At 61.3% G+C, this 57,671-nt stretch carries 50 protein-coding genes and 1 pseudogene (2 of these 51 running past the window's edge); 30 read left to right on the top strand and 21 right to left on the bottom strand.

Translation table 11 applies throughout. The features are described 5' to 3' along the window. The 3 genes in view from ACLB1Z_RS17700 to ACLB1Z_RS17690 are tightly spaced (at most 50 nt apart) and all read right to left on the bottom strand, a layout consistent with a single transcriptional unit that may run on beyond the window. Positions 1-166, bottom strand: partial view of a cisplatin damage response ATP-dependent DNA ligase gene (locus ACLB1Z_RS17700; protein WP_409561028.1) — the 5' portion only. The gene continues 1,814 nt to the left of window position 1, outside the view; the window shows 166 of its 1,980 coding nt (coding positions 1-166); its start codon is at positions 164-166; the stop codon falls past the left edge of the window. Positions 167-168: 2 nt separating this feature from the next. Next, positions 169-1,188 (bottom strand): ligase-associated DNA damage response exonuclease, encoded by a 1,020-nt coding sequence (locus tag ACLB1Z_RS17695; protein ID WP_409561027.1) that lies wholly within the window; start codon positions 1,186-1,188, stop codon positions 169-171. A 50-nt stretch (positions 1,189-1,238) separates the two neighbouring features. Continuing rightward, a complete protein-coding gene (locus tag ACLB1Z_RS17690; protein WP_409561026.1) occupies positions 1,239-1,445 on the bottom strand; it encodes a YdcH family protein in 207 nt (68 codons plus the stop codon). A gap of 257 nt (positions 1,446-1,702) precedes the next feature. On the opposite strand from ACLB1Z_RS17690, the gene ACLB1Z_RS17685 reads away from it, so the two are divergent. Beyond that, positions 1,703-1,879, top strand: a complete 177-nt coding sequence (locus tag ACLB1Z_RS17685) for a YdcH family protein (protein WP_013949468.1) — start codon at positions 1,703-1,705, stop codon at positions 1,877-1,879. Positions 1,880-2,063: 184 nt separating this feature from the next. Here ACLB1Z_RS17685 and ACLB1Z_RS17680 read toward each other — a convergent pair whose 3' ends face one another. From ACLB1Z_RS17680 to ACLB1Z_RS17670, 3 genes are all read right to left on the bottom strand, one after another. Next, positions 2,064-3,050, bottom strand: coding sequence for a catalase family peroxidase (locus ACLB1Z_RS17680; RefSeq protein WP_409561025.1), 987 nt, complete (start codon positions 3,048-3,050; stop codon positions 2,064-2,066). 214 nt (positions 3,051-3,264) lie between these two features. After that, positions 3,265-4,524 (bottom strand): zinc metallochaperone GTPase ZigA, encoded by a 1,260-nt coding sequence (zigA, locus tag ACLB1Z_RS17675; protein WP_409561024.1) that lies wholly within the window; start codon positions 4,522-4,524, stop codon positions 3,265-3,267. Positions 4,525-4,705: 181 nt separating this feature from the next. After that, a complete protein-coding gene (locus ACLB1Z_RS17670; protein ID WP_409561023.1) occupies positions 4,706-5,503 on the bottom strand; it encodes a DUF1236 domain-containing protein in 798 nt (265 codons plus the stop codon). A gap of 312 nt (positions 5,504-5,815) precedes the next feature. On the opposite strand from ACLB1Z_RS17670, the gene ACLB1Z_RS17665 reads away from it, so the two are divergent. Then, positions 5,816-6,115, top strand: coding sequence for a hypothetical protein (locus ACLB1Z_RS17665; protein ID WP_050976893.1), 300 nt, complete (start codon positions 5,816-5,818; stop codon positions 6,113-6,115). 97 nt (positions 6,116-6,212) lie between these two features. On the opposite strand, the gene ACLB1Z_RS17660 is transcribed toward ACLB1Z_RS17665, so the two are convergent. Beyond that, entirely contained in the window at positions 6,213-7,427 is a 1,215-nt protein-coding gene (locus tag ACLB1Z_RS17660; RefSeq protein WP_409561022.1) for a polyhydroxyalkanoate depolymerase, read from the bottom strand. A 124-nt stretch (positions 7,428-7,551) separates the two neighbouring features. Here ACLB1Z_RS17660 and ACLB1Z_RS17655 point away from each other — a divergent pair, with 124 nt between their 5' ends. Both ACLB1Z_RS17655 and ACLB1Z_RS17650 read left to right on the top strand, forming a co-directional pair. Further along, on the top strand, positions 7,552-8,208 hold the full coding sequence (locus ACLB1Z_RS17655) for a glutathione S-transferase family protein (RefSeq protein ID WP_409561021.1): 657 nt from the start codon (positions 7,552-7,554) through the stop codon (positions 8,206-8,208). Positions 8,209-8,603: 395 nt separating this feature from the next. Then, positions 8,604-10,577, top strand: a complete 1,974-nt coding sequence (locus ACLB1Z_RS17650) for an acyltransferase family protein (protein WP_409561020.1) — start codon at positions 8,604-8,606, stop codon at positions 10,575-10,577. Between the two features lie 21 nt (positions 10,578-10,598). Here the strand turns inward: ACLB1Z_RS17650 and ACLB1Z_RS17645 are convergent, their stop codons facing one another. After that, the gene (locus tag ACLB1Z_RS17645) at positions 10,599-11,324 is read right to left on the bottom strand and encodes a DUF4396 domain-containing protein (RefSeq protein WP_409561019.1); all 726 of its coding nucleotides are present in this window, start codon (positions 11,322-11,324) and stop codon (positions 10,599-10,601) included. A 70-nt stretch (positions 11,325-11,394) separates the two neighbouring features. After that, the gene (locus tag ACLB1Z_RS17640) at positions 11,395-13,020 is read right to left on the bottom strand and encodes an acyl-CoA synthetase (protein WP_409561018.1); all 1,626 of its coding nucleotides are present in this window, start codon (positions 13,018-13,020) and stop codon (positions 11,395-11,397) included. Positions 13,021-13,278: 258 nt separating this feature from the next. Between ACLB1Z_RS17640 and ACLB1Z_RS17635 the strand changes: the two genes are divergently transcribed. Together ACLB1Z_RS17635 and ACLB1Z_RS17630 are read left to right on the top strand one after the other, a co-directional pair. Then, positions 13,279-13,587 carry a helix-turn-helix domain-containing protein gene (locus tag ACLB1Z_RS17635; protein WP_013949455.1) on the top strand — a complete coding sequence of 103 codons (309 nt, stop codon included), beginning with the start codon at positions 13,279-13,281 and terminating at the stop codon, positions 13,585-13,587. Positions 13,588-13,694: 107 nt separating this feature from the next. Continuing rightward, positions 13,695-15,398 (top strand): SulP family inorganic anion transporter, encoded by a 1,704-nt coding sequence (locus ACLB1Z_RS17630; protein WP_409561017.1) that lies wholly within the window; start codon positions 13,695-13,697, stop codon positions 15,396-15,398. 13 nt (positions 15,399-15,411) lie between these two features. Here ACLB1Z_RS17630 and ACLB1Z_RS17625 read toward each other — a convergent pair whose 3' ends face one another. Then, positions 15,412-16,152 carry a DUF1013 domain-containing protein gene (locus ACLB1Z_RS17625; RefSeq protein WP_409561016.1) on the bottom strand — a complete coding sequence of 247 codons (741 nt, stop codon included), beginning with the start codon at positions 16,150-16,152 and terminating at the stop codon, positions 15,412-15,414. 244 nt (positions 16,153-16,396) lie between these two features. Between ACLB1Z_RS17625 and ACLB1Z_RS17620 the strand changes: the two genes are divergently transcribed. The 9 genes from ACLB1Z_RS17620 (at position 16,397) to mutL (ending at position 28,958) form a co-directional block, all read left to right on the top strand. Next, a complete protein-coding gene (locus ACLB1Z_RS17620) occupies positions 16,397-16,834 on the top strand; it encodes a MaoC family dehydratase (RefSeq protein ID WP_409561015.1) in 438 nt (145 codons plus the stop codon). A 70-nt stretch (positions 16,835-16,904) separates the two neighbouring features. After that, the gene (locus ACLB1Z_RS17615; RefSeq protein ID WP_409561014.1) at positions 16,905-17,831 is read left to right on the top strand and encodes a bifunctional riboflavin kinase/FAD synthetase; all 927 of its coding nucleotides are present in this window, start codon (positions 16,905-16,907) and stop codon (positions 17,829-17,831) included. Between the two features lie 309 nt (positions 17,832-18,140). Beyond that, positions 18,141-21,281, top strand: coding sequence for an isoleucine--tRNA ligase (gene ileS, locus ACLB1Z_RS17610; protein ID WP_409561013.1), 3,141 nt, complete (start codon positions 18,141-18,143; stop codon positions 21,279-21,281). After that, positions 21,278-21,787 (top strand): signal peptidase II, encoded by a 510-nt coding sequence (lspA, locus tag ACLB1Z_RS17605; RefSeq protein WP_409561012.1) that lies wholly within the window; start codon positions 21,278-21,280, stop codon positions 21,785-21,787. Before ileS ends, lspA begins: the two co-directional genes overlap by 4 nt. A 61-nt stretch (positions 21,788-21,848) precedes the next feature. After that, on the top strand, positions 21,849-22,328 hold the full coding sequence (locus ACLB1Z_RS17600) for a hypothetical protein (RefSeq protein WP_409561011.1): 480 nt from the start codon (positions 21,849-21,851) through the stop codon (positions 22,326-22,328). Between the two features lie 301 nt (positions 22,329-22,629). Further along, the gene (locus ACLB1Z_RS17595; RefSeq protein WP_409561010.1) at positions 22,630-23,994 is read left to right on the top strand and encodes a M16 family metallopeptidase; all 1,365 of its coding nucleotides are present in this window, start codon (positions 22,630-22,632) and stop codon (positions 23,992-23,994) included. A gap of 5 nt (positions 23,995-23,999) precedes the next feature. Further along, on the top strand, positions 24,000-25,421 hold the full coding sequence (locus ACLB1Z_RS17590; RefSeq protein WP_409561009.1) for a M16 family metallopeptidase: 1,422 nt from the start codon (positions 24,000-24,002) through the stop codon (positions 25,419-25,421). A 356-nt stretch (positions 25,422-25,777) separates the two neighbouring features. Then, positions 25,778-27,103, top strand: coding sequence for a glucose-6-phosphate isomerase (locus ACLB1Z_RS17585; protein WP_409561008.1), 1,326 nt, complete (start codon positions 25,778-25,780; stop codon positions 27,101-27,103). A 28-nt stretch (positions 27,104-27,131) separates the two neighbouring features. Then, positions 27,132-28,958 (top strand): DNA mismatch repair endonuclease MutL, encoded by a 1,827-nt coding sequence (mutL, locus tag ACLB1Z_RS17580; protein WP_409561007.1) that lies wholly within the window; start codon positions 27,132-27,134, stop codon positions 28,956-28,958. Positions 28,959-29,221: 263 nt separating this feature from the next. Here the strand turns inward: mutL and bfr are convergent, their stop codons facing one another. Together bfr and ACLB1Z_RS17570 are read right to left on the bottom strand one after the other, a co-directional pair. Continuing rightward, complete coding sequence (gene bfr, locus ACLB1Z_RS17575; protein WP_013949443.1) at positions 29,222-29,710, bottom strand: bacterioferritin; 489 nt, start codon at positions 29,708-29,710, stop codon at positions 29,222-29,224. 153 nt (positions 29,711-29,863) lie between these two features. Beyond that, a complete protein-coding gene (locus ACLB1Z_RS17570; RefSeq protein ID WP_409561006.1) occupies positions 29,864-30,136 on the bottom strand; it encodes a hypothetical protein in 273 nt (90 codons plus the stop codon). Positions 30,137-30,517: 381 nt separating this feature from the next. On the opposite strand from ACLB1Z_RS17570, the gene ACLB1Z_RS17565 reads away from it, so the two are divergent. Both ACLB1Z_RS17565 and ACLB1Z_RS17560 read left to right on the top strand, forming a co-directional pair. Beyond that, positions 30,518-31,807: a sugar MFS transporter gene (locus ACLB1Z_RS17565; RefSeq protein ID WP_409561005.1), complete on the top strand. Its 1,290-nt coding sequence runs from the start codon at positions 30,518-30,520 to the stop codon at positions 31,805-31,807. A 72-nt stretch (positions 31,808-31,879) separates the two neighbouring features. Beyond that, entirely contained in the window at positions 31,880-32,440 is a 561-nt protein-coding gene (locus ACLB1Z_RS17560; protein ID WP_409561004.1) for a DUF2239 family protein, read from the top strand. A 4-nt stretch (positions 32,441-32,444) separates the two neighbouring features. On the opposite strand, the gene rsmD is transcribed toward ACLB1Z_RS17560, so the two are convergent. Continuing rightward, positions 32,445-33,011 carry a 16S rRNA (guanine(966)-N(2))-methyltransferase RsmD gene (rsmD, locus tag ACLB1Z_RS17555; protein WP_409561003.1) on the bottom strand — a complete coding sequence of 189 codons (567 nt, stop codon included), beginning with the start codon at positions 33,009-33,011 and terminating at the stop codon, positions 32,445-32,447. After that, complete coding sequence (locus ACLB1Z_RS17550) at positions 33,008-33,805, bottom strand: pseudouridine synthase (protein WP_409561002.1); 798 nt, start codon at positions 33,803-33,805, stop codon at positions 33,008-33,010. The genes rsmD and ACLB1Z_RS17550 overlap by 4 nt, the downstream gene beginning before the upstream one ends. Before the next feature lie 212 nt (positions 33,806-34,017). Between ACLB1Z_RS17550 and ACLB1Z_RS17545 the strand changes: the two genes are divergently transcribed. Next, positions 34,018-34,479: a nucleoside deaminase gene (locus ACLB1Z_RS17545; protein WP_409561001.1), complete on the top strand. Its 462-nt coding sequence runs from the start codon at positions 34,018-34,020 to the stop codon at positions 34,477-34,479. 127 nt (positions 34,480-34,606) lie between these two features. Here the strand turns inward: ACLB1Z_RS17545 and ACLB1Z_RS17540 are convergent, their stop codons facing one another. Both ACLB1Z_RS17540 and purD read right to left on the bottom strand, forming a co-directional pair. Continuing rightward, the gene (locus ACLB1Z_RS17540; protein WP_409561000.1) at positions 34,607-35,590 is read right to left on the bottom strand and encodes a patatin-like phospholipase family protein; all 984 of its coding nucleotides are present in this window, start codon (positions 35,588-35,590) and stop codon (positions 34,607-34,609) included. A 26-nt stretch (positions 35,591-35,616) separates the two neighbouring features. Next, complete coding sequence (gene purD / locus ACLB1Z_RS17535; RefSeq protein WP_409560999.1) at positions 35,617-36,894, bottom strand: phosphoribosylamine--glycine ligase; 1,278 nt, start codon at positions 36,892-36,894, stop codon at positions 35,617-35,619. Here purD and xseA point away from each other — a divergent pair. Further along, positions 36,856-38,466 (top strand): exodeoxyribonuclease VII large subunit, encoded by a 1,611-nt coding sequence (gene xseA, locus ACLB1Z_RS17530; protein ID WP_409560998.1) that lies wholly within the window; start codon positions 36,856-36,858, stop codon positions 38,464-38,466. The two genes, purD and xseA, sit on opposite strands and share 39 nt — an antisense overlap. Positions 38,467-38,557: 91 nt before the next feature. Next, positions 38,558-38,803, top strand: a complete 246-nt coding sequence (locus ACLB1Z_RS17525; protein WP_409560997.1) for a DUF2093 domain-containing protein — start codon at positions 38,558-38,560, stop codon at positions 38,801-38,803. Positions 38,804-38,942: 139 nt separating this feature from the next. On the opposite strand, the gene lpxK is transcribed toward ACLB1Z_RS17525, so the two are convergent. Further along, positions 38,943-39,971, bottom strand: coding sequence for a tetraacyldisaccharide 4'-kinase (gene lpxK, locus ACLB1Z_RS17520; RefSeq protein WP_409560996.1), 1,029 nt, complete (start codon positions 39,969-39,971; stop codon positions 38,943-38,945). Between the two features lie 3 nt (positions 39,972-39,974). Further along, complete coding sequence (locus ACLB1Z_RS17515; protein WP_409560995.1) at positions 39,975-41,978, bottom strand: glycosyltransferase N-terminal domain-containing protein; 2,004 nt, start codon at positions 41,976-41,978, stop codon at positions 39,975-39,977. Positions 41,979-42,339: 361 nt separating this feature from the next. On the opposite strand from ACLB1Z_RS17515, the gene ACLB1Z_RS17510 reads away from it, so the two are divergent. Continuing rightward, positions 42,340-42,951 (top strand): fused DSP-PTPase phosphatase/NAD kinase-like protein, encoded by a 612-nt coding sequence (locus ACLB1Z_RS17510; protein ID WP_409560994.1) that lies wholly within the window; start codon positions 42,340-42,342, stop codon positions 42,949-42,951. A 33-nt stretch (positions 42,952-42,984) separates the two neighbouring features. Here ACLB1Z_RS17510 and ACLB1Z_RS17505 read toward each other — a convergent pair whose 3' ends face one another. From ACLB1Z_RS17505 to ubiA, 3 genes are all read right to left on the bottom strand, one after another. Further along, entirely contained in the window at positions 42,985-44,796 is a 1,812-nt protein-coding gene (locus tag ACLB1Z_RS17505) for an ABC transporter ATP-binding protein (protein ID WP_409560993.1), read from the bottom strand. Then, complete coding sequence (locus ACLB1Z_RS17500; protein WP_013949425.1) at positions 44,793-45,056, bottom strand: DUF4170 domain-containing protein; 264 nt, start codon at positions 45,054-45,056, stop codon at positions 44,793-44,795. Before ACLB1Z_RS17500 ends, ACLB1Z_RS17505 begins: the two co-directional genes overlap by 4 nt. Positions 45,057-45,326: 270 nt before the next feature. After that, positions 45,327-46,289 (bottom strand): 4-hydroxybenzoate octaprenyltransferase, encoded by a 963-nt coding sequence (gene ubiA / locus ACLB1Z_RS17495; protein WP_409563300.1) that lies wholly within the window; start codon positions 46,287-46,289, stop codon positions 45,327-45,329. A gap of 122 nt (positions 46,290-46,411) precedes the next feature. Here ubiA and ACLB1Z_RS17490 point away from each other — a divergent pair, with 122 nt between their 5' ends. The 9 genes and pseudogenes from ACLB1Z_RS17490 to hisS all read left to right on the top strand — a co-directional run. After that, on the top strand, positions 46,412-47,158 hold the full coding sequence (locus tag ACLB1Z_RS17490; RefSeq protein ID WP_409560992.1) for a 16S rRNA (uracil(1498)-N(3))-methyltransferase: 747 nt from the start codon (positions 46,412-46,414) through the stop codon (positions 47,156-47,158). A 100-nt stretch (positions 47,159-47,258) separates the two neighbouring features. After that, positions 47,259-48,641, top strand: a complete 1,383-nt coding sequence (locus ACLB1Z_RS17485) for a glutamate--cysteine ligase (protein ID WP_409560991.1) — start codon at positions 47,259-47,261, stop codon at positions 48,639-48,641. A gap of 662 nt (positions 48,642-49,303) precedes the next feature. Then, positions 49,304-50,650 (top strand): annotated as a pseudogene (locus tag ACLB1Z_RS17480) (FAD-binding oxidoreductase); the annotation flags it as partial. A gap of 139 nt (positions 50,651-50,789) precedes the next feature. Continuing rightward, positions 50,790-52,013: an FAD-binding protein gene (locus ACLB1Z_RS17475; protein WP_409560990.1), complete on the top strand. Its 1,224-nt coding sequence runs from the start codon at positions 50,790-50,792 to the stop codon at positions 52,011-52,013. Positions 52,014-52,039: 26 nt separating this feature from the next. Continuing rightward, a complete protein-coding gene (gene glcF, locus ACLB1Z_RS17470; protein WP_409560989.1) occupies positions 52,040-53,404 on the top strand; it encodes a glycolate oxidase subunit GlcF in 1,365 nt (454 codons plus the stop codon). Then, positions 53,401-54,447: a nicotinate-nucleotide--dimethylbenzimidazole phosphoribosyltransferase gene (gene cobT / locus ACLB1Z_RS17465; protein WP_409560988.1), complete on the top strand. Its 1,047-nt coding sequence runs from the start codon at positions 53,401-53,403 to the stop codon at positions 54,445-54,447. Before glcF ends, cobT begins: the two co-directional genes overlap by 4 nt. Then, positions 54,444-55,211, top strand: a complete 768-nt coding sequence (cobS, locus tag ACLB1Z_RS17460; protein ID WP_409560987.1) for an adenosylcobinamide-GDP ribazoletransferase — start codon at positions 54,444-54,446, stop codon at positions 55,209-55,211. Before cobT ends, cobS begins: the two co-directional genes overlap by 4 nt. Positions 55,212-55,360: 149 nt before the next feature. Then, entirely contained in the window at positions 55,361-56,554 is a 1,194-nt protein-coding gene (locus tag ACLB1Z_RS17455; RefSeq protein ID WP_409560986.1) for a GNAT family N-acetyltransferase, read from the top strand. A gap of 127 nt (positions 56,555-56,681) precedes the next feature. Next, on the top strand, positions 56,682-57,671 hold the 5' portion of the coding sequence (gene hisS, locus ACLB1Z_RS17450; RefSeq protein WP_409560985.1) for a histidine--tRNA ligase. It continues 507 nt past the right edge of the window; only the first 990 of its 1,497 coding nucleotides appear in the window; the start codon lies at positions 56,682-56,684; its stop codon lies off the right edge, out of view.

The raw sequence follows: 57,671 nt of genomic DNA, 5'->3' as shown, positions 1-57,671 counted from the left end.
TGCGCCGCAACGGAATGCGGATCGGCACGCCGTCCGTTAGCGCCGCGAGCGCCCAGCCGCGATCGGGATCGGGCGCGTTGCGAAAATAATGCCCAAGCAGCGCGACCTTGCGATTACGGCTCTGCGTATAGACAAGACTATCGAGCAGGCGGGCGAACGCTTGCATCGCTATTCCGCCTCCTCGCCGTATCCGACGAGCGCCAACGCGCGCGCTTTGCGTCCGATGGAGCCGAGATAATGCACCAGCGCATCTTCGCGGCCGTGCGTCACCCAAACGTCTTCAGCTTCCGTTTCGATGATCGTCTGGATGAGCTCCGGCCAATCGACGTGATCGGACACGACAAGCGGCAGCTCGACACCATGCTGACGACCGCGCCCGCGCACGCGCATCCATCCGCTCGCGAACGCCGTTACGGGATCGCCGAACCGGCGAGACCAGCGATCGCCAAGCGCCGACGGCGGACACATCACGATGCCGCCGTGGATCGCTTTCGCATCTGTCTCCGATACAAGTTGAAGGTCGCCAAGATCGATGCCGAGCTTCTGATATAGCTCCGTCAGCGACGCGACTGCACCGTGCAGATAGATCGGCTTGTCATAGCCCTGATCGCGAACGACGCGGATCATGCGTTGGGTTTTGCCAAGGTTATAGGCGCCGACAAGATGCGTGCGGTCGGGCTCGGCCGCGAGCGATGCCAGCAGCTTCTGCGCTTCGTGCGCGGCCTTCTCATGCCGGAATACGGGTAGCGCGAACGTCGCTTCGGTCACGAACACATCGCAAGGCACGAGTTCGAACGGTGTACACGTAGGATCGCTGGCGCGTTTGTAGTCGCCCGAGATAACCGCGCGTCGTCCGGCCCATTCGATGACGACTTGCGCCGAACCGAGAATGTGGCCCGCTGGTACGAGCCGGACGCGGACGCCGTTGATTGAAATCGTCTCGCCGAGCGCCAACGCCTGGAACGAACCGGCGCATTCCTCGCCGTAGCGCACCTTCATGATGGCGATGGTTTCAGCCGTCGCCAGAACGGCGCGATGCCCGGAGCGGGCGTGGTCGCTATGGCCATGGGTAATGATGGCGCGATCGACCGCCCGACCGGGGTCGATGTAAAAATCGCCGGGTTCGCAATAAATTCCGGATCCGACCGGATAAAGCCAGGTATCGACGGCAGGTGAGGGCGAGGTCATGAACTCATAAACGCGCGGGAGCTGCAAAGCAGCCTAGCGCGAAACGTCGTTCACGCAATAATGTCCGGAAGGAGCTTGTCCTCGATCTGGGTTATTCGATCTTTCAGGACGAGTTTCTTCTTTTTCAGCCGCTTGATAAGAAGTTGGTCAGCCGAAGGGTTACCTTCAAGGGCAGCGATTTCGCTGTCGAGCTCGCGATGCTCGCCGCGCAACGTGACCAACTGTTCCCTGAGCTCGCGTTCGTCGCGCCGCTCCATGCCTATTCCCTGTCGCTACCCGGATCGACTGTCCATCGCTTTTGGGCGATTGCCTCCCATCTGGCAAGCCTTCCAAAGCGCGGACCTGGGCGACCTTTCTAATCGTCTGAATTTATTTTACGAATCACTAATAGCCGCAGCTATGACGGCAACAGTAACAAAAATCAAACATCCAAGCTCAGACCTAAGACGCGTTGGACAACGTGAGAAACGTGTGGCACGATTTCAACGTCGGCAATCTCCACAGGAGGCAACTGATGACGATCACGGCTCATCTCGCGGAACTCGCAGAGAAGCACCGGGCACTCGAACAAAAAATCAATCAGGTAGCAGTCAGCCCAGGTTCGGACGACATCGAAGTCCGCAGGTTGAAGCAAGAAAAGCTGAAACTCAAAGACGAAATCGAGCGGCTGCGTAGAGAGACGCGCCACTAGCTCAGGAACCAAAAATCGAATTCATGGTCTAAGCCCTGCCACCGGCGACAGCCGGGCGGGGCTTTTATATTTTTGGAGTTTTCTACCGTGCGTCGCTGATTCGCGAGACGTTCAAACGGTGGTCATCCCGGCCCAGGGCTTCCGGTAAGAAGGCCGGGATGAAAAGGAATTGCCTTTGGGCCCGTTACGGCGCCGCGCGGCGCGAGAACGAGACCGCGTAAGCTGCCGAACGCATCGGGAAGATCTTATCGTTCTCCGGCCCGTCGATGCCGTCGGTCACGTTGGTCGGATCGAAGATGCCGGCATCGCACGTCTTGTCGTCTTCGAAGCCGGTGATCGAGAGTGTGCCGAGCGTCAGTGTTTTGCGCTTGTCTTCCGGCCACATCGCCGTCGGATCGTCGGTCGGATCGCCGGGCTCACCGAGAATTGCGATCAGCTTGAACTGCGCAGGGCCTTTGGCCAGCCGATCTTTCAACTCCGGACGATAGAAGTCGGGATCTTTCTTTTTCGCTTCCTCATCCGACAGGCCGACGTCGCCCGCGACCGGAACGAGCTTGTACTTGAAGACCTGCTTCTTGCCTTCCGCGTTCGTTGCAGTGAAAGCATGAACGCCCCAGTAATCGACGGTCGCGAAGCTCGCCGGTACCGGTCGTGCGTTGAGCCATGCGACTTGCCCAGTCGAATTCGGGTTCTCCTTGAAGAATTCGCCGATCTTCGCCTTGTCTTTCGTCGCGACCGTTTGCAGCAGCTTCAGGAATTGATCCGGATCGCGCGCAACAAAAACGGGTGCCGAGATCGTCACGAGGTCGGTCGTGGTGTCCTGTCCGAGATCGAAATGGATCGCAAAGCCGCGTGCATTATCTTTCTGAGCGTCGGAAGCATCCGGGCTGCCGCCTGCCATCGAAAAGCGGGCGATGACTCCAACCGGCGTCTTCGAATTGAAGTGCTGAGCTTTCGTCAGCGTGGCAGCGGCAGGGTCTGCCACGAAGTTGCCTTTGACGCAAAAGCCATGCGGATGCGCCGCACGCAGACCTTTGTGAGCGCCGAAGACGGCGTTGAGTGCGTTGACGAGGCTTTCGGCATCGGCTTCTTCCGCGTATGCGCGGGAGATTGGGACAATCGCAAGCGCAGCGACAAGCGTGGCGGCAGCTACACGCCGTTTGAAATTCATGGAAGCTCTCCATTGCAGGTTTGCAGAAAGAGAGCGGAAATCCCGCCGAACGACACCGCTCTCCTAACGCCGTCATTGATAGAGAACAATTATTGCGGGGAAAGCACTGTGTACGCGGCCCTTAGCCACGTAAAGCCCAATCGAACTGATCGAAAATAATGATGTAGGGCCGGACATCGGTTTTGTCCGGCCCAGTGAAACGGCATCGGCTCATTTATGCGGCGTCCCGGCGCCATTCAGGGAACGGATCGGGTAGCGATCGCCACGCCGAGACGTCGAGCGGCTTATTCTCAGCAACGGGGAGCAGGCAGGCATCGAGATCGGCTTTGATACGGTCCTGGTCCATGTCGCGCATGCCGATGAAGACGATCTCTTGGCGGCGGTCGCCCCAGACCTTGTGCCAACCCTTGTCGATCCGCTCGACGAGGCTGGCATCGGCGGGCCAGTTCTTTTTCGGCACCGCCGCCCACCAATAGCCAATTGCTTCATGCCGCACGACGGCGCCCGCTTGGCTGACCTCGCCAACCCATTGCGGCCGCGAAGCCAGCCAAAAGAAACCTTTCGCCCTGACGACACCGGGCCATGCCGTATTGAAGAACGCATGGATTTTTTCCGGCACGAATGGCCGCCGCGCGCGATAGACGAAGCTCGTAACGCCATATTCGTCCGTTTCCGGCGTGTGCTCCTTGAAGCCGTTGAGCTCCTTCAGCCAGGTCGGATGGCGATGAGCATGCTCGAAATCGAAAAGCCCGGTATCGAGAATGTCCCAGGTATCGACGCGCGCATGGCTCGTCTCGATGATGCGTGCATCGGCATTAAGGGAACGGAGGATTGTCCGTGCCGCTGAGATGTCTTCCGGCGTCGCGATATCGACCTTGTTCAGAATGATCACATCGGCGAATTCGATCTGCTCGACGAGAAGCTGCACGAGCGGTCGCTCGTCGTCTTCGCCCGCAACCTCGCCGCGATCTTTCAGAAAGTCGCGAGACGAATAATCTTTCAGCAGATGTGCGGCATCGACCACCGTCACCATCGTGTCGAGGCGCGCGACGTCCGAAAGGCTGCGGCCTTCTTCGTCGCGAAACTCGAATGTCGTCGCGACGGGAAGCGGCTCGGCGATACCGGTCGACTCGATCATCAGGTAATCGAACCGGCGTTCGGCAGCGAGGCGGCGGACCTCCTTCAAGAGATCGTCGCGCAGCGTGCAGCAAATGCAGCCGTTCGACATCTCAACCAATGTCTCGTCGGTTCGCGAGAGATTGCTGCCGCCCATCGCGACGAGATCGGCATCGATGTTGACCTCGCTCATGTCATTGACGATGACCGCGACCTTGAGGCCCAGCCGGTTATTCAAGACGTGATTGAGCAGCGTCGTCTTGCCTGCGCCGAGGAACCCGGAAAGCACCGTCACGGGCAAGCGCCCGTCCTTCGTGACGGCGGTCTTTTTCAAATGCGTGATGATGTCGGAATCCATAGCCAATCTCCCGGGGTTGAGGATCGCACATATAGTCGGATGTTATAACATCCGTCAAGTGACGGGCGATGTCTCTATAGTCCTCGCCATCTCGGCGAATGCCGGCCCCAGTCAAGCGGGAACAGCCCACAAAAAAAGCCGCCGGGAATTCCGGCGGCTTTCAATCCTCTGCGCGTAAAGGCTACGCAACGACGATAATATCAACGACCTCGAGCGTGTCGGGATCAACGATCGCAACGTGCGAGTCGTCGATCATGAAGTACTCGTAGCCGCTATAGTCGGGCGCGATCGTCACGATGGTAGGCGGCAACGGATAGAAATGCACCGACCGCGGCACGACTACGCCGACCCGCACATCAACCCCGATATCGCGGGCGGGCGCCACCCGATGTCCGGAAAATGCCGCGCGCACTTTCGTCTTCTGCTCCGGGCTGATGTTCGTCAGCGAACCTTTTGCCCCTGCCTTGCCTTCCGTGCCCTCGCCGGCGCCCGTCGCGCCCCGATCCGGCCGGGAGTTGTCCCTGGCCTCATTGGAACGTGCACGGTCGTTTCGATCGTTCGTATCAGCACGGTTTTCGCGTTTGCCACTACCATTATTGTCCTCGGCTTGACGATTGTACTGGTGAGCATTCCGCTTGTCGTTGGGGCTATTCTCGCTGCGTGCGCTGTCATTCCTGTCGCCGGAAGACGCAGACCTGTCCGTCGCGTCGCGATGGCTCTCCTGTGCCTCGCTACGGTCGCTTCTCATTTGGCGGTCGCCAAGGCTTTTCGCTTGGCCCGCCTCGCTGCCCTTCATTGCCGGGCCGCGATCTCCCATACCGCGGTCACCTAAACCTCCGCCTTTCAGATCGCCGCCGGAGCGCTCCATCGCGCCGCCGCCCGGACCGTTTCCGCCCCCGGGCTTGCTCATGTTCGGGTCCGCCATCGCAAACGTCGACGTCGCGACGAGTGCGAGGGCAGTGAGTGAAAACTTCAGCATTGAAACACCTCCATACGTTGTCCATTGAAGCGCGACTGCCCCTCGCGTTCTGGTGATCAACGTGTTGAATGGTGTGCCGTTCCAATTCGCCGAAATGGAACGCGTGCTGAGAAGTGCTTTGCGTTCGATCGCATTGACTTGCGGCAAACGGCTCAAAAACCACTGCGCTTATTGCAACGCAATCGCGGCGCCGCAAAAGGATTGAGCGCATTGAATCGCCGTAAAATATCGCGCGAGTTGCCGAACTCTTCTTGTGTCGCAGGGGTTATCATCATACGATTCAACTATTCAAATGAACCCACGGTGATTGCGATGACTGATACCGCAACAGTGGAACGAGAAACGGCCACTGAGACACGCGACCTCACGAAAGCCGAGGTCGATAAATTCCTCTTCGGAAAGCACATTACGGGTTGCCCGGTCTGCGGGCGCTTTCGCTCCAATTGCGACGTCGACATTCACATGCTGACGTGCGAGCGGAAATCGTCATCCAGCAACGCACCCGTCAACGTGCTGATGATCGTCTGCCAGAACTGCGGAGCGATCCAATTTCACGATCGGTCCGTTATCGCTAAATGGCTCGATTGCCAGCATAAAGTCTGGGTGAAATAGAACGGCCCGGCGCTTCCTTCGAGTGTGCTCGCTCGGTCGGAGAGAACTCGGACGCTGCCGGGCGCGACAGCGACGTCCCTTTCGCGTCGCCGCGCCGCTATTCCATCGATAGGATAAAATTCTTCACGACCGGATAAATCTCGCGTTCCCACCGTTTGCCGTTGAACGTGCCGTAGTGGCCGACATTGGCTTGCAGGTGATGGCGCTTCAAATGCGGCCGAAGCGAATGGCAGAGATCGTGCGCGGCTGACGTCTGCCCCAGCGAGCAAATGTCGTCGCGTCCGCCCTCGACCGTCAGCAATGCCGTTCTCAGAATCTTGCCGGGATCGACCTTGCGGCCGTGATAGGTGAAGTCGCCAGTCGCGAGTTGCGCTTGCTGAAAAATCCGGTCGATCGTTTCGATGTAGAATTCTTCCGTTAGATCGAGCACCGCGAAATACTCGTCGTAGAAGGTCTTGATCTTCTGCGCTTCCGCGATTTCGTTGTTAGCCAGATGCTCGTAAAGCTTCTGGTGCTGCGCCCGGTGACGATCGACATTCATGGCGACGAAGCTGAAGAGCTGCACGAATCCCGGATAGACGCGGCGGCCGCGCCCCGGATACCGCGACGGCACCCGCGCCGTGACATTCGACTTGAACCACGACAGCGGCTTGTCGTTCGCGAGCTTGTTGACGGCCGTGGGGCTTTCGCGCACGTCGATCGGACCGGCCATCAGCGTCATAGAACGGGGCGTCGCCGGGTTCTTATCCTCCGACATGACGGCAACGGCGACGAGCGCCTGCACGCACGGCTGGCAGACGGCGAGCAGATGCGAGTCGGGTCCGAGTTCTTCAAGAAAACGAATGACGTAATCGACGTGCTCATCGACGCCGAAACGCCCGGCATCCAGCGGCACGTCGCGGGCGTTCGCCCAGTCGGTGATGTAGACGTCGTGGTCCTGCAGCAGGGTCTCGCACGTCTTGGCAAGGAGCGTCGCGAAGTGTCCCGACAGGGGTGCGATCACGAGCACCTTCGGCTGCGGCGCGTCGATATCCTTCTTGAAGCGCAGGAGATTCCCGAACGGCAGGCTGAACGCCACTTCTTCCGTCACCGGCACGTCGCGGTTGCCGACTCGCACCGTCGAAATCCCGAAGTCGGGTCGCGTATGCGTAAGTTGGAACCGGGAGATCATCTCGAAGCCCGCAGCCAAATGCGACTTCAGGGCGTCGACGGTTGGAAAAAGCTCTTTTTCTATCGCGGCTTTCGAGTTCTTGGCGACTTCGCGGAAAGGAGCGAGCAGGTCGTCTTGAAACTGATAGGCTTGGTAAAGCATTCGCGAGAAAGTCCCCCCGGCAGTAACCGTAAAAAACCATGCGACTGAAAAACGTAGTGCATTCTTCGTTGCACTGCGAGAGGATTGTTTAGGCAGGGTTAGGATGCGACGGAGCTGATCGTCTATGGCGAACGCGACACTGACGATATCGTCGAAGAACTATTCATCTTGGTCGCTGCGCGGCTGGTTGCTGTGCCGGATGGCGGGCCTCGATTTCGACGAGGAGATCGTGACGCATGACGATCAGGAGATTCGCCAGGAGCTTCTGCTGCTCTCACCCTCGGTCCGGGTGCCACGGCTGATCCACGGCGCTGTGACGGTCTGGGACACGCTCGCGATTGCCGAATACATGGCGGAGATCGCGCCCGACGCCGGGCTGCTGCCCGCCGACCAGGCAACGCGCGCGCACTGCCGTTCGATCTCGGGCGAAATGCATTCCGGTTTCTACAACCTGCGCTCGGCTCTGCCGATGAACCTGAAGGCCCGTCACCAGTCCTTCAAGATCTTTTCCGGCGCCCGGCCGGACGTTGAGCGGATCAAGACGATCTGGCTGGAATGTCTCAGCAAATACGGTGGTCCCTATCTCTTCGGCGAGACGCCGACCGTCGCCGACGCGATGTACGCTCCCGTTTGCACCCGCTTCCGCACCTACGCCGTGCCGCTAGAACCGGAACTGTCGGGTTACTGCGAAACCATCTTCCACTGGCCGCTGATGCAGGAATGGACGCAAGGCGCGCTCGTCGAACCCGACGAGATCGTTGAACTCGAAGTTGAGTTTTAACCGCCGCTAGTATGTCGTCTCGGCTTCAGGGCTAAGGTCCTTTTCTCGCTTCGTATTGCGGCCCGATGGCGTTTGATCGGCGTGTCATGCCGGGCGAGCCCTTTCGCGAGCCCCCGGGACCCAGAGAGGGTCCCCATGCCAAATTTTGATGCATTTAAGCGCTTCGGACGACGCCGATGGCGAAAACAGGGCATTAAAGACCGCTCTGTGGCATTTCTGAACGCCCATTGAATGCTGCGACGGAAGACGAGAAATAAATCGTTTGAGAGCCGGTCGACGAATGACGATAGTGCGGCCGCGCCTTGGTCGTGCGCACCGGAATTCGGAAGTCTTCTGAGGGTTCATGAGCGCCATTGCAAAGAAGCCGGCTTGGGCTGTCGCGGGGAACCGCGCGCGTGCTTAGCCATTCAGCCAAGCCGGGCGAAGGCTATCGGCCGGATCTCGATGGACTGAGAGGCATCGCCGTCGCAGCGGTCGTGGCGTATCACCTCGACCTGCCGTTCGTGACCGGCGGCTTCGTCGGCGTTGATATTTTCTTCGTTCTGTCCGGCTTTCTGATTACCCGATTGATTGCCGCCGAACTGACCGCCGGGACATTCAGTATCGCGCGTTTTTACGAGCGCCGCATCCGGCGCATCGTGCCCGCCCTTGTTTTCGTTTGCGCCTGCACGACGGTCGCGGCGATGGCGTTTCTTCTGCCCGACGAGCTGCAGCGTTACGCGTCGAGCCTGATGGCGGCAGCGCTGTCCTACAGTAACGTCTGGTTCTTCCAGCATTCCGGCTACTTCGATCCCGGCAGCGGCACCCAGCCGCTGCTCCATACCTGGAGCCTCGGCATCGAAGAGCAGTTCTACGTCGTCTTTCCGCTCGTGCTGATGGCGGTTTTTCGCTGGTGGCCGCGGGCGCTCGGCGTGACTGTTTGGCTGGCGTTCGCGGCATCGCTTGTCGCCAGCGTTGTCTTCCTGCCCGCGCATCCGATGGCGACGTTCTACCTCTTGCATTCCCGCGCTTGGGAACTCCTCGCTGGCTCCATCGTCGCGCTCGGGCTTTTGCCGCGCCCGACTTCACGCCCTCAAAGCGAAGCGGCGGCAGCGCTCGGCCTGACGGCAATCGCCGTCGCAATTTTTGCCTACACGTCTAAGACGCCGTTCCCCGGCGCCGCAGCCCTTCTGCCATGCGTCGGTACGGCGATGGCAATCTGGGCCGGCGAAGGGAGAAGCGGCGGCCCCGAAAGCGCTTTCGGCACGCGCGTGCTGACATTCCGGCCGCTGATGCTGCTCGGCCTTATCTCGTACAGTCTCTATCTTTGGCACTGGCCACTGATCGTCTTCACCAAGGTCCTGACAGCCGAACGCCTCTCCGGCATCGAGCAATTGGCGCTCGCGACCGTCGCGATCGGCCTTGCCACCGCGACGTGGTATTTTGTCGAGCAGCCGTTCCGCCGCCGCGGCTCTGCGGGCTATTCGCCGAGTGCGATTTTCAAAGGCGGCACGCTGGGCCTTGGCGCGCTGACCGCCTCGGCGGCGATCCTCGTTGGGCTCAACGGCATGCCGCAGCGTTTCCCCGACGCCGTCCTCCAGATCGCCGCTGCGCAAGCCGATGCCAGTCCGCTGCGCGAGAAGTGCCATTTCCACGGCGAGGGCAAACGCTCGTATGACGACACGTGCATCATCGGCGATGACGTCGCGCCAAGCGTCATCGTCTATGGCGACAGCCATGGCGCCGAATTCAGCGCCGCGCTGGGCGAGTTCGCAAAGGCACGTCACGCCAGCGTTCGCCAGATCACGGCCTCGGGCTGCCCGCCCGCTGCCGGTTTCACGTTCCCGGCAGACGATCGCTGCGAGCACTACAACTCCGGCATCATCGATCGGCTGACGGCGATATCGCCGGCGACCGTCGTGCTGGCAACCTATTCGCTCGCCTGGGATCGCGAGTATCCCGATCAGTTCTGGCCGAGCTTCGAGCGCACCATCGCGACGCTGCAAGCTGCCGGGCATCGCGTCGTCGTCCTCGGCCCTGTGCCCGACCTGCCCGAAGCATCCGGCATCCCGGCGGCGGTTGCGCGCTGGACGGCGAAGGGCCGCGACCCGAACGACTTTTCGTTCAAGTATGGCGCCAAGCAGGTCCATGCCGTCGAGGCGCGTCTGAACGCCATCGCGACGGAGCATGGAGCCGTCTTCGTTCCCGTGTCATCGGAGCTGTGCTCGGACAAACGCTGCAAGCCCTACACAGACGGCGCGGTGCTCTACTTCGACAACAACCATCTGTCGATGAGCGGCGCACAATTGATTGCCAGTCGCTTACTCGTGCCGGTGATCTGGCCCGAGCCCGATATTTCGCACCTCGGCACCGGTCCCGTGCCGTACTGACGGCGTCGGTCTGCGTGGGTCTTACATCTTCTCTTTGATGCCCGCGCGGATGAGCCACCAGTTCGCCGGAAAGCTGGTGACGAACCCGGCGACCATCGCGATCTGCATGGCAAACCAGAATACCGGACTGTCCGGCTTCGCCTGTTGGCCGAACGATGCACTGAAATAGCGTTGCGCCAGAAACATCAGTCCATACATCCCGATTTGCCAGCAGATCAGCGACAGCGCATCCGCCTTGAAGGCTTCGCGCAGTCCTTCGAGGGGCGCCAGCTTCCGCATCGGCACGATGGCGAAATATTGGAAGACGATGCCGAGCCCGAAGGCGAGAACGAAATCGAGAATCCAGACGGCATACGTCTTGTCGGCAAAAATCGTTTTCCAGCCGAACAGAATAGCGATGGCCGGAAAGAGGAATGCCAGCGTCTCGGCAATCACGTCGCCGAGCGTGCAGCCCGCGCCGCAATGGAGCGTTCCTTTCGCCACCATGATCGGAAATGGCGTCTCCGGCGTTTGGTGCGTTTCGCCGCGATGCGACGGCTCGGCGTTGCGCCCGTACCTGAAATAAAGGGCCGCAACCAGCACCGTACCGAACAGCGCCGTCACCGGCCACACGACATTCATGATTCCCATATGCTGGGGAAAACGCGCCACATCGACCAGGATCAGCGCCGCACATCCGACGCCCAGATAGAGCGCCGACCACGACAGAATGATCAACCAATCGGGAAACGGTGCAGCGGCGGGCAACAGAACTTTCCTTCGCAACGGATACCTGTGAAAGCATCACGCGCGACGGAAGTTCCGTGCGGATAGACGCTCACGCGTCCTTTGCCATCTCGCGCAATTTGAATTTCTGAATCTTGCCGGTCGAGGTTTTCGGCACTTCGGCGAACACGATGTGGCGCGGAACCTTGTAGCGCGCGAGGCCGGCGCGACACCACTCAATGATCTCGTCGGCGGTCGCCGTCGTTCCCGGCCGCAGCTCGATGAAGGCGCACGGCGTCTCACCCCACTTCTCGTCGGGCTTTGCGACCACGGCGCAGAACGCCACCGCCGGATGCTTGTAAAGCACTTCTTCGACCTCGATCGACGAGATGTTCTCGCCGCCCGAGATGATGATGTCCTTCGAGCGATCTTTCAGCTGAATGTAGCCGTCCGGGTGCATCACGCCGAGATCTCCGGAATGGAACCACCCACCTGCGAACGCTTCATCCGTCGCCTTCTCGTTCTTGAGATAGCCCTTCATCACGATATTGCCGCGGAACATGACTTCGCCCAGCGTTTCGCCGTCGGGCGTTACTTCCTGCATCGTCTCTGGGTCGCGAACGCTTAAACCTTCGAGCGCTACATAGCGCACGCCCTGGCGGATGCGTTTGGCGCTGCGTTCGGCCGGTGGCAGGTCACTCCATGATGCATCCCATTCGTTGATCGTCGCCGGGCCATAGGTCTCCGTCAGCCCGTAGAGATGGGTCAAATGGAAACCGGCGTCCGTCATCGCCGCGATCACCGAAGCAGGCGGCGGGGCGGCCGCGTGATTGAACGCGACGACATGCTCGATCTTCTGCTTTTCGTCGTCCGGTGCGTTGAGCAGCGTCGCCATCACGATCGGCGCGCCGGAAAGATGCGAAACCTTGTGCGCCACGATGTAATCGTACATCGCCTTGGCGCGCACCCAGCGAAGACACACGTGCGTGCCTTGCACCATCGTGATCGTCCACGGGAAGCACCAGCCGTTGCAGTGGAACATCGGCAGTGTCCACAGATACACTGGGAAGCGTGTCATACCGGTCGAGATTGCGTTCGCGTAGCACATCAGCGCCGCGCCGCGATGATGATAGACGACGCCTTTCGGATTGCCCGTCGTGCCGGACGTATAGTTGAGCGAGATCGCTTCCCACTCGTCTTTCGGCCAGCGCCATTTGAAATCCGGATCCCCCCCTTGCAGGAACGCTTCATAGTCGATTGACGAGAGCGCCTCGCCCGTCTGCGGGAATTCGAGATCGTTATAATCGATGATGATCGGCTTCACCTTGGCCATCGCCAAGGCCGGCTTCATGATGTTTGCGAACTCGCGGTCCGTGATGAGAACTTTCGCGCCGCCATGATCGAGCTGGAACGCGAGGATCGCTGGGTCAAGACGCGTGTTGAGTGTCAGCAGAACTGCGCCGAGCATTGGCACCGCGTAGTGCGCTTCGAGCATCGGCGGCGTGTTGGCGAGCATGACCGCGACGGTGTCGCCCGGTCCGATGTACTTCTGCGCCAGCGCACACGCGAGCTTTTTGCAACGGGTGTAGAAGTCCGCGTACGAAATGCGTGTGTTGCCGTGAATGATGGCTGTGTGGTTCGGCGCGGCGATCGCCGACCGCGGCAGGAACGAAAGGGGCGTTAACGGCTGATAGTTTGCCGGATTCTTATCGAGGTGGTGCTCAAAAGGGTTCGACACGATTGCTGCCCTGCTTCTTCCTGCACGCGAACGCTCAGACTTTCAAAGCCGAAAGCTGGTCCGAGCATAGAACGACGCTAGCGAATGCGCCTTGAGCCGACAATGCCGGATTTCAGCTTGATCCACCAATGCGAGCAGCCGCGAGGGACGAGGGCAATCGTGCCATTGATCTAGATCATGTTTCAAATATTCATCTTGATGTTTAAAGCATCAATACTTAGGCATAAAGCGTTAAAATCGGCACAGGGGGGTTTGCGCTTGATCACGGCCTCGCAGATGCGTGCAGGTCGCGCTCTTCTCGGCATCGACCAGCAGACGCTTGCCGACCGGGCTGGCGTCTCGCTGCCGACGATTCAGCGCATGGAAGCGAGCAGCGGCAATGTTCGCGGCGTCGTCGATACGTTGACGAAAGTCGTAGCAGCGTTCGAAGCCGCAGGCGTCGAACTCATCGGTGAGAATATGCCAAGCACCGGACAGGGCCGGGGCGTTCGTCTGAGGGAGCGGCAGCCCGTGAAGGCCGCGCCCCCGGCACCGGGCCATGGCCGAGGCAAAAAGGGCAGCGTCTGAGTGCACCGGCACTTCTGAACGCCCGCAGATCTGAGTTTGCGCGACGACGACCGCCGACGGTGCAGCCGACGATCTCGCCGCTCCTTGTCAAAATGGGAGACGGAGACATGGACACTTCGGTAACCGGTAGCTCCGCACGCGGACGACCGAGCTGGGCTGACCTGTTCACGCCCAAGCTCGTGACGGTCTTGCGTGAGGGATACCGCTGGAATGACCTGCGCGCCGATACCGTCGCGGGTCTGACCGTCGCCATCGTGGCTCTGCCTTTGTCGATGGCCATTGCCATAGGTTCCGGGCTCTCGCCCGAAAAAGGTTTGTTCACGGCCGTCGTCGGCGGCTTTCTGATTTCGGCGCTCGGCGGCAGCCGCTACCAGATCGGCGGCCCGGCCGGTGCCTTCATCGTGTTGATCGCGACCATCGTGGAACAGCGCGGCTATGACGGCCTGGTCTTGGCGACCGCGATGGCGGGCCTGATCATGATGGCGGCCGGCTTTCTGCGCCTCGGCACCTACATCAAGTATATCCCGTTTCCGGTGACGGTCGGTTTTACGGCGGGCATCGCCGTCATCATCTTCGCCAGTCAGATCAAGGATCTCCTGGGCCTCAATCTCGCCCACGAGCCTGCCGCGCTATTGCCCAAGCTCGCCGCGCTCGGTTCCCATATCGGAACGCTCAATCCGGCGACCCTTGCAATCTCTATATTGTCGATTGCGTTGATCGTCGGCTTGCGCCGATGGAGGCCGACCTGGCCGGGAATGCTGATCGCCGTGGGCGTGACCTCTGTCCTCGCCTGGGTGTTGGGTCTCGACATCGCGACCATCGGCTCGCGGTTTGGCGAAGTGCCGCGCACGTTGCCCGCGCCGCATTTGCCGGCGTTCGATATTGCCAAATTGCAGGCTGCACTACCCGACGCCATTTCAATTGCACTTCTCGGCGCCATCGAAAGTTTGCTTTCCGCTGTCGTCGCCGACGGTATGACCGGCCGCCGTCACCGCTCGAATTGCGAACTCGTCGCGCAGGGCGCGGCCAACATTGCGGCCGTCACGTTCGGCGGCATGTGCGTGACGGGAACGATCGCGCGCACCGCCACGAACGTCCGCGCCGGAGCGCACGGCCCCGTTTCGGGCATGCTGCACGCGGTCTTCGTCCTGCTGTTCATGCTCGTGGCCGCGCCGCTCGCGGCCTATATTCCGCTTGCGAGCCTTGGCGGCGTTCTCGCGATCGTTTCCTGGAACATGGCGGAAAAGGCGGAGTTTGCGGCGCTGTTACGCTCCTCGTGGGGCGACGCCGCCGTTCTGCTCGCAACCTTTCTGCTGACGATTTTGGTCGATCTGACGACGGCCATTGCGGTCGGCGTGACGCTCGGCGCCTTCCTCTTTCTTCATCGCATGGCGGAAGCCGTCGAGATCGAAACCGGCGCGCCTCTCATCAGGGACGATGTCGCCGATGTCTCCGATACCGAGCAGCCCGTGGATCTCGGCAACGACGTGATGGTCTACCGCATTTCCGGCGCGTTCTTCTTCGGAGCGACCGCGGCCGTCGGCACGGTGCTGGACCGCGTTGGCGCCAGCCCGAAACTTTTCGTTTTGGATTTCGCGGACGTGCCGCTCGTGGACAGCACGGCGGCGCGCACGCTGGAGGGCTTTGCGCACAAGCTTACGCGCTCTGGGACGAAGCTTTATTTCACGTCAGCCAACCGGAACGTGCGTCGCACGCTCCTGGCTGCCGGACTTCGCACGCCGCTCGTGCATTATGCGGCGCAGATCGAGGATGCGGTCGCTTCGTACCGGAGCGGAAAGACGATCAAGTAACGGCGAACAGCCGTTACTCGTCTTCGGACTCGTCCTTGGGTGCAGACGACATTTCCTTGAGCTTGGCGAAAACGCGAGCCTGCTCTTGCTCGGGCGTCTCTTCAGATTCTTCAGCAGCCTTCGGCGCCAGAATTTCGGCTCGAGCCGTCGTCTCGGCGGCGGGCAGCAGCGTCCCGGCGCGTTCCAACTCTTCGCCGCCAGTTTCCTTGCGATCTCGCTCCGTGCGGCGTGCAGCCTTCTTCACCTCGGCATCGAGATCGATCTGCGAGCAAAGGCCGAGCGTCACCGGATCCTGCGGCGTCAGCTGTGCCGAGTTCCAGTGCGTGCGGTCACGGATTTGCGCAATCGTCGGCTTCGTCGTCCCGACAAGGCGCATGATCTGGCTGTCTTTCAATTCCGGATGGTTACGCAGCAGCCAGAGCACCGCGTTCGGCCGGTCATGACGGCGCGAAACCGGCGTGTAGCGCGGTCCCTTGCGCGTTTGCGGCATCGGCGGCAGCTCGACCTTGCTGACGGCAAGCTGGAGCTTATGAGCAAGGTTCTTTTCGCCCCGCGCGATTTCTTCGCGCGTCAGCTGCCCCGTCGTCACGGGGTCCATGCCTTTGATCCCCTGCGCCACTTCGCCATCGGCGATACCCTTAACCTCAAGCGGATGCAGGCCGCAGAATTCGGCAATCTGATCGAAGGAGAGCGCCGTGTTCTCCACCAGCCAAACGGCGGTGGCTTTCGGCATTAGGGGGCGGCGGTCGCTCATGATGTCCTCGTTCGGTCCTTCGCAACGGGTCGCGAAGGGCGGCTAAAACGGTAAATTAAAGGGGAATGGTCCTTTATAACGCCTCCAACCGCCTCGATGCAAGGCTCATTGCCTTAATCAAATGCAACAAGGCCGCAGCCATAACTGGTCCAGTATGGTTGCAGCCAGCGTTTGTAGCGGGTTAGTGTTCGAGAAAAATGGCTTGGTCCAATGATCTGGCTCAATAACATGCAGGGACGTCTGAATGCTCGCAACAGCCGGCCGAACCAAATATTTCGAAGACTTAGAGGTCGGTCAGGAAGCCTCGATGTCGCGAATAGTCAGCGAGGCGGATATCGTTGCCTACGCGGCGCTGTCTGGTGACTACAACCCGGTCCACCTCGACTCTGAATACGCCGCCAAGACGATCTTTAAGGAACGGATTGCGCACGGCATTCTGTCGGCGGGCTACATCTCGGCCATTTTCGGCATGAAGCTGCCCGGTCCCGGCGCCATTTACATTTCCCAGACGCTGAATTTCCGCGGCCCCGTCAAGATTGACGACCGCGTCGAAACCCTGGTCCGGCTCGTCGAACTCATTCCCGATAAAAAGCGCGCGCGCTTCGAGTGCTTGTGCTCCGTCGCAGGTAAGCCGGTGCTGACCGGCGAAGCAGTTCTGATGGTTCCTGGCCGGCCGAGGTAAAGGCAGTCTAGCCCGCGATCGTTTTCCCTTAATAGGTATGCCACCGGGAACTCCGACGAGGCTGCGCCGAATGCACGTCATCCATGGATACAAGCACGTTCCGCCGGAATATCGCGGTTCGGCCGTCGCCATCGGCAATTTCGACGGCGTCCATCGCGGCCATCGGGCGCTGATCTCGGAAGCGAAATCGCGCGCTACCGAAAAGAATGTCCGCGCATCTGTGCTCACGTTCGAGCCTTATCCGCGCGAGTTTTTTCAGCCGAACGAGGCCCACTTCCGGTTGACGCCGCTCAGGCGCAAACTCGAGATCTTCGCGGGCCTCGGTCTCGATATTGCGTTTGTCGAGCCGTTCAACGCCGAAATCTCCGGGCTGACTGCCGAAGACTTCATCCAGCGCGTGATCGTGGCGGGCCTTGGCGCCAGCCACGTCGTGATCGGCTACGACTTTTATTTCGGCCATAAGCGCAGCGGCAATCCGGAGATGATGTTGCGCGCCGGGGAAGAACTTGGATTTGGAGTGACCGTCATGCCGCCAGTTGCCGAAGCGGGCGAACCGTTCTCTTCCTCGGCCGTCAGGCTCTATCTGGCGCAGGGCGATGTCAAAGGCGCCGCCCACATGCTGGGTGAGGCTTGGCGCGTTGCGGGCAAGGTCGTCGGCGGCGCCAAGCGTGGCACCGGCATGGGTTACCCGACCGCCAACCTGCCGATGCCGAAGGGGACGACTCTCGGCCATGGCATTTATGCTGTGAAGGCCTATTTCGACGGTGTGCCGCATGACGCCGCCGCCTATCTCGGCACCCGGCCGACGTTCGACGACGGCATGCCGGTGCTGGAAGTCTTCCTGTTCGACTTCAACGGCGACCTCTATGGCCGCGACATGGAAGTCGAATTCATTGATTTCATTCGCGCCGACCGGAAATTTCACACGGTCGAAGAGCTGGTCGCCCAGATGGACAAAGACATCGCGGCGGTGAAAGCGGTTTTGGCCAAGTCTTAACCCTCGTCATCCTCGGGCTCGGCCCGAGGATTCATCGGCAGCGAAGCAAGTGGATAAATGTATCCTCGGCACAGAGCCGACGATAACAAGCTGAAAACATCCGATCTCCCCATCCATACCGTCACCCCGACGAAGGTCGGGGCCCAGCCAAGCCGGAAAAAAGTGTGATTTCCAAGGCTTGTCTGGATCCCGGCCTGCGCCGGGATGACGTTAGTTGGTGGGAGGCGCCGCAGTCAGGCGCAGGATGACTTGGCGAACGCACCTTGCTAGAACCCGCGCTGATTTCCTTTGGAATTGAAAGCTCAACTGATGTCGAAAGACGCCAAGGCTGCCGACAAGGCAGGTGCAACTCCGGAAGCTGCTGCCGGACGCGATTGGGGCAAAACGCTGTTCCTGCCGCAGACCGACTTTCCCATGCGCGCCGGGTTGCCCGAACTCGAACCCAAGCTCTTGAAGCGCTGGGACGAGATCGGCCTTTACGAAAAGCTGCGTTCACAGTCGAAAGGCCGAGTGAAGTTCACCCTCCACGACGGCCCGCCCTACGCCAACGGCAACATCCACATCGGCCACGCGCTGAACAAGATCCTGAAGGACCTGGTCGTCAAATCGCACCAGATGCTCGGCAACGATTCAAACTACGTTCCGGGCTGGGACTGCCACGGCCTGCCGATCGAATGGAAGATCGAGGAACAGTACCGCGCCAAGGGCAACGAGAAACCGAACTTCTCCGACCCCGTAGCGATCAACGCCTTCCGCGATGAATGCCGCAAATTCGCCGCTCATTGGATCGACATCCAGCGCGAGGAATTCAAACGTCTCGGCGTCGTCGGCGATTGGGAACGCCCATACCTCACAATGGACTATCGTGCCGAAAGCATCATCGCGCGCGAGCTGATGAAGTTCGCCGCCACCGGTCAGCTTTATCGTGGTTCGAAGCCGGTCATGTGGTCCGTCGTCGAGAAGACGGCGCTGGCTGAGGCTGAAATCGAATACCAGGATTATCAGTCCGACACGATCTGGGTGAAGTTCCCAGCGAAGGCGCTCCCGGAACTCGACTATATCTCGCAAGCCGATCTGCCGCCCGAACTCCATCCCGAGTGGACGCCGGACAATCTACTTGGCGCCTCCGTCGTCATCTGGACGACGACGCCGTGGACGATTCCCGGCAATCGCGCGATCAGCTTCTCCTCGAAGATCACCTATGGGCTTTACGAGGTGACGGCTGCGCCCGACGGCAACTGGGCGAAGGTCGGCGACCGTTACATCCTGGCCGATAAGCTTGCCGCCGACGTGATGAAGGCAGCCAAGGTCGAAGCGTACGAGAAGCGCGAAACAGTCAGCGCCTTCGAGCTGCGCCATCTCGTATGTGAGCATCCGCTGCGCGACCTCGGCTATGCCTTCGATGTGCCGATGCTCGACGGCGATCACGTCACCGACGACGCCGGTACGGGCTTCGTCCACACCGCGCCAGGCCACGGCGCTGACGATTACAACATCTGGATCGCGAACCAGAAGAAGCTGCGCGATCGCGGCATCGACACCGAAATCCCCTTCACCGTCGACGCCGATGGCATGCTGACGAAATTAGCACCCGGCTTCGAAGGCAAGCGCGTGTTGAAAGAGAACGGCGATAAGGGCGACGCCAACGACGCCGTCATCAAGGCGTTGGCCGAAGCCGGAAACATCATCGCCCGCGGACGCTTGAAGCATCAGTATCCGCACTCGTGGCGTTCGAAGAAGCCGGTCATCTTCCGCAACACACCGCAGTGGTTCATCTCGATGGATAAGCCACTTTCCGCGCTTGGCGGCCGGCTCTCCGAAGGGGAGTCGTCAAGCGCCAACAAAAGAGGACATAACGCGCCAACGCTCCGCCAGCTTGCTCTCGAAGAGATCAAGCGTGTCGCGTGGGTGCCGACAGCGGGCGAGAACCGCATCACCGGCATGATCGAGAACCGGCCCGACTGGGTCGTCTCGCGCCAGCGTGCGTGGGGGGTGCCGATCACCGTTTTCCGCAACGTCGAGACGGACGAGGTCATCCCCGGCCCGGGCTTCGAAAAGTCGGACGAGCTGATCGCTCGCATCGAAAAAGCCTTCTACGAAAAAGGCGCCGACGTCTGGTTCGAGGAAGGCGCGAAAGATCGCTTCCTCAAAGGCTTCATCTCGCCGAAAGACAAGAACAAGTGGGAGCAGGTGAAAGACGTGCTCGACGTCTGGTTTGATTCAGGATCGACGCACGCCTTCACGCTTGAAGATCCGACGGCTTTCCCCGGTTTCAAAGGCCTACGCCGCAAGCGCGAGGGTGGCCAGGACCGCGTCATGTATCTCGAAGGCTCCGACCAGCATCGCGGCTGGTTCCATTCGTCCCTGCTTGAAAGCTGCGGTACGCGCGGCGACGCGCCCTACGACATCGTGCTGACTCACGGCTTCGTGCTGGATGAGAAGGGGCAGAAGATGTCGAAGTCGCTCGGCAATGTCGTCGCGCCGCAGGATGTGATGTCGAAGTCCGGCGCCGATATTCTTCGCCTCTGGGTTTCCGCGTCCGATTATTCCGACGATCTGCGCATCGGCTCGGAAATCCTGAAGACATTCTCGGAAACCTACCGCAAGCTGAGGAACACGCTGCGCTGGATGCTTGGTGCGCTCGCGCACTTCAAGCCCGAAGAGGCGGTGCCCGTGACGGCGATGAAGCCGTTCGAGCTTGAACGGCTCATGCTGCATCGTCTTGCCGAACTCGATCATGAGATCCGCAAGTCTTATGAGCACTACGACTACCGCAAGATCATCGGCCTGCTCTCGCAGTTCATGAATACCGAGCTGTCGGCATTCTATTTCGACATCCGCAAGGACACGCTCTACTGCGAAGCGCCGTCGAGCCTGAAGCGCAAGGCGGCGCTCACCGTCATCGACAAGCTGTGCGATGCGCTGATCCGCTGGCTCGCGCCGATCCTGTCGTTCACCGCAGAAGAGGCATGGCTGCTCTACAAGCCCGATGAAGCCGAGAGCGTGCACTTAATGCCGTTCCCGAAGATTCCGCGCGAGTGGCGCGACGACAATCTGGCTGCCAAGTGGGATCGCGTGAAGGAAGTCCGCAGCGTCGTGACAGGCGCGCTCGAAATCGCCCGAGCCGAAAAGAAAATCGGCTCGTCGCTCGAAGCCGCGCCCGACGTGTTCGTCACCGACGCGGATTTGATGTCGGGTCTTGACGGCGTCGACATGGCGGAAGTCTGCATCACGTCGGGCATTTCGATCTCGGCCGATGCGCCGCCAAGCGCTGCCTTCACGCTTCCGAACGAGCCCGGCGTTGGCGTTGTCGTAAAACGCGCCGAAGGGAAAAAGTGCGCGCGTTCGTGGCGCATCACGAAGGACATCGGTTCCGATCCAGCGTATCCGGAACTGTCGGCGCGCGACGCCGCCGCCATGCGCGAGATCGACGCCGGAGCAACGGTATGACGGATGTAGCGTCCTCGCGAAGCATCTTCTGGAGCCGCTCGGCGCCGCTGGCGTTTGCCGTCATCGTCCTGACGATGGCAATCGACCAGCTCCACAAGTGGTGGATGCTGCACGTCTACGACATCGAAGCGAAGGGCCGCGTCACGGTCGGTCCGTTCCTCGATCTCGTCTACGTCAAGAACATCGGCATCAGCTATTCGCTCTTCAATCAGGCGAGCATGACCGGCCAATATCTGCTCGTTGCTTTTGCCGTAGCCGCCAGCTTCGGTCTGTGGCTTTGGCTCAACTGGAGCCGTGGCAGCCGCCTCATGGCCTTAAGCCTCGGACTGATCATTGGCGGCGCGCTCGGCAATGCCATCGATCGGCTGCATCTGGGCGGTGTTGCCGATTTCTTCTCGTTCCACGCCTACGGTTTTCACTGGTACGTCTTCAACATCGCTGATGTAGCCATCGTTGCCGGGGTAATTGGCTTGTTGTATGAGTCCTTCAGGGGCGAGTCGCATTAGCGCCGCAAAGTCGGCCTAACTGGGCTTCGGGGGCGTGTCGGTGGGACACGGACATAAAAGCATGTCGTTGAAAAACGGTCCGAAAATCAGTTTCTGCGTATCGGCGCTGACGCTGGTTCTGGCCGGCTGCGGCGGAATTGACGGCGTGCAATTGAACGGCAAGGTCTTTGACGCTGTTGGTTTGAACGGCCCGTCCACCCCGGAAGGCGATCCCAAAATGGCCGTCCGCCAGCCGCTGACGCTGCCGCCGACAGACTCGCTGCCGCCACCCGGAAGCGGAAGGGCCGACCAGCCGTCGCTTGCCTCCATTCAAGACCCCGATCGAAAGAAGGTTGTCGATCAGGCCGCGCTCGAAAAGCAGCAGGCGGAATATTGCCAGAAGAACTACACGGAGCCGATGCAGCGGGGCGACTCGTCTGCCGAATCCGCGTCGGGTCCGCTTGGCTCATGTCATCCGTCGATTTTCACGGCCGTTCAGAAGTGGACGCAGAAAAAGCCCTATGAGGACACCGGCGGCGAAGACACTTCGTCGACGCAGTGATCGCCCAAAAGAGCAATAACCAAATATTTCCATCGCCGTAAAAATATTGATCGGGGCGGGTTTGACGCGCCTTGAGATGAACGCCTTGTCATTTGACTTTGATTGCCCATCTGCCGCTCACTGGCACGGCTTCCCGCTATCCGGCGTCCGCGCCTTCTCGCGAAAGTAATCCCCGGCTCTGCAGTTTGGGGTAGGATCAAAAACGCTAGGGAGCAAACTACTGCATTCGGTTCGAAGGATCGCCATAATGCGTCTAGCGACGTGCTCCCGTATTAGCCTCTTAACCGTATTGGCCACCCTGATGCTCGCAGTTACCCCACACGCCCGCGCCGCCGACGGCAGCACCCGTGCTTCGGAATTCAAGCTGTCGAACGGCATGGAAGTCGTCGTCATTCCGGATCATCGCTCTCCGGTCGTAACCCACATGGTCTGGTATCGGGTCGGCGCCGCAGACGAAGTGCTCGGCAAGTCCGGCATCGCTCACTTCCTTGAGCATCTGATGTTCAAATCGACCGACAAGATTCCGGTCGGCGAATTCTCCAAGATCGTCAGCCGTCTCGGCGGCCAGGACAACGCTTTCACCGGCAACGACGCGACCGCCTATTTTCAGCGCGTCTCGAAAGACCGTCTCGGCAAGATGATGGAGATGGAAGCCGACCGCATGGTCAACCTGCGGCTCGACGAAAAGGAAGTGCTGACCGAGCGGAACGTCATCCTCGAGGAGCGCCGCTCGCGCATCGATAACAATCCCTCTGCGTTGCTCGATGAGCAGATGAACGCCGCGCTCTATCTCAATCACCCGTATCATAAGCCGGTGATCGGCTGGTATCGCGAGATGGCGCAGCTCTCGCGTCAGGATGCGCTTGATTTCTACAAGCACTATTACGCGCCAAACAACGCCATCCTGGTCGTCTCGGGCGACGTCACCGATGCCGAAGTGAAGAAGCTCGCCGAAGACACCTATGGCAAGATCCCAGCCAATCCGGCCGTCTCTTCCGTTCGCCATCGTCCGGGCGAGCCGCCGCAGCTTGTCGCGCGCCGCTTAGTGCTGAAAGATCCCCGAGCGGGCAATTACCTGATGCAGCGTTACTATCAGGCGCCGAGCTACGTAACGGCCAAGCCCGGCGAAGCCGAAGCGCTTGACCTGCTGATGAAGATCGCAGGCTCGGGCTCCACCAGCCGCATCTACAAGAAGCTCGTCGTCGAGCAGAAAATCGCCTCCAGCGCCGGCGGTGATTATTCCGGCTACGGTCTCGACGGCGGCACGATCTCGCTCTACGGCATCGCCGCCGATGGCGTGCCGCTCGAAAAGGTCGAAGCCGGCATCGATGCTGTCCTGGCCGACATCGTCAAGAACGGCGTCACCGACGCAGAGCTGACGCGCGCCAAGAACAGCTATCTCGCCGACTACGTCTACGACAGCGACAATCAGGCGACGCTCGCGCGCCGCTATGGCTGGAACCTCGCCGTCGGCCGCACGGTCGCCGAAGTCGAAGCGTGGCCCGACAATATCTCCAAGGTCACGACCGACGACGTGAAGAAAGCCGCTGCTCAGTACCTCGACATCAAGGATTCGGTGACGGGTTACCTCGTTCCCGACCAGTCGGGCGTTGCCCAGGCCAACGACGATCTTCCGCCCCCGTCCGCAGGCGGCGTATTGAGGTGATATTGATGACAGCAATCTCACGCGCGGCTGCAAAGGTCGTTCACCATGCAGCCCGCTTCGGCATCGTCTCGGCCCTTCCGGCCTTGGCTCTGTTGTTCACCGCATCCGCCAGTCAGCCAGCATCAGCCATGAACATTCAGAAAATCAAATCTCCCGGTGGTATCGAGGCATGGCTCGTCGAAGAGCACAGCGTTCCTCTGCTGTCTTTGCGTTACGCATTTGACGGTGGCAGCAGCCAGGACCCGGTCGGCAAGGAAGGCCTCGCCAACTTCCTCACCGCGATGATGGACGAGGGTGCCGGCGACATCAAATCCGAAGACTATCAGGAGCGCATGGAAGATATCGCCATGCGCATGAGCTACGACGACAGCAAGGATTCGCTCTACGGTTCGTTCGAGACGTTGACGAAGAACCGCGATAAGGCCGTAGAGCTGTTGAAGCTTTCCGTGCAGAAGCCGCGCTTCGACACCGATGCCGTCGAGCGCATCAAGCAGCAGCTTCTCGCCAACCTCGCCTATGCCGATAAAGATCCCGACAAGGTCGCGATCCGTGAATGGTACGCGCAGGCTTTCCCCAACCATCCTTACGGCCGTTCGGCGACGGGCACGGCCGAAACCGTCTCGAAGATCACGCGCGATGATCTCGTCGCCTATCACAAGAACAACTTCGCGCGCGACAATCTGAAGGTCGTCGCGGTCGGCGATATCAACGCTGCCGAGCTTGGCAAGCTGCTCGATGATGTCTTCGGCGGCCTGCCCGCCAAGGCCGATCTGGCGCCCGTCGCCCAGACTGCGCCGGTGAAGGGCGGCAGCCAGAAGATCATCGAAATGGGGGTGCCGCAATCGGTCGCCGTGTTCGGCATGGGTGCCATGCCGCGCAAGGACCCGGATTTCATCACCGCTTTCGTCGTCAACCACATCCTCGGCGGTGGCGGTTTCTCGGCCAAGCTGATGGAAGAGGTCCGCGAAAAGCGCGGTTTGGCTTATTCGGTTTACACCTATCTGCAGCCCTATCAGCACGCATCGATCCTTGTCGGCAGCGTCGCGACCAAGAACGCGTCGATGGCTGAGAGCCTCAAGATCATCCGTAGCGAAATGAAGAAGATGGCCGACAACGGCCCGACAGCGGAAGACCTTCAGGCGGCGAAAGATTATCTCACGGGCTCTTATGCGTTGCGCTTCGACACCAACTCGAAGATCGCCTCGCAGCTTCTGGGCCTGATGCAGGAAGGGTTCGGCCCCGACTACGTCGAGAACCGCAATGCGATGATCAACGCCGTCACGCTGGCCGATGCCAAGCGTGTCGCTGCTCGCTTCCTGCAGCCCGACAATCTGGTCGTTACGATTGTCGGTAAGCCGGTGGGCATGAACTCCGCTGCAACACCGCCGGTTCTACAACCCGCGGTCGCCGCCCCCACCCGTGGCTGACAAAAAGCAAAAATGCCATCTTCGGATTTAATCCGAGGATGGCATTTGTGACCCCGTTTCCATTTACGTCGTCCTGGAGGCGGCCGGGACCCAGCCAAGCAGAACAACTGCGGTGCCTGACCGGGGCCGATACGGCTCGCGCAGGCTCTTCGTCGGCATAACGGCCGGTCTGTCCCGCGTCTTTGCGGCACATCTCTTAGGCACATGTCCCATAACTGTTGGCACGCCGGTTAACGCTCCCCTTGGCATAACGCGAAGCGCACTTGGCCGCACATCCGAAATCGGTTAGGCCGGAACGGATTTAGGTAGGGAGCGTTGAAGCGGCCATGCAAGACGGGCAGCGACACGACGGGAATATGTTTCAGCAGAATATTGACGGGTGCCTCGAAAACGCGATTGGCCAACACGGTCTCGCGCCTCAGGCTTACGCCTCTTGGCTCGACAGCATCGGGCCGCATGTCGAAACCCTGAAAGACGACTATCGCAAGGACCGTCTCCCGCTTCTGCGCATCGCCGAGGAGGAGCAGGACATCGCTGACGCCGAAGCGGCGCTCGCGAAACTTTCCGAAGGCGCCAAGACGCTCGTCTTCTTCGGCACCGGCGGATCGAGCCTCGGCGGCGAGACTTTCGCGCAGATCGCAGGCTGGGGCATTTACGGCGTCGCACTCCCGGGACAGGCCAAGCGTCCTCGTACGCGCTTCTATGCCAACCTCGATGGCGGTACGCTGCAAGGTGTTCTCGACTCGCTAGACCTGCCGACGACGCGCTTCATCGTGACGTCGAAATCTGGGGGCACCGCCGAAACACTGGCGCAAACGATCGCCGCGTTGACGGTGGTGAAAGCCGCGGGTCTCGAAGCGCAAATCCCGAAAATGTTTCTCGGCATCACCGAGCCCGACAAGCCCGGCAAGACGAATGGCCTACGCACGCTGCTGTCGACGTTCGGTATTCCCATGCTCGAGCATCACACCGGCATCGGCGGCCGCTTTTCGTGCCTGACCAACGTCGGCCTGATGGCTGCTCTCGCGCGCGGTCTTGATGCGCGCGCCATTCGCGCTGGCGCCAAGAGCGTGGTCGACGCGCTTCTCGCCGCCAAGTCCGCATCTGATTTCGCGCCCGCCGTCGGCGCCGCCACCGCCGTCGCGCTGTCGAAGGAAAAAGGCATCGCCACGCTCGTAATGATGCCCTACGCCGACAAGCTCGGCCGCCTCTCGGCGTGGTTCGTGCAACTCTGGGCAGAAAGCCTCGGCAAGGGCGGCGAGGGGACGACGCCGATCGGCGCGCTTGGCCCCCTTGACCAGCACAGCCAGCTCCAGCTTTTCATGGATGGTCCGCACGATCACTATTTGACGATTCTGCGTGTCGCGAGCGAGGGCGTTGGCCCCAGGATAGACCCGGAACTCGCGCGAATCGCTGGCGCCGAAATGCTTGGCGGCCACACCGTCGGCGATATCGTCTCCGCCCAGTCGCATGCTCTGCCTGAGGCTTTGGCGCGCGCTGGGCGTCCGGTGCGAACAATCGACATTGCAAAACTCGACGAAAAGACCATCGGTGCGCTGCTGATGCATTTTATGATTGAAACGATTCTCGCGGGGCGCTTGCTCGGTGTCGATCCCTTCGATCAACCGGGTGTCGAGCTTGCGAAGGTCCTGACGAGAGAGCGCCTCGCGAAAGGCGCTTAGGCGCCTTTTGACTGGGGGAACGTTCAAGGTGGCGATCCGGCAGCTATCGCCAGAAACGATCAATCGCATCGCCGCGGGCGAGGTGATCGAGCGTCCGGCGAGCGTCGTCAAAGAGCTTGTCGAGAACGCCATCGACGCCGGCGCAACGCACATCGAGGTCGTAGTCTCGGGCGGCGGGCTGTCCCTCATCCGTGTGACCGATGATGGCTCCGGGATGAGCCCGGATGATCTCGCGCTCGCCGTCGAACGTCACGCGACTTCGAAGCTCGACGAAGAAGATCTGTTCGACATCCGCTCGCTGGGTTTTCGCGGCGAAGCGCTGCCGTCCATCGGCTCAATCGCGCGGCTGGAGATACGTTCGCGCACGGACGGCGTCGCGCAAGGTTCGGCCATTGCCGTCACACGTGGCGCCAAAGCACCCGTAGCGCCGTCGGCAGTCAATCGCGGTACGGTCGTCGAGGTCCGAGATCTTTTCTCCGCGACGCCTGCGCGCCTGAAGTTTCTGAAATCCGAGCGCGCCGAAGCGATGGCCGTGACCGACCTCGTCCGCCGTTTGGCGATGGCGCATCCTGACATCGGCTTCACACTGCAGACGGGCGAAAAGCGTCCAACGGTTTTCGCGCAAGGCGATCGCTCCTCGGCTGCCTGGCTCGAACGTATCGGCGCCATCATGGGGCGCGAGTTCATGATCGACGCGCTCGAAGTCTCGGGCGCGGCGAGCGGGGCGTCAGCTCCGATGCGCGTCTTTGGCTTTGCAGGTCTGCCGACGCTGCACCGCCCCGACAGCACGCAGCAGTTTCTGTTCGTCAACGGCCGCTCAGTGAAGGATAAGCTGCTGATCGGCGCGGTCCGTGCAGCCTACGGCGATCTCATTCCGCGCGGACGCTCGCCGCTGCTGGCGCTGTTTCTCGACGTCGCGCCGTCGGATGTGGATGTGAACGTGCATCCGGCCAAAGCCGAAGTGCGGTTCCGTGATTCTGGCCGCGTCCGTGCCATGCTCGTGCGTGCGCTGGCCGACGCATTGGCGACTGCGGGCCATCGTGCCTCCGCGCAAGGCGGCGTGCTGACGGTCGAGAGTTTCGAGACGGGCGTTCTGCCGAATGCCGCGGCTCAACAGTATTCCCCTCAGATGCCTTCGGATTACGGTTGGATGCCCTCGCCCGCGCGGCCACCGGCTTTTGCAGAAACCACGCCGTCACCGTTCGCCGTATTCGATGCGCCAAGCGCTAATGCGCCGGTCATGCACGCGCCCCCTGCCGCCGAGCACACGATCGACAAGCCGCTCGGCGCCGTTCGCGCGCAGGTGCACGAGAATTACATCGTCGCGCAAACGCGCGATGGCCTCGTCATCGTCGATCAGCACGCCGCGCATGAGCGTCTCGTCTATGAGAGATTGAAAACCGCGCTGGCGAATGGCGGCGTCGCGACGCAAGGCTTGCTCATTCCGGCGATCGTCGAACTCGATGCCGACGACGCTGCGTTGTTGGCGGATCGCGCCGACGAGCTTGCCGAACTCGGCCTTGTGCTGGAAAGCTTCGGGGAGGGCGCGGTCGCCGTGCGCGAAACCCCTGCACTGTTGGGCGATACCGACGTCGAAGGCTTGGTGAAAGATCTCGCCGCCGAAATACGGGCGGATGGCGCGCCGCGCGCTTTGAAGGATCGCCTCGATAGCGTGGCCTCCCGCATGGCCTGCCACGGCAGCGTGCGCTCTGGGCGAAGGTTGACTGTCGAAGAGATGAACGCGCTGCTTCGCCAGATGGAAGCGACGCCCTATTCCGGCCAATGCAACCACGGCCGCCCGACCTACGTCGCGCTCAAACTTACCGACATCGAACGCCTGTTCGGCCGGCGCTGAGCGATACCAAGCGTCATCCCGGCGAAGGCCGGGATCCAGTCAACCATAAACGGCGCAAGTGCTGCCAATGGCCCGGATGCCGACCTCCGTCGGCATGACGGTGGTGTGGATGCAAAGTTTGTCATACTCGGCTTTATGCCGAGGGGGCCATCCTGCATTGAGGTTGGTGCGAAATGGATCCTCGGGACAAGCCCGAGGATGACAAGTGGGAAGGTATGCGCTTGCGGCCGGCGCGCGGAACGCGTGTCGCAAGCGCCAAATTATCAGTGATCGTCGTCGCTTGCGGGCTCAGCGTTGAGCTGGCCGTAGTTCTCGACACCAATCTTGGAGAGAAGGTCGAGCTGCGTTTCGAGGAAGTCGATATGACCTTCTTCGTCTTTCAGAAGGTCCTCAAACAGCAGCATCGTCACGTAGTCGCCGACGTCGCGGCAGATCTCGCGCGACTTTTTGTAATGATCGCGGGCGATGTTCTCACCCTTGAGATCGCATTCCAGAACTTCCTTGAGGTTCTCACCGATCATCAGCGGCGCGACGTGCTGGAGGTTCGGGTGGCCATCGAGGAAGATGATGCGGTCGATCAGGCGATCCGCGTGCTCCATTTCCTCGATCGATTCCTTGCGCTCTTTCTTGGCGAGCTTCTTGAAACCCCAGTTGTCCAGGAGGCGATAATGCAACCAGTACTGGTTGATGGCGCCCAGTTCGAGCTTCAATGCCTCATTGAGACGGGTGATGACGTCTTTATTGCCCTTCATGGCGCCGCTCCGTGCCGAATGTTGTCTCTGAATGCTTCCGTCCTGGAAATCCAGAAACATTCTAAAGTAGACAACTAACGGATTAGAGCGAGTTTAACCAGAGGCTTGCGAGATTTCTCGCGCCTTCGCAAAGGCACCAAATTTTTCAGAGTGTTACGCGATTGCGCGGCGTCTCTGGGCACGACGTTCTGCAATTTCCGCGTCGATCCGGCGCTGGCGGCGCTCACGGCGCTCTTCGATGCGGATGAGGCGTGCGCGCGCTTCAGCCAGTGCAAACGGACAGACGCGCGTGGTCGTCTCAAGCCGGTCCATGGCGGCATAAATGGCCGAAACCGTCAGCGGCGCGCAGCGGCAGCAGTTCATCTTCTTGTTGAGATGGCGAAAAACCACGCCAGGAGTCGGCAGAATGGCCGGACCTGTGCTCATTATTTCGGAAACCGCAACATCAATGTCGCGATCAGTGATTACGGCGCACGAACAAACGATCAATTGCGGCTCCAATCAAACGGGGTTCAAGGCCCCGGCATCGGATACCCAGTCGGGTTATCGGCTAGTAGTTTTCAGAAAAAGTATACTTTCGTCAAGCGCCCTTTTTCATGCGTTCGACATAGTACGCCAGTTCGCGAAAATCAAAAGCTTCCGTGCAGAAATGCGTGCATTTTCGCGCTTTCGATAGGTGCGGCGCCGCGTCGCCGGATCTGCTAACTTTGACGAGAAAATGGGGATTCTCAAGCTGCTAGCATGTCTTAGCGCTACGCCCCTGGTGAATGGCGTCGGCGCAGCAAAAGACGGCCCTTGGAGTGGGATTTGAATAATAGGGGTCCGGAGATATCCCCAGGCAGCACTGGCGGCGTCAGAGGTATCCTGACGATCGGCCTGCTGTTCTTCATCTTCGGGTTCGTGACGTGGCTGAATGGCCCGCTCATCACTTTCGTCAAACTCGCCTTCACCCTCGACGACGTCAACGCCTTCCTCGTGCCGATGGCGTTCTATCTGTCGTATTTCTTCTTGGCGCTGCCCGCGTCCGCCATTCTGCGGCGCACCGGAATGAAACAGGGGATGGCGCTTGGCCTCTACATCATGGCGGCGGGCTCGGTGCTGTTCGGTCAGTTCACCACGATGCGCGATTATACAGGTGCGCTGGCGGGGCTGTTTATCACCGGCGCAGGCCTGTCTCTGTTGCAGACGGCGTCGAACCCCTACGTCTGCATCATCGGTCCTCATGAAAGCGCCGCGCGACGCATTGCGGTGATGGGCATCTGCCATAAGCTCGCGGGCGTCATCGCGCCGTTCATCTTCGCGGCGCTCGTGCTGAAAGACGTCGAGACATTCGACACCGACGTCGCCAAGGCGCCGACACATGAGGCGCGAGAAGCCCTTCTGGATGCCTTCGCCGCGCGCGTCCACGCGCCCTATCTGTTGATGGCGCTGATGCTCGCGCTGCTCGGTGTTTGGATTGCGCGCTCGAAATTGCCGGATGTCCGGCCGGAACCCGCAGTCAACAGCGGAGAGATGCGAAGCGTCTTTGCCGTGCCGCATCTCTGGCTCGGCGTCGTGTGCCTGTTTCTCTACGTCGGCGTCGAGGTGATGGCGGGCGATGCCATCGGCCTCTACGGCGCGGGCTTCGGCCTGCCCATCTCGGCGACGCGGCTGTTCACCTCATACACGCTCTTTGCCATGCTGATCGGTTATGTCGCCGGTCTGCTCGTCATTCCGCGCTTCATTTCGCAGCAAAGCTATCTGGCGGTGTCTGCTGCGCTGGGCGTCATCCTAACGGTCGGCGCGTACCTGACCAGCGGGTACACGTCCGTCACCTTCATTGCCGCGCTGGGCTTCGCCAACGCCATGATGTGGCCCGCGATCTTCCCGCTTGCGATCCGCGGTCTCGGCAGCCACACCGAAACCGGCTCGGCCTTCCTCATCATGGCGATCTCGGGCGGCGCGCTGATGCCCTACGCGTTCGGTCTGCTGAAGGAGCACGTTGATTTTCAGCTGGCATACCTGCTGCTGGCCGTGCCGAGCTACCTCTACATCCTGTTTTACGGTGTGGCCGGATGGCGGGCGAAATCCGCAGCGTCATTGGCCCAACCCATTTAATTTTATCCGGGTATATTGACCGCGGTTTTAATCCGGGTAATATTCATCCCAATCACAATTGGGAATACCGAAATGACCGACTCCTTCAGCGCCTTCGACGGCAGCCACCGCTTTGCGTCCGGCACGCGCGCCTGCGTAATCAAAGCCATCAAGAAGCACCTCGAGCGCCAGCCGCAGGCGTCGTTGCTCGTCTTCGATGATGCCACCGGCAATCAGACTGATTTGGATTTGCGCGACAGCGGCGAGCAGCCCGCTGCAAGTCCGCCATCAGCACCGGCGTCAGACGTCAGCCGCGGCCCGGGCCGCCCGAAACTCGGCGTCGTCGCCCGCGAGGTGACGCTGCTGCCGCGGCATTGGGATTGGCTTGCCAAACAGCCGGGCGGCGCGTCGGTTGCAATCCGCAAGCTCGTCGACGAGGCACGGCGCACCACGGCGGCCACCGAGACGCCGCGCGTCGCACGGGAGCGAGTCTACCGGTTCATGTCCGCGATGGCGGGCAATCTGCCGGGCTTCGAGGAAGCGAGCCGCGCGCTTTTCGCTGGCGACGCAGAGCGCTTCGCGGCGCAGATCGAAAGCTGGCCCAAAGACGTCCGCGCGTATGCGCTTGGGCTGGCCGAAGGCGCATTCGCCTGACGGATCACGCCGTCGCTGCGAACTTCAAAAATCGCACGTCGGTGTCGCCGTAGGTCCGCGTATCGAGCAGTTCGAACGCCGCCGGAATAACGACGTCCGTTCCGGCGCGTTCTTCCAGCATGCAGATCGCGCCGGGCGTCAGCCATTTGCCCTCGGCAAGTCCGGCCAGCGCTTTCTCGCCAAGGCCTTTGCCGTAAGGCGGATCGAGAAACGCGAGCTCGTACGGCTCCATATTGCCGGCTGGCCCAAGATCGGTCGCATCGCGCCGGAAGATGCGCGTTTCGCCCGTGAGGCCCATGGCTTCGACGTTCTTGCGGATCAGCGCCCTGGCGTCCGGTGCCTCCTCGACGAACAGGCAATACGCTGCCCCGCGCGACACTGCCTCGATGCCGAGCGCGCCCGTTCCGGCGAAGAGATCAATCACGCGCGCGCCGTTCAGCGAAAAACCCTCGATGCCGTGGGTCAAAATGTTGAAAACACTCTCGCGCACCCGGTCGGACGTTGGGCGAACGCTCATATCGTCCGGCGCCTGCAAAGCCCGGCCTCGAAACCGTCCGGCGACAACTCTCATCTGTCGTCGGCCTCGCTCGCCGCCTTGCCGCGTGCGTGGCGTTCTTTGCGCTGTGCCTGGCTTTCCGAAAGCCCGAGCGCTTCGGACGTGCGCGGTCCAAGCTGTGCGATCAGCACCTTGCGGCGAACGGCTTCGACGGCCCCCGGCTGTAGATCGAGAAGCTGAAACGGCCCGAACGAGACGCGGATCAGTCGGTTCACCGTCAAGCCCAGATGCGAAAGCACGTTGCGCACTTCGCGGTTCTTGCCTTCGCGGATCGCAATCGTCAGCCACGTATTGGCGCCTTGCACGCTATCGACCTGCGCTTCGACCGGGCCGTAGTTCACGCCGTCGATGGTGACACCGTCCTTAAGTTTGGCGAGATCGTCGGGCGAAACGCGGCCTTTGGCGCGGACCCGGTAGCGCCGCACCCAGCCATTTGCCGGAAGCTCGAGATGCCGCGCCAGCGCGCCGTCATTGGTTAAGAGCAGCAAACCTTCCGTATTGAAATCGAGCCGCCCGACGGAGATCACGCGCGGCATCTCGGGCGGCAGCTTGTCGAACACCGTCGGGCGGCCTTCCGGGTCCGAATGCGTCGTGACGATGCCCTTCGGCTTGTGGTAACGCCAAAGCTGCGGCGGCTCGGCCGAAGGCAGCGGCTTGCCGTCGACGATCACCTTATCACCGGGTTTGACTTCAATGGCCGGCGTCCTCAGCAGCTTGCCGTTGACGCTGACGCGCCCATCGGCAATCCAGCGTTCGGCCTCTCGGCGCGAGCAGAGCCCTGCGCGCGCCATCGCTTTTGCGATGCGCATCGGCCCGTCGCGGTTCGCGGGCGGAGGCACGGCGGCCGGTTCCGGCGGCTTGGAGCGCTTTGGCCCGGACTGTCTCGGGCCAGACGCCTTTGGGCCAGACGCCTTTGGGCCAGACGCTTTTGGGCCTGACGGTTTCGGTCCGGAGGGTTTGGGCCTGGATCGTGGTGCGTTGGACATCATCAGATTCGAGCTATGAGGAGCGAAGCGAGCTTATGACATCGAAGGACGCCGTAAGCCATATGGCACGCGCGCTTTCCGAAGCGGAAGCGGCAGCTGCCCGCGGCGAGGTGCCGATTGGGGCCGTCGTCGTCGCGGCAGACGGTCGGATTCTCGCCAGCGCCGGTAATCGCACCCGCGAGCTGAACGACCCGACCGCTCACGCTGAAGTGCTCGCTATCCGCGCCGCCTGCGCCGAATTGGCCGACGAGCGCCTCGTTGGCTGCAGCCTTTACGTCACGCTCGAACCCTGTCCGATGTGCGCCGCCGCGATCTCGTTCGCACGCGTGAAGCGGCTCTATTACGCCGCCAGCGACCCGAAGGGCGGCGGCATTGAGCAGGGCGCCCGCATCTTCAGCCAACCGACGTGCCACCACGCCCCCGAAATCTACCCCGGCTTGGCCGAAGCCGAGGCAAGCGCGCTGCTGAGAGATTTCTTCGCTGCCCGGCGGGATTGAGGCGTCTTTTGCCTCCATACCCACCGTCATGCCGACGAAGGTCGGCACCCAGTCAACTATCCGTAGGGCGGTGTCTCGATTTGTCTGGATCCCGGCCTGCGCCGGGATGACGGTGTTGAAGCGAGCTTTACTGCTGCCCCTTGCGGCTACGCGGCAGCAGGCGGCGTTTGCGCCGTTCAGGACGCTGGATCGTGCGCACCTCGATGTCGCTGCCCTCGAGCACCGGCAGCGTCTCGACCGACAGCACGCGCGAAAGCTGTTGCTTAAGACGCTCTTTTGCGGGCTCGGCGGCAGTAAGGATATCGTCGCATTTGAGGAAATCGAGCACCTGGAACTGGCTCGTTCCCGAATAGATCAGAATGTCCGGCTGCCGCGTCTTGAGCTTCTCTTTGATGATCGTCCGCTCGAACAGAAACGCGCTCGAAAAGAGCGCCGAGAACGCGGTCGGCGCCACGCGCCTCGGATCGGGCACAGGCGCACCCGAAACGTCAATGGCGACGACGATGTCCGCTTCAGGCAGCAACAGATCGAAGGGCAACGGATTGGTCAGGCCGCCGTCGATCAGCGCACGGCCTTCCTGAATAACTGGCTGGAAAATAACCGGCAGCGCCATGCTCGCCGCAACCGCCGGACGAAGCCGCCCATCCGTGAAGACCTTCTGTTCCTGATCGTAGAAATCGGACGCCACGATCTTCAGCGGTATTTCGCATTGATCGAACGTTTCCTTCACGTCATTCGGAAGGATCATGTCGAGCACGGCCAGCGGATCGAGAATGGCGTTACGCGCACCGAAAAGGCTCAGAAACTGCGAGAACGGCTGCGCGCGACGCACGAACAGATCGCGAATGAGCCCGAACCGCTGCGACAGGATATAGCGCGTATGCTCACGCAATTCGCGGCCCCGAATGCCCGACGCATACGCCGCGCCGTAGACCGCGCCGATAGATGTTCCGGCGATGACGCTCGGTTTGATCCCGAGTTCATCGAAGGCTTCGAGCATGGCGATATGGGCAAGACCGCGCGCCCCGCCGCCGCCAAGCGCCAAACCGATTGTCGGCTTGTGCGCCGGGAGCTTGCCGTTGCCCGCAGACGTTTCCAGTGTCCTCGCCATGCCCAGCTGTTGTCCGATAATCCCGCTTACGTCTTCTGCCGTTCCAGCGCGCGCCAGCCGATGTCCTTGCGATAAAAGCCGCCTGGCCAGTCGATCTTGGCGATCGCCGCATAAGCGGCATCGCGCGCGTCCTTCACCGTCTTGCCGCGACCCGTGACGTTCAGAACGCGGCCGCCATCGGCGATGATGCGGTCCCCGTCGCGGCGCGTTCCGGCATGGAAGATTTCGACATTCGGGACGGCTTTCGCAAGATCGAGCCCTTTGATCTCAGTGCCTTTCTGCGGCGTGCCCGGATAGCCGTTTGCAGCCATCACGACCGTCAAGGCCGCGTCGTCGCTCCAGCGCATGTCGAAGGTTTTGAGCACGCCGTCCGCCGTCGCAAGAAGCGCCGCCAGCAGATCGGATTTGAGCCGCATCATCAAAACCTGTGTCTCGGGATCGCCAAAACGCACATTGTATTCGATGAGCTTCGGCCCCGTTGCGGTAATCATCAGGCCTGCAAACAAAACGCCCTTGAACGGCATGCCGCGCGCCGCCATTTCCTTGACCGTCGGGTTGATGATCTCGGTCATGACGTGTTCGGTCATTTCAGCCGTCATGACGGGCGCAGGCGAATAGGCCCCCATGCCGCCCGTATTGGGTCCGGTGTCGCCGTCGCCGACACGCTTGTGATCCTGCGCCGATGCAAGCGGCAGCGCCGTGACGCCATCGCAAAGTGCGAAGAAGCTCGCTTCTTCGCCGACCAGAAATTCCTCGATGACGACTTCGGCGCCCGCTGCACCGAATGCGCCTCCAAGACACGCTTCGACGGCCGCCTCAGCATCGGCGCGCGTTTCCGCAATGACGACGCCTTTACCGGCCGCAAGTCCGTCCGCTTTGATCACGATCGGAACGCTCTGCGATGCGAGATACGTTTTCGCCGCGTCGAGATCCATGAAACGGCCATAAGCCGCTGTCGGAATACCGGCTTTACGGCAAAGATCTTTGGTGAAGCCTTTTGACCCTTCGAGTTGCGCCGCGCTTTTCGTCGGCCCGAAATACCGGATGCCGGCATCACCGAGCGCGTCTCCCAATCCGGCCACGAGCGGCGCTTCCGGCCCGATTACCACGAGCTCGATGCGCTCATCGCGGCAGAATTCAATGATGCTGTCCTGGTTCGCAGGATCGAGCGGAATGCATTGCGCCACCTCGGCAATTCCGGCGTTGCCCGGCGCGCAGAAGAGTTTCGTCAAGAGGGGGCTCGCGCTCAACGCCCAGGCGAGCGCATGCTCGCGGCCGCCGGAGCCGAGAAGAAGGACATTCATCAGGTCGCCTGTTGCAATCCGGTTGTCAGTGTAGCATCCCCGTGTAGCATCGGCGGCGAAACAAGCAAGACCGCGAAAGAGAACGGTAAACTCTTGAATTCCATTCCAAACACGCGCGAATCCCGCTCCGGCGCCAATGCGCCCGAATTTTCGGTTTCCGAGCTGTCGGGCGCCATCAAGCGCGCGCTGGAAGATGGCTTCGGCTATGTGCGCCTTCGCGGCGAAATCTCGGGCTATCGCGGGCCGCACGCGTCCGGCCACTGCTATTTTGCCCTGAAGGATGACAAAGCAAAGATCGAGGCCGTCGTCTGGAAAGGCACGTTCGGCCGCCTGCGTTTCAAGCCTGAAGAAGGCATGGAAGTCGTCGCGCAGGGCAAGATCACGACGTTCCCCGGCTCTTCGAAATATCAGATCGTCATTGAAGCGCTGGAACCGGCCGGCGCTGGCGCGCTGATGGCGCTCTTGGAAGAACGCAAGCGCAAGTTCGCCGCTGAGGGTTTATTCGACGAAGACCGCAAGCGGCCGCGTCCGTTTTTGCCGAAGATCGTTGGCATCGTGACGTCGCCGACCGGCGCCGTCATCCGTGACATGCTGCACGGCTTCAACGAGCGTTTCCCGACGCGTGTCCTGCTTTGGCCGGTGCGTGTGCAAGGCGAAGGCAGCGCTGCCGAGGTCGCCGCCGCTATTCGTGGATTCAACGCGCTTGAAGCCGATGGCGCTATCCCGCGCCCCGACGTGCTGATCGTCGCGCGCGGTGGCGGCAGCCTCGAAGATCTCTGGAGCTTCAACGAAGAGATCGTCGTGCGCGCCGTTGCCGAAAGTACAATTCCGCTCATCTCTGCTGTCGGTCACGAAACCGATTGGACCTTGATCGACCTCGTCGCCGACGCTCGCGCGCCAACTCCGACGAAGGCCGCCGAATGGGCAGTGCCGAAGTATTCCGAGCTGATCGAAAACGTCGAAAAGCTGATGCTGCGCAAGCGAACGGCTGTGCGTCGCGCCATTGAAAGCGCCCGCACGCACCTGAAGGCTTCGGCGCGTGGCCTGCCGAAGCTTCAGGATCTGGTCGCCTTGCCGCGGCAGCGTTTCGATGCCGCCGACCGCCGATTGTCCCGCGCGCTGCTGGCCAACACCCGCGCCCATGCAACCAGGCTCGCCCGCGTCAGCGGCCGCCTGTCGCCCTCACCGATAGTTCAGAAGCATTCCAGATGTGCCGAGCGGCTCGATGGCCTGGAGCGCCGCGCCGGACGGGCTTTACTCAATCGCGTCGCGGTGAGCCGCCGCGTTCTCGAAGGCCGTGCGGCGCTGCTCAAGTCCTTGGGCTATCAGAGCGTTCTGTCTCGCGGCTTTGCCCTCGTGCGCAATGAAGCGGGGCATATGGTGCGTCAAGCCGCCTCTCTCGTTGCTGGCGACGTTTTGAATATTGAGTTTTCCGACGGCCGGGTCGGCGCCACGGTAAACGGCTCCGACGTATCCTCCGCAACGCCTGACGTTTCCAATCCGACGCCGAGCAAAGTTAAAACGCCGCGACAAAAGTCGAGTGGGCGAGGCGGGCAAGGCTCACTATTTTAAAAGGCTTGAAGTAGATTATAGTTCGCATCCGCCCGGATTATCCGATTGCAGATGATATCGGCGGCAGAACGGGATTACGGCTCGGAAACGAATGAACCGCATCGAGAAATTTTTTGGTCTGCGCAACGAAGCTAAAATTCGCTACCTGGATGGCGAATTCGAAGTCCTGTCTCCCGGCGACTTCGTGCGCTGTGCCGTGACGGGCCAGCCGATCACCCTGCCGGATCTGCGTTATTGGAGCGTCGACGCCCAGGAAGCCTACGCGTCGCCGGAAATTTCGGTGCAGCGCTACCTTGAGCTGAAAGCCAAGGAAAACGACGACGCCCAGCCCGGCTGAGCCAGCTTTCCAGTTTCTCCCCCGTCGTCATCCCGGCGCAGGCCGGGATCCAGGCAAATCGAGACTCTACGCATGCGGGTGCTTGACTGGGTGCCGACCTTCGTCGGCATGACGGAACCGAAGTCAGCAGACTTTAACATCACCGGCCGAGCGCAGCGCGCAATGATTGCCGTAAAATTTCAAGGCCGTCGCCTTCGATCACCGTCGCAATGGCCAGCGTTTCCGAACGCTTTTTGAGATCGGCACAAAATCCTGAGCGATTGCCAATCCGGGCGTGATCCTTTTCCGTCGTCACGAGCATCGCGCCGAGACGCTCGGCATCATCGAGAAGGCCGCGCGCCTCTGCCTCGCTGAACGGGTGATGATCGGCAAATGCCCGCTTCGCAACGATATTCGCGCCCGTCTGTTCCAGTGTCGAAAAAAACCGTTCCGGATTGGCAATGCCAGCGAAGGCCACGACCCTTCGACCGCGAAAGCGGGCGGCGGTTTCGTCAGCTTGCGTCCGTGCGGCGATGATCGGCACTTCCGTCAAATTGCGGATCATTCGCACGGCGGGATTGTCGGCGTCCGCCGCGCCGCCCATCAGCATCACCAACTGCACCAGCGGTGCTTGCACGGCCAGTGGCGCGCGCAGCGGTCCGGCCGGAATAACGCGGCCGTTGCCAAACCCCCGTTTGGCATCGACGACAGCAATCGAAAGATCCTTCGCCAGCGCCGGGTTCTGCAACCCGTCGTCCATGATGATGACGGCGTTGGCGGATGCCATCGCTTCAATCATCTTCGCGCCCTGACGGCGGTCGCGGGCGATGACCGCCGGAAATGCGCGCGCGAGCAGCAACGGCTCGTCACCGACGTCTCCCGCGCTATGATGTTCCGGATCGAGGCGAAGCGGACCTTCAAGCTTGCCGCCGTAGCCGCGCGACAGAAACCACGGCTCTCGGCCTTCCGCGGCGATGATGTTCGCCAGCAGCAGCGCCAGCGGCGTCTTGCCTGACCCACCTGCCGTGAAGTTACCGACACAGATGACGGGCAGGGACGAGCGGTAAGGCCTGGCATTAAGAATGCGTCGCCGTGCAATGGCGCCGACGATAGCGGCGATGGGGGAAAGCAGCGATGCCTTCCATGTCCCGCCCGCCTCGTACCACCATCTCGGTTCCGAGACGGGCACGGCTCAGGCCTGCTTCTTTTCGAGCAGGGGCTGAATGGCGCCGACCGTTTTCGCCAGCGCGCCGCTCAATGATTGTAGCGCAAGGTCCGCGCCGTGGCGCATGCGTTTCGCCGCCGATTGATCTTCGAGCAGCATTGTCACTTGCTTTGCGATGTCATCGGACGAACGGACCTCGACCGCACCCCCTTCGCGGAACAGAGCGGAATAAGCATCACGGAAATTATAGACGAACGGCCCCGTCAGCACACACGAACCAAGCCGCACGGCTTCAATCGGATTTTGGCCGCCATGTTCCACCAGCGATCCGCCGACGAGCGCCACCGGCGAAATCGAATAGAACGCGCCAAGCTCGCCGATCGTGTCGGCAATATAGATTTCCGTGTCGCTCTCTGGTGCCGCCGAGCGCGTGCGAAGTTGCGTCCTGAGGCCCAGGCCGCCGAGCGTAGCGGCAAGCCCGCTGCCGCGCTCGGGGTGCCGCGGTACGATGATCGTCAGTAGGCCGTCGATCTCGCGGCGGATCAGCGAATGCGCCGCGGCGATCATCGCGTCTTCGCCCGGGTGCGTGCTCGCGGCGAGAAACAGCGGTCGTTGCCCGACAGCGTTGCGCAACGACGCCAACGTGGCGGCATCGACAGGCGGCGGCGGTGCATCGATCTTGAGGTTGCCGGCCGTGATGACGTTCGGCGCGCCGAGCCATTTCACAGCGCGCGCGATCTGCGAGTTCTGCGCCAGCACGGCAGCGAAGCGCGAGAACAGCGGCCGTCCGACAGCGGCGTATTTCCGCCAGCGGCGGATACTGCGCGGCGACATGCGCGCATTGACGAGCACCAGTGGAATATGACGCTCCGACGTGCCCAGAATGAGATTGGGCCAGATGTCCGATTCCGTGAAAATCGCCAGCGACGGCTTCCAGTGATCGAGAAAGCGCTTCACGTATTGCGGCACGTCGAGCGGCACGTATTGGTGCACAGCGCGCTCCGGCAGCCGGTTGGCGGCGATCTCGGCCGACGTCCTGGTGCCCGACGTCAGAAGAACATGAACGTGCGGATTTGCCCCGAGAATGCTGTCGATCAACGGCAGGATGGCGTTCGTCTCGCCGACGCTCGCGGCATGTATCCACACGACCTGGCCTTCGGGCCGCGGCCTGCCCGCGAAGCCCAGCCGCTCGCCGCGCCGGTCCGGATCTTCCTTGCCGCGCTTGCCGCGCAAGTTCAGCAGCATTGGCACGGCCGGTCGCAACACCGCCGTTCCAAGGCGATAGGTTTTCAGAGCCATCCCCGGCGCCGGAGGTGTCTCCGCAGCGAGCACATCGAGTGGCGTTGCCCGTGTGATATCGGCCCCCGCAAGTTCGTAAGCCCTCAGAGTAGCGGCATTGAGCGCAGTCTCAAGTTCGAGACGCTTGGCTTCCACATCCTCGGCCGTCGCTGTGCTCGGAACAGTGATGGGATCACCGGCGACCGCTGCTAACCGCGAGAACGGCAGATTGATCGTCAGCCTGCTCCAAGTATCGAAGGATGCGAACCGGTTCGTCGCAACGGCAACAGGCACGATCGGGCGTCCCGACATTTTCGCGATCGCGATGATGCCGGCGCCCGCCTCCCGCGCCGGTCCCGGCGGCACGTCCGCGGTCATGACGACCGATGAGCCTTCCTCAAGAGCTTGCAACGACGATCTGAGCGCCGATGCCCCGCCGCGATCCTTTTTTCGGTAGCCCGCGCCTGCGCCGCGAATCAGCTGAACGTCGATGGCCTGGAGCGTTTCGCTAATGATTTCCGCGTCGCCGTGGCGTGCCACCATTGCGGCAATTTTCACATTCTCCGGCCGCAGCGTCGCAACCATCATGAACTGGCCGTGCCAACACGCCGCAATGCACGGATGCGCCTCGCTAAGACGCTTCATCAGGTCCGGCGGTTCGTGGATAACGGTCGAGGATTGAGCAACGAGCCGAATGATACGAGCAGCGGTTTGTCCGCCTAGCCGCATAAGCTGCTTATTGATTTTGGCCATGCGAGCAGGGGCTGCCTTAATTGTGAGGTAAGCGGAAGGTTGTGCGCGACGCAGGACGTGGTTCTTCAAGCCCCTTGCAGCACGTTGCTATAGCGAATAACTAGCAAGTTCAATTGCGAACGGGCGTGGCTTTTTATGGCGTTTTGTAAACGAACATGACCCCCCGAGCCGTCGCTGGTGAAATCATAGCAGAAGGGCTGCCCGCTAATCGGGAGCATCGAGACAACTCCTGATGGCAAGCCTCCTTAAGCAGGCAAAACGCGGATTGCGACGCAAGAGCGGTGCGCTATTGCATAATGCAGTGCACGCCTCGCCACCTTGGATGCGTTCTAGATTTGCGCCAGCGCTTTGTTACGCTGAGATGCTATTTATCGATTATGGCATCGTTCGCATCCTATATAACAATCGCCATCATATCTCCAAAGACGTCTGGCGTTCCGCACAACCTGCTCCACATCACATTTCCTGGGCCGCGCGGCGAGGAATCCGAACCGTCGTCAATCTACGCGGGCCTGAGCAGTCTTTCGGGACGCGCTGGCTGGAGCAGCGGGCGTGCACGCGCCACGGCATCGCCCTCGCGGATTTGCGGCTGCGTTCGCGCGCCGCGCCGACGCGCGCCGAGTTCCAGTCGATCAAGGATCTGCTAGAAAAGGTCGAATTTCCGATTCTGGTGCACTGCAAGTCGGGTGCCGACCGCGCCGGTCTGATGAGCGTCATGGTGCGTCATATCCACGACGGTGTTCCGATTCGCGAAGCCGTTGACCAGCTTTCGTTTCGCTACGGACACATCCGGAGTGCCGACACCGGAGTGATCGATGCGGTCTTCGATCGTTATCTCGAAGCCGAGGCACAGACAGGCATCGGCTTCTGGGATTGGGTCAACACTGTTTATGACGCCCGCGAGGTCAGCACGACGTTCAAGGCGCGCGGGTGGGCCAACCGCCTCGTCAACGGCATCCTTCGCCGCGAGTAACTTCGCGCCGGCTGGCATCGGCATTATGCGATATCAATTGGCGATCATCGCCTGCGGACCACTCGCCGAGCGGTTAAGCCGCGCATAAGAACCGTTTCGCGCAATCAATTCCGAATGCCTGCCGCGTTCGACGATGCGGCCGCCGTCCATCACGCAAATGACGTCGGCATTCTGTACCGTTGAAAGCCGATGCGCGATGACGAGCGTCGTGCGCGAGCGGGTGAATTTCGCCAGCGCTTCCTGCACGAGCTGCTCGCTCTCGTTATCGAGCGCGCTCGTCGCTTCGTCGAGCAGCAGGATCGGCGCATTCTTCAGGATCGCGCGCGCTAACGCCAAACGCTGACGCTGTCCGCCAGAAAGTCGGCTGCCGCGATCGCCGATGATCGTCTTGTAGCCGTCGGGCAGCGTCATGATGAAGTCGTGCGCGGCAGCGGCCTTCGCAGCTTCGATGATATCGGCCTCGCTCGCGCCGAGCCGCCCGAGGCGGATGTTCGCTTCGATCGTATCGTCGAAAAGCGTGATGTCCTGACTGACGATCGCGATCTGATCGCGCAGCGATTTGAGCGTGACATCCATGACGTCCTGGCCGTCGATCAGGATCTGCCCTTCCGTCGCGTCAAAGAGCCGGGGCACGAGATTGATGATCGTCGATTTTCCGGCGCCGGAGCGGCCCACGAGCGCGATCGTCGATCCGCCCGGCACGTCGAGCGTGAATCCATGCACGGCCCGTTCCTCGGATGTCTTGTCGTAGGCGAACGAGACGTTGCGGAACGCGATTTCGCCTTTTGAAATAGCAAGCGTCTTGGCGCCGGGCTTGTCCGTGATCGACGGCAGTTCGTCGATCAGGCCGTAGAAACTTTCCGCGGCGGCAAGGCCTTCCTGCAGGCGACCCGTTAGATTGCCAAGCGATTTGATCGGCTGCGCGGCCATCATCAGCGCCGTCACGAAACCCATGAAATCGCCGACTGAGGATATGCCCTGCGAAATGCGCAAATATGCGAAGCCCACGACGCCCGCAATCGCGATGCCGCCCAGAACCTCAAGGATCGGATCCATCCGCGCCCGCGTCCGGACGGACTTCATCCGCAGCGAATAGATCTGCTCGAACATCGAATCGAGCCGGTCAGCGGCATAGTTTTCGAGCTGAAACGATTTGATCAGCCGGGCGCCGGAAAGCTTCTCAGTCAGCAGCGATGTCATGTCGCCGAGGCCGCTTTGCGTCTGCTTGGCGACGCGACGCAGCCGATGACTGATCGAGGCAACGGGAATGGCGGCCAGCGGATAGACGCCCAGCACGATGAGCGTCATCGCCCAGTCGAGATAAAGCATCGCAATGACGAGCGCGATGACCGAAAACGTATCGCGGAAGATCGAGTTCAGCGTCGCCGTCAGCGCGCTCTGAATGAAGCCGATATCGTTCGTCAGTCGCGACATCAGCCGTCCCGGCGTCTCGCGAGAGAGGCGCGCGAAATCGGCGTTGATGAGATGTCGGAACGCTATCTTCTGCATGTCCGATGTCATGCGCAGCACAAACCGGCTTGTCGCGACCGCCTGCAGAAACAGCAACGTCGCACGCGCGAGCGTGATTCCGACGATGGCAACCAGAACGTAGGGGAGGGCGCCGGGCTTGCCGCCCATCAACAGATCGAACGATTTCTTGATGACGCCCGGATAGCCGCCCGTGACGGCGGCAAGGCAGGTCGTGAGGAAAAGCGTCCAGGCGAGCTGCCAGCGACGCGGCCATACCCAATCGCGCACGAACCGCGCAAGCAGCGCGCGCGAAGCGGCATCGAGCCGGAGCTTCGGCCGCGGTTTCTTCTCGGCTTTCTTCAGGAGATCCGTCACGTCGCGGCAGTTGTCGGCTGTGAGAAGTCGAGCATCCGATGCAGCGGAACAACGAAATAGCGCATCATGGCGTTGTCGACGGAGCGCTGGGCCGCGCTTTTCCACGCAGCATAAGCTGACGGATAGTCGGGGAAGATGCCGACGACATCCAGACTGTCGGGTTCGCGGAATTCGTGGCCGTTGAGGGTTTTCAGTTCACCGCCGAACACGAGGTGCAGAAGCTGAGGCGCAGACTCGGGTGAAGATGTGGACTTGGACATGGACGGCTGTCGACTCCTGAAGGTTGCTCCCGCGAGATTCCTAGAAACCGCGTCGTTCCAGGACCGTCAACGGCGCAAACCGTCCGCCATGGCCCGGGAAAGTCGCGAATTCAGAATAAGTATTTGTTTACGCTATTTATTAAGCCGATCGGAAGAAAATTCTGCCAGGATGACAATCAATGCCCGTCTTGAGCGGCTCGAAAAGTCAACAGTGAGACCGAATAGCGCGGCGTGAGGTGTCCCTTCTCACGCCGCGTTATTTTTTTGCATTCAGCTAAGGCCCGCGAACCACGATAGGGCCATATCCGCGACAAGCCCCGCGAGCAGCGCCAGCCCGACGTCGCGATTGGACTTGAAGCGGCGCAGGCAATTGGCCGGATCGTCGATATCGAGCGTCGAGACCTGCCACGACATCTGCAGGAAAACCAAAACCACGGCGAGGAAGTAAACGAGGTGGGCGCCCGCGAGCGCACCCGCAACGAGCCACATCACGCCCGCCAGTGCATACATGCCGCCGACGAAAGAAACCGTGTCCTCGCCGAACTTCAACGCCGTCGAGCCCAGCCCGAGGAGCGCGTCGTCTTCCTTGTCCTGATGCGCATAGATCGTGTCGTAACCGACCGTCCAGAACACGCAGCCCGCATAGAGCGCCAGGGCAGGCAGCCCGATCGAACCTTTGATCGCCGCCCAGCCGACGAGCGCCCCCCAGTTGAACGCCAGCCCGAGAACGATCTGTGGATAAGACGTCACCCGTTTCGCGAACGGATAAACAGCAACGATCAGCAGCGACGCGATCGCCAGCCAGATCGTGAAGCTATTGAACTGCACGAGCACGGCGAGGCCGACTAGGGCCGAGATGATGATGAACGCAAGCGCAGCCGCCGGTGCGATCTGCCCGGACGCCAGCGGCCGGCTGGCCGTTCGTTGCACGCGGGCGTCGATATCGCGGTCGACGTAATCGTTATAGGCGCAGCCCGAGGCGCGCATCGCCAGCGCACCGATGGCGAACAGCAGGACATAGGTGAGATCGGGATAGTGGTCGCCTGAGTTCACCTGCGCCAGCGCTTGCGACCAAAGGCAGGGGAAAAGCAGCAGCCACATGCCGATCGGGCGATCGAATCGCCCAAGCCGAAGGAACGGCCGCCAGGATTCCGGCGCCCAGTGATCGACCCAGTTTTTCGGCGGTGCATCGGCAACACTTGCTGGCGGCTCGGGCGAAATCGCGGCACCCATCGTCAACTTCAGTTTCTCCTTAGCCTAATCCGCAAGACCTATCCGGCCTCCGTCATCGAAGCAACACGACCATCCGATTGCGATGAATTTGACTGCGCGCGCGGCTTCGATAAGACCGCATCATGGCCATCAGAGACTTGACCTCAGAACGACTGTTTGTTGACGCCGATCTCGCCCCGGGCGGGCGCGTCGAGCTGGAGCCCGCGCAAGCCCATTACCTGACGGCGGTATTGCGGCTGAAGCTCGGCGCCCGGCTCTTGGTCTTCAACGGCCGGAACGGTGAGTGGGTTGCGACCCTCAGCGAAACCCACAAGCGCGGCGGTGCTCTGACCGTCGACGATCAAGCGCGGCCGCAGGAAAGCGGCCCGGACGTCGATTATCTTTTCGCTCCGCTTAAGCGATCCCGGCTCGATTACATGGTCCAGAAGGCAACCGAGATGGGGGTCGCTCGGCTGCGGCCTGTGATCACGGAGCGGACCATCGCCGAGAGGGTTAATGGCGAGCGGATGCAGGCCAACGTCATCGAGGCGGCCGAGCAGTGCGGCGTCCTTCGAGTACCCGAAGTTCAGACGCCAGTCAGGCTCGACGACGTTTTGGATGCCTGGGACGCCAGCCGACGCATCGTGTTTTGTGATGAGCAGGATCAGGAAAACGACCCTATTGCCACGCTGCAAAAGCTTGAACCGGGTCCGCTCGCCATCCTGGTCGGTCCGGAAGGCGGGTTTTCGCCGCGCGAGCGTGAGCGCCTCGTCAGCAAGACATTCGTGACGCCGCTGTCGCTCGGCCCGAGAATCATGCGCGCCGACACCGCTGCCGTCGCAGTTCTGGCGCTTGTCAATGCCACACTTGGGGATTGGCGCCGCGACTAGGGTGACGCAGCCGAACCTATTGCCGTCCCCCTCGCACCTCGCCATAAGGCTCAAGCTGCGGGTCTGCCCGCGTCGGAATAGGAAGCTGGGCCGCTCGGGCATGTCGACACGAGAACAAGGTGCTGCCAGCGCGGCGATTGAGACGCGCGACGATCTCGTGCGCTGGATCGCGGCGGGCGAGAAGCCGAAGGTCGATTGGCGTATTGGCACCGAGCACGAGAAATTCGTCTTTCGCACCGTCACGCTGAAGCCGGTGCCTTACGGCGGTTCGGATGGCATCCGCGCGCTGATGGAAGCGCTCATCCAGCGCTATGGTTGGGTCGCCATCAAGGAAGGCGACAACATCATCGCCTTGAAGCGGCCTGAGGGCGAGAAGGGTGGCACGATCAGCCTGGAGCCCGGCGGCCAGTTCGAGCTTTCCGGCCAGCCGCTCGAAACGCTGCATGAGACCGCGGACGAAACGGACGAGCACCTGCGCGAAGTCCTCCGCGTCGGCGAAGATCTCGCTATCGGTTTTCTCGGCGTCGGCTTCACGCCGAAGTGGCGTCTCGATGAGATCCCGATGATGCCGAAGAAGCGCTATCAGGTCATGGCGCACTACATGCCGACGGTCGGCAGCCGTGGTCTCGACATGATGTTCCGGACCGCGACCATTCAGGTGAACCTCGATTTCGCCTCCGAAGCCGACATGGTGAAAAAGCTGCGCGTCTCACTGGCGCTACAGCCAATTGCAACGGCGCTATTTGCGTCTTCGCCCTTCACCGAAGGCAAGCCGAACGGTTATCAGTCGATGCGTAGCGCCGTCTGGCTCGATACCGACAAGCGGCGCACCGGCATGCTGCCCTTCGCATTCGAAGACGGTATGGGCTACGAGCGTTACGTCGATTATGCCCTCGATGTGCCGATGTATTTCGTCTACCGCGACGGCAATTACATCGACGTCGCTGGGTCTTCGTTCCGCGATTTCATGGCGGGCCGCCTGAAGGGCTTCGAAGGCGAACTGCCAACCATCGACGACTGGGCGGATCATCTCACCACGCTTTTTCCGGAAGTTCGCCTCAAACGTTTTCTAGAAATGCGTGGTGCGGATGGTGGACGCTGGGGGACGATCACCGCGCTTCCCGCGTTCTGGACCGGAATCCTTTATGACGACGACGCGCTCGATCAGGCCTGGGAGCTGGTTCGCGATTGGAGCGAAGACGAACGCGAAGCTCTGCGTGTCGGCGTCCCGAAAACAGGGCTCGCGACCCTGTTTCGTACCGAGACGGTAAGGACGTTGGCGTTGCGGGTATTGCGCATTTCGCGCACCGGTCTCAAAAATCGGCGTCGCATCAACGCTAAGAATCAGGACGAAACGATCTATCTGGCGCCGCTTGAGAAAATTGCCGGCAATGGCCAGACGGTTTCTGATGAGTTGCTTCGGCGCTATTCGGGGGAATGGCAGAACAATATTGATCATATTTTCGAAGAGCTTGCGTTCTGACCGCGCGCCTCGACAGCGTGCGGTTCAGCGCGTGTTCATGGTCGCCGCATTAGCCTCCCCGGTTTGCTTAGGACCAGCCGCCCAGCACCTAGGCCAGGTTTGAGGAGGCGGTACGTGTCGCGGTTGCGGTTGGCATCGATGAGGATGGGGGGGATGGCTGTTCTGGCTGTCCTGATCTTCTTCGCCTTTGCCGGAAACGCAGCGAAGGCCGACCCTTGTGCCATAGCGTGCCGCTCGCAGCACAACGCCTGCCGCATGGCGACCAAGCTTTTGTATACGCCGCGCTGCGACGCACAACTGCAAGCCTGCATCAGCCAGTGTTTCTCCGCCGGGCGGTTCAATCGTGGCATTCGCGAAGGCCGGGGACCTGACGATTTCCGTGATCACCGCGGCCCTCCTCCGCCGCCGGAAATGAGGGAGCCGCCGGAGCGACGCGGCCCGCCACGCGATTTCCGCGACCCGAGAGGTCCGCGCTGGCTCGGCGGAACCGGGCGTTGGGGCAGCTTTCGCTGACCCATCAATGGCTGTGGTCGCTGGCGTGCGGCCATATTGCCGGTCGCGGACACACGTGCGAGGATGCTTAACGCTGTTGAGCGGCGCCAAAGGCTGCCGTCCGCGACCTCGAAACAGCACCCTGAAGACCAACGTGGAGACGAAAGACGATGCCGCATATCGAGCTGCCTGAGCCCGATGCCGGCGTCATCCGCCGCTTGCCGATCCTGGTGGAAGGCTTGAAAGCGCGCGTCGGCAAAGACCTTCTGATCCTCGACGAGGAAGGCCGCCGCGCCTACGAGACGGATGCCTTCACTGCCTACCGCCGCGTGCCGATGCTCGTCGTGCTGCCGCGCACCACCGAGGAAGTCTCCAAGATCCTGAAGTTCTGCCACGAGAATGACGTCAAAGTCATTCCGCGCGGCGCCGGAACATCGCTCTGCGGCGGCTCGCTGCCGACGGAAGATTCTATCGTTCTCTGCATCTCGAAGATGAACCGCGTCATCGAGATCGATGGCGCCAATCGCATCGCGCGTGTCGAAGCCGGCATTACCAATCTGCAGATTACGGCGCAGGTCTCCAAGCAAGGTTTCTTCTACGCGCCGGACCCGTCGTCGCAATTGGCCTGTTCCCTAGCAGGCAACATCGCGATGAACTCTGGTGGTGCGCACTGCCTGAAGTACGGCGTCACGACGCACAACATCCTCGGCGTCAAGATGGTCCTGATCGATGGCACCATCGTCGAGATCGGCGGCACGACGCTCGAACGCAACGGCTATGATCTGTTGAGCTACGTCATCGGATCTGAAGGTCAGCTCGGCGTCATAACCGAGGCGACGGTGAAGCTCGTGCCCGCACCGGAAGGGGCTCGGCCGATGATGATCGGCTTCCGCTCGCCGGAAGCGGCAGGCAGTTGCGTGTCGGCCATCATCGCCGCCGGCATCATTCCGGTCGCCATCGAATACATGGATCGCGCGGCCATCGAAGTTTGCGAAGCATTCGCGGGCGCTGGTTACCCACTCGACGTTGAAGCTTTGCTCATCGTCGAAGTGGAAGGCTCCGAAAGTGAAATCGGCATCCTCTTAGGCCGCGTCGCCGAAATCGCCGCGCGCTTCGATCCCAAGACCGTGAAAATCAGCGCCGATCCCGAGCAAAGCGCCCGCATCTGGGCGGGCCGTAAGGCGGCGTTCGGCGCCATTGGCCGCGTCGCCGATTACCTTTGCATGGACGGCACCATTCCGCTCGGGCAGCTTCCGCACTGCTTGACGCGTATCAACCAGATCTGCGCCGAATACGGCCTGAAGGTTGCCAACATCTTCCACGCCGGTGACGGAAATCTGCATCCGCTCGTTCTCTACGACGCCAACGATCCCGAACAGGCCGACAAGGCCGAACTGGCGGGAGAAGCTATCCTGAAGCTCTGCGTCGAACTCGGCGGCTGTCTCACGGGTGAGCATGGCGTCGGCATCGAGAAGCGCGAGCTGATGGCGACGCAATTTTCGCAGACGGATCTGATGGTCCAGATGCGCGTTAAAACCGTCTTCGACCCGACGTGGCGGCTCAACCAGGCGAAGGTTTTCCCGCTCGCCTATACCGACGTCATGCGCACCGGAAATGCCGCAAGCGCGCCCGAGGCCGCCTAGGAGATCATTGGCTGTGAGCGAACTTTGGCGTCCCGCCGCCGAGTGGGAATTGCAATCCATGATCGCCAAGCTCGTGCGCGAGCAGCGCGGCATCGAAGTGGTAGGTCATGGCGCGCTTCGCAACACCGGCCGCGTCGCGAAATCCGATGTCGTACTGACGACGTCGGGCCTGAAAGGCATCACGCTCTACGAGCCGACCGAACTTGTCATGTCGGCGCGCTCCGGCACGCCGCTTTACGAGATCGAAGCAGTGTTGGCAGCGCGCGGCCAGATGCTGGCGTTTGAGCCGATCGACCTCGGTCCGGCGACGGGGGCTCCAGGAGGCGCGCTGTCGATCGGCGGCGTCTTCGCTACGAACTTCTCCGGCTCTCGCCGTATTTCGGCTGGTAGCGCGCGCGATAACCTCTTGGGCGTGCGCGCCGTCAACGGTCGCGGCGAGCTGTTTAAGTCGGGCGGACGCGTGATGAAGAACGTCACAGGATTGGACGTCGCGCGCGGCCTGACCGGAAGTTGGGGCACCCTCGCCGTTATGACGGAACTGACGTTTAAGGTCGCGCCGATCCCGCAAACGATGCAGACGTTGGCGTTTGTCGGCCTGCCTGACGATCTCGCCATCGAAGCGCTGAACGTCGCGCTGAATACGCCGCTGGAGGTTTCCGGCGCCGTCCATCTTCCGAAGAACTGTGCCGCGCGCCTCCGAACGCCGAAGCTGAGAGGCCTTGACCAGTCATTGACGCTGCTGCGACTTGAAACGTTTGCGGCCACCATCGACGAGCGCAAGGAAAAGCTGAAAGCTGCGCTGAAGGTCTACGGCGCGCCAGTCGAACTCGATTCCGAACATTCGTTCGGTCTCTGGAGCGAATTTCGCGCGCTGTCGATCATGCCTTTCTCGACCGAGACGGCGTTGTGGCGCATTTCGTCATTGCCCACGAAAGCCGCCGAGATCGTCTTCGCGATTCAGAAATTCATGCCAGCCGTTGCCTTCTACGATTGGTCGGGCGGCATGATCTGGCTCGAAGTCCCAGCCGCCGCGGACGCAGGCGCTGCCGACGTGCGCCGCGCCGTCGCCGTTCGCGACGGTCATGCAACCTTGATCCGTGCCGAACCCGAGGTTCGCAGCAGCGTCGATGTGTTCGAACCGCTGAAGCCCGAAATCGAGCGATTGACACGTGGCATCAAGTCGGCGTTCGATCCGGCGGGCCTTCTCAATCGCGGCCGCATGTACGCCAGTTTCTAGAAAAATAAGCCCGGCAGTCAGGCGCGATGCAAACCAATTTCAAGCCAGAGCAACTCAACGATCCGGATGTGAAGGAGGCCGAGCGCATCCTGCGCCGTTGCGTCCATTGCGGTTTCTGCACGGCGACCTGCCCGACCTACGTCGTGCTGGGTGACGAGCGCGACAGCCCGCGCGGCCGCATCTACGCCATCAAGGACATGCTTGAGAAAGGCCTCGACGCGAAGCCCGAAATCTCGACGCACATCGATCGCTGTCTTTCGTGCTTCTCTTGCATGACGACCTGCCCATCGGGCGTCGATTACATGCATCTGGTTGAAGTGGCGCGAAAGCATATCGAGAAGACCGGGCATCGTAGCCTGAAGGATCGCCTCATCCGCCGCGCCTTGACAGAAATCCTGCCGCATCCGCGCCGCTTCCGCTGGGCGTTACGCGCAGCCCCGCTCGGCCGTCGTCTGGCGCCGACGCTGCGCAAGCTGAACTTTCCCGAACTCGCCGCAATGGTCGAGCTGGCGCCTCAGCAAAGTCCGAACGCCGGACGCTTCAAAGGTCCTGGCACAGCGTCGCCGACAGGCGTACGAACCGGCCGCGTCATCATGCTCGCCGGCTGTGCCCAGCAGGTGCTGCGGCCCGAGATCAACGACGCGACGATCCGGCTGTTTGCGCGTGGCGGCGTCGATGTCGTCGTCTCAGCGGGCGCGGCGTGCTGCGGCGCCTTGAGCCAGCACATCGGCCAGGAGGAAAAGGCGATCGCAGCGGCCAAGATCAACGTCGATGCCTGGAGCAAGGAAATCGCCAAGGGCGGCGTCGACGCCATCATCATCAACACGTCGGGCTGCGGCACGACGGTGAAAGACTACGGCCACCTGTTGAAGCACGAGCCCGACTACGCCGAGCGGGCTAAAACCATCTCGTCGATGACTAAGGACGTGACGGAATTCCTAGATCAGTACGACATCGGCGCTCCGAAGCGTTGGTCGAGGCTTAAGGTCGCGTATCACGCCGCCTGTTCATTGCAGCACGGTCAGCGCGTGACGACCCAACCGAAAGCGCTGTTGAAGAAGGCTGGATTTACCGTTCTTGACGTTCCGGAAGCGCATCTATGTTGCGGCTCGGCGGGCATCTACAATATTGTTCAGCCGGAGATCGCAGGCGCGCTACGGGATCGCAAGGCCGGTCACATCAAGTCGTTGAAGCCCGACGTTGTGGCGGCCGGCAACATCGGTTGCATCACGCAGCTCGGGACGGCTCTTGAGGTTCCGGTCGTGCATACGATCGAGCTGCTCGATTGGGCGCACGGCGGCCCAGTTCCACCCGGCCTCGAAGCGCTCGAAAAGTATTCGACAGACGTTCCGCAGCCGAAGAACACAGTTGAGGATTATATCGGCGCATGACCACCGCACCCCAAGTTACCAAATCCCGCGAGCTTTTAAGCGACAAGCTGAAGGCCCACATCCGCGGCAAGGCCAAGCCGGTCGGCTCGCTCGGACGGCTCGAAGAGCTCGCCCTGCAGATCGGCCTGATCGCCGGATCGACGGCGCCCGACCTAGGCAATGCAAAGATCGTGGTCTTCGCCGCCGATCACGGCATCACGGCCGAAGGCGTGACGGCATATCCCTCCGTCGTCTCCCGCGAGATCGCGAAGTTCGTTCTCTTGGGCTCCGCTGGCGTCAACGTGCTCGCGCGCGCGGCTGGCATCGGCGTTGAACTCGTCGATGCCGGACTGCTCGAACCGCTGCCGCCGCATGAATTATTGACGGAGCGCCGCATCGGCCCCGGCACGAAAAACGCGCGCCGCGAACCGGCAATGTCGGTTGAAGAATGCACCGCTGCGCTCGACGCAGGCCGCGTTCTCGATGCACGCCTAGGCACCGAAAATGTCGGCATCGTCGGCTACGGTGAAATCGGTATCGGCAATACGAGTTCGGCGTCGCTGATCGCGCATGCCCTGACAGGCCTCGATCTCAGAACATTGGTCGGCCCCGGCGCAGGCGCGCCCGCCCTCGGCCTCGATCACAAATATCAGGTGCTGACGGAAACGATTGATCGCGCCGCCATCGCACCGTCGACTGAAGCGGGCCGCACCTTCGAAGTCCTCCGTCAGTTCGGCGGTTTCGAAATCGTCATGATGGCAGGCGCCATGACGGCGGCGGCACAAGCGGGTCGGGTGATCGTCGTCGATGGCTTTATCTCGACGGCGGGCGCCATTGCCGCGGAAGCGCTTTATCCGGGCACGCTCGACAACTGTGTCTTCGCCCATTGCTCGGCTGAACCCGGCCACGCTGCATTACTCCGTCATCTGCACGTTAAACCGCTGCTCGAACTGGAGATGCGGCTTGGCGAAGGGACGGGCGCGGCCCTTGCCGTGCCGATCATTCGGGGCGCGGAATTGATGCTGCGCGAGATGGCCGATCTGCCGGGCGAACATCCCGAATGATCGCGCATGAGGTTCGGTTTTTCCTCATCGCTCTGCAATTTCTGACGCGCATCCAGGTAAAGCAGATCATTCCTTTTCCCGAGGATTGGCTGCCGCGCTCGGCAAAATATATGCCGCTTGTCGGCGCGCTCATTGGCGCGACCGTCGGCCTTGTCATGCTCGCGGCTACTGTTGTCTTTCCCGCATCGGTCGCCGTCGTCATCGGCCTCGTCGCGTCGGTGCTGCTGACCGGCGCGCTGCATGAAGACGGACTTGCTGACACGGTCGATGCTTTCGGCGGCGGGTCGAACGTCGAGCGCCGCCTCGAAATCATGAAGGACAGCCGCATCGGCACCTATGGCGTCCTCGCGCTCATTGCCGTTCTCGCACTGAAAGGAACGTCGCTTGCCGCCATCGGGCCGGTCGCTGTTATCGGCGCGTTGATCGCCGCTTATGCGGGTGGCCGCCTCGCCGCGGTGCTAGCGCTGGCATTTCTCCCTTATGCCGGCGGCGATAACGTCAAAGTCAGCCGCTCGCCGGTCCGGATGACGCGGGGCGAACTCATCGTCGCGATCGTGACGGGCCTCACCGTCGGGCCGTTCGTTATGAGCATCGCAGCTTTCTTCGCGGCAACCGTTGTCGCTTTCACCGCCGCGGCCGTGATTGCGATCCTCGCGCAACGCAAGATCGGCGGTTATACCGGCGACGTGCTGGGCGCCGTCGAGCAGGTTTACGAGACTGCGTTCCTGGCTGTTGCCGCCGCCGTAATCGCAGGCGCCGGCTGATCATCTTGTCCGCCCCGCGCAGATCTGCTGATCCAAATTGGCACGAGGCAAAGCCGTAGTTCTCATTTAAATGAATGTCGTTCACACGGCGCATTCTCGCCGCGATGGGGGGCGAGTATCCGCTCGCAACGCCAAGAGTGTAGTGCGTAATGGCGACGGCAGAAACGGGGAACGGTGCTTATCTGAGCGCCGCAGGGGAACAGGCGCGGTCGGCGACGCCGGGCGAAAGCCGCTTTGTTGCCGAAATTTTTGACGGTGCTGACGATGCGCTGGCAGCACTCGAAGTCATTGAAGGCGGCCTCGTCGCAACGGGCTTTCAAACGCTTAACTGGCTTACCGTTTTCTATGACGAAGTCGCGCACGCGCACCGCGCCATGCCGCGTCTTGCTGTCGTAACCGACAGCGAAAGCGATCAGGTTGTTCTGGCTTTGCCGCTCGTTGTCGCGAAGGAAGGTCTGTTGCGCGTTGCGAGCCTCGCCGCTCTCGAAGCCGTGGGCCAAGGCGCGCCTCTTCTTGGGCCCGAGCCGTTGTCCGATCCCGACCGCATTCGCGATATTTGGCGAGCGTTGCGTGCCGCCATCCGCGATGTCGATCTTATCCGCCTCGAACGTATGCCCGCCGAGATCGGCGGTTGCCCGAACCCACTGATTGATCTGTTCGGCAGTTCTACGTCGCGTGCTTCGGCGCACCGCCTCGTCATAACGGGCAGCTTCGATGATTATCTGCAGGGGCTCGGCAAGAGGTACCGCAAGGACGTGGAGCGCTGCCATCGGCTCTGGCAGAGCGAGGACAATCCGCGCCTCGTCTGTGCCGAGACCGATGATGAGATCGCGCACATCTTTGCGACGATGGAGGAGCAGCAGGCCGTGTGGCACGCTGCTCGCGGAACCAAGGACATTTTTGCCGAGAGGTCCAATCGCGAATTTTTCGAGCGCCTGGCTTTCGACGGCGCCGACGCCGGGGTGACGTTGCTGTTTGCACTGGAGGCGTGCGGCCGGATCGTCGCCACCCTGTTCGGCCTGAGCCATGAGGGCGCCTTTTCGCTGCTCTCAATTTCGACAGGCGGCGAGCAATGGAGCCACCTTTCGCCCGGCCGCCTCGTCGTGCTCGAAACGGTGAAGCATCTGGTGGCCCAAGGTGTCCGCCGCTTCGACTTGGGCATTAACGCCAATCCGCTGAAGCACGGGTTCGGAACCGAGGAAATCCCTCTTTACGATCTCATCGTCGCCCAGGACCTCGCGGCCCTGCCAAAAGCGATCGCGCACGAGCTTGGCGTCCAGCTCCGCGGCACCTCGCGCCTCACGTCGGCGCTCAAGAGGGCGCTGCCCCGCTTCCGAAGCTGAATTTTGGGCATTTCTGCCCGACTTTCCTCATGCCGGTCGATCCGATATAAGGCGGGCTCACACGCCGGACGCCCGCCAGGGTGTCTCGGCAACTTTTTTATTTGGCCCTGGTTCTCCGATCCTCGTCATGTCCAAAGCAAATACCAACACGCGTCCCAAAGCGCGCCTCGCGAAGGGTTTTCGCGATATCGAAGCGCCCGAGCTGAAGGCGCTCAATGACATGATCGCGAAGATCCGTGACGTCTATGAGCGCTATGGCTTCGAGGCGCTCGAAACGCCTGCGATCGAATATACCGACGCGCTCGGCAAGTTTCTGCCCGACCAGGATCGTCCGAATGCAGGCGTCTTCTCGTTTCAGGACGAGGACGAGCAATGGATGAGCCTGCGCTATGATCTCACCGCGCCGCTCGCTCGTTATGTGGCTCAGAATTTCCAGACCCTGCCGAAGCCGTTCCGCCGCTATGCGTTCGGCAACGTCTATCGCAACGAGAAACCCGGCCCCGGCCGCTTTCGCCAGTTCATGCAGTTCGATGCCGATACGGTGGGGGCGAAAAGCGTCGCAGCCGATGCCGAACTCTGCATGCTCGCTGCCGATACGCTTGAAGCACTTGGGCTGAAGGGCAAATATGTCATCAAGGTCAACAGCCGCAAGGTGCTCGACGGTATGTTGGAGACGGTCGGCGTTGATCTTGCCGACGACACGCGCCGCTTAGCAGTCCTCCGTTCACTTGATAAGCTCGATAAATTTTCTAAGGACGAAGTCGCGCTTCTTTTAGGCCCTGGACGCAAGGACGAATCCGGCGATTTCACCAAGGGTGCTGGACTGAAGAAAGAACAAATTGATGCGCTCTTGGATTTCGTGAGTCAGCCGGCTCTCGAACAGGCCAGCCCTGGCATCGCAGCAAAGCGCACCGGAAGCTTCGAGCCGTCACAGCTCTACGTCGATGGATTGGCCGATCTCAGCGAACTCAAACGCTTCGTGGAGAAAGCCGGATATGAGGGCAAAATTCGAGTTCCCGATTACTCTGTCGTCCGCGGGCTCGAATATTACACCGGCCCGGTCTTCGAAGCCGAGCTGACATTCGAGATCAAAGGCGACGACGGCAAACCTGTGCGG

Origin of the sequence: Hyphomicrobium sp. MC8b, from assembly GCF_905067615.1 — a bacterium.
Classification (GTDB): Bacteria; Pseudomonadota; Alphaproteobacteria; order Rhizobiales; family Hyphomicrobiaceae; genus Hyphomicrobium_B.
Note: the sequence above shows the minus strand (reverse complement) of the source record. Positions and strands in the feature narration are given on the sequence as shown.

Excerpts from the sequence above, each read along its gene's own strand:
- ACLB1Z_RS17695 (WP_409561027.1), bottom strand. The coding sequence starts at position 1,188 with ATGACCTCGCCCTCACCTGCCGTCGATACCTGGCTTTATCCGGTCGGA.
- ACLB1Z_RS17690 (WP_409561026.1), bottom strand. The coding sequence starts at position 1,445 with ATGGAGCGGCGCGACGAACGCGAGCTCAGGGAACAGTTGGTCACGTTG.
- ACLB1Z_RS17685 (WP_013949468.1), top strand. The coding sequence starts at position 1,703 with ATGACGATCACGGCTCATCTCGCGGAACTCGCAGAGAAGCACCGGGCA.
- ACLB1Z_RS17680 (WP_409561025.1), bottom strand. The coding sequence starts at position 3,050 with ATGAATTTCAAACGGCGTGTAGCTGCCGCCACGCTTGTCGCTGCGCTT.
- zigA (WP_409561024.1), bottom strand. The coding sequence starts at position 4,524 with ATGGATTCCGACATCATCACGCATTTGAAAAAGACCGCCGTCACGAAG.
- ACLB1Z_RS17670 (WP_409561023.1), bottom strand. The coding sequence starts at position 5,503 with ATGCTGAAGTTTTCACTCACTGCCCTCGCACTCGTCGCGACGTCGACG.
- ACLB1Z_RS17665 (WP_050976893.1), top strand. The coding sequence starts at position 5,816 with ATGACTGATACCGCAACAGTGGAACGAGAAACGGCCACTGAGACACGC.
- ACLB1Z_RS17660 (WP_409561022.1), bottom strand. The coding sequence starts at position 7,427 with ATGCTTTACCAAGCCTATCAGTTTCAAGACGACCTGCTCGCTCCTTTC.
- ACLB1Z_RS17655 (WP_409561021.1), top strand. The coding sequence starts at position 7,552 with ATGGCGAACGCGACACTGACGATATCGTCGAAGAACTATTCATCTTGG.
- ACLB1Z_RS17630 (WP_409561017.1), top strand. The coding sequence starts at position 13,695 with ATGGACACTTCGGTAACCGGTAGCTCCGCACGCGGACGACCGAGCTGG.
- ACLB1Z_RS17625 (WP_409561016.1), bottom strand. The coding sequence starts at position 16,152 with ATGAGCGACCGCCGCCCCCTAATGCCGAAAGCCACCGCCGTTTGGCTG.
- ACLB1Z_RS17620 (WP_409561015.1), top strand. The coding sequence starts at position 16,397 with ATGCTCGCAACAGCCGGCCGAACCAAATATTTCGAAGACTTAGAGGTC.
- ACLB1Z_RS17615 (WP_409561014.1), top strand. The coding sequence starts at position 16,905 with ATGCACGTCATCCATGGATACAAGCACGTTCCGCCGGAATATCGCGGT.
- ileS (WP_409561013.1), top strand. The coding sequence starts at position 18,141 with ATGTCGAAAGACGCCAAGGCTGCCGACAAGGCAGGTGCAACTCCGGAA.
- lspA (WP_409561012.1), top strand. The coding sequence starts at position 21,278 with ATGACGGATGTAGCGTCCTCGCGAAGCATCTTCTGGAGCCGCTCGGCG.
- ACLB1Z_RS17600 (WP_409561011.1), top strand. The coding sequence starts at position 21,849 with ATGTCGTTGAAAAACGGTCCGAAAATCAGTTTCTGCGTATCGGCGCTG.
- ACLB1Z_RS17595 (WP_409561010.1), top strand. The coding sequence starts at position 22,630 with ATGCTCGCAGTTACCCCACACGCCCGCGCCGCCGACGGCAGCACCCGT.
- ACLB1Z_RS17590 (WP_409561009.1), top strand. The coding sequence starts at position 24,000 with ATGACAGCAATCTCACGCGCGGCTGCAAAGGTCGTTCACCATGCAGCC.
- ACLB1Z_RS17585 (WP_409561008.1), top strand. The coding sequence starts at position 25,778 with ATGTTTCAGCAGAATATTGACGGGTGCCTCGAAAACGCGATTGGCCAA.
- bfr (WP_013949443.1), bottom strand. The coding sequence starts at position 29,710 with ATGAAGGGCAATAAAGACGTCATCACCCGTCTCAATGAGGCATTGAAG.
- ACLB1Z_RS17570 (WP_409561006.1), bottom strand. The coding sequence starts at position 30,136 with ATGAGCACAGGTCCGGCCATTCTGCCGACTCCTGGCGTGGTTTTTCGC.
- ACLB1Z_RS17560 (WP_409561004.1), top strand. The coding sequence starts at position 31,880 with ATGACCGACTCCTTCAGCGCCTTCGACGGCAGCCACCGCTTTGCGTCC.
- rsmD (WP_409561003.1), bottom strand. The coding sequence starts at position 33,011 with ATGAGAGTTGTCGCCGGACGGTTTCGAGGCCGGGCTTTGCAGGCGCCG.
- ACLB1Z_RS17550 (WP_409561002.1), bottom strand. The coding sequence starts at position 33,805 with ATGCGCATCGCAAAAGCGATGGCGCGCGCAGGGCTCTGCTCGCGCCGA.
- ACLB1Z_RS17545 (WP_409561001.1), top strand. The coding sequence starts at position 34,018 with ATGACATCGAAGGACGCCGTAAGCCATATGGCACGCGCGCTTTCCGAA.
- ACLB1Z_RS17540 (WP_409561000.1), bottom strand. The coding sequence starts at position 35,590 with ATGGCGAGGACACTGGAAACGTCTGCGGGCAACGGCAAGCTCCCGGCG.
- xseA (WP_409560998.1), top strand. The coding sequence starts at position 36,856 with ATGCTCGCGGCCGCCGGAGCCGAGAAGAAGGACATTCATCAGGTCGCC.
- purD (WP_409560999.1), bottom strand. The coding sequence starts at position 36,894 with ATGAATGTCCTTCTTCTCGGCTCCGGCGGCCGCGAGCATGCGCTCGCC.
- ACLB1Z_RS17525 (WP_409560997.1), top strand. The coding sequence starts at position 38,558 with ATGAACCGCATCGAGAAATTTTTTGGTCTGCGCAACGAAGCTAAAATT.
- ACLB1Z_RS17515 (WP_409560995.1), bottom strand. The coding sequence starts at position 41,978 with ATGGCCAAAATCAATAAGCAGCTTATGCGGCTAGGCGGACAAACCGCT.
- ACLB1Z_RS17510 (WP_409560994.1), top strand. The coding sequence starts at position 42,340 with ATGCTATTTATCGATTATGGCATCGTTCGCATCCTATATAACAATCGC.
- ACLB1Z_RS17500 (WP_013949425.1), bottom strand. The coding sequence starts at position 45,056 with ATGTCCAAGTCCACATCTTCACCCGAGTCTGCGCCTCAGCTTCTGCAC.
- ubiA (WP_409563300.1), bottom strand. The coding sequence starts at position 46,289 with ATGGGTGCCGCGATTTCGCCCGAGCCGCCAGCAAGTGTTGCCGATGCA.
- ACLB1Z_RS17490 (WP_409560992.1), top strand. The coding sequence starts at position 46,412 with ATGGCCATCAGAGACTTGACCTCAGAACGACTGTTTGTTGACGCCGAT.
- ACLB1Z_RS17485 (WP_409560991.1), top strand. The coding sequence starts at position 47,259 with ATGTCGACACGAGAACAAGGTGCTGCCAGCGCGGCGATTGAGACGCGC.
- glcF (WP_409560989.1), top strand. The coding sequence starts at position 52,040 with ATGCAAACCAATTTCAAGCCAGAGCAACTCAACGATCCGGATGTGAAG.
- cobT (WP_409560988.1), top strand. The coding sequence starts at position 53,401 with ATGACCACCGCACCCCAAGTTACCAAATCCCGCGAGCTTTTAAGCGAC.
- cobS (WP_409560987.1), top strand. The coding sequence starts at position 54,444 with ATGATCGCGCATGAGGTTCGGTTTTTCCTCATCGCTCTGCAATTTCTG.
- ACLB1Z_RS17455 (WP_409560986.1), top strand. The coding sequence starts at position 55,361 with ATGGCGACGGCAGAAACGGGGAACGGTGCTTATCTGAGCGCCGCAGGG.